This window comes from Rhodococcus sp. PSBB066 (assembly GCF_017068255.1).
In the GTDB taxonomy this organism is placed as follows: domain Bacteria; phylum Actinomycetota; class Actinomycetes; order Mycobacteriales; family Mycobacteriaceae; genus Rhodococcus; species Rhodococcus aetherivorans.
In genome coordinates this window covers 1,935,577-1,993,247 of record NZ_CP070859.1, presented here as the reverse complement: position 1 = coordinate 1,993,247, position 57,671 = coordinate 1,935,577, and the positions used below count along the sequence as shown (strand labels likewise).

Annotated in this window: 52 protein-coding genes and 4 pseudogenes (2 of these 56 only partly in view); 19 read left to right on the top strand and 37 right to left on the bottom strand. The window is 69.0% G+C overall.

All coding sequences use genetic code 11. The features are described from left to right. Positions 1–742, bottom strand: the 5' portion of a protein-coding gene (locus JYA75_RS09335; RefSeq protein WP_006935158.1) for an NADH:flavin oxidoreductase. Its footprint begins 452 nt before the window's first position; only the first 742 of its 1,194 coding nucleotides appear in the window; the start codon lies at positions 740–742; its stop codon lies off the left edge, out of view. A 217-nt stretch (positions 743–959) separates the two neighbouring features. On the opposite strand from JYA75_RS09335, the gene JYA75_RS09330 reads away from it, so the two are divergent. Then, on the top strand, positions 960–2,624 hold the full coding sequence (locus JYA75_RS09330; RefSeq protein WP_029545915.1) for a class I adenylate-forming enzyme family protein: 1,665 nt from the start codon (positions 960–962) through the stop codon (positions 2,622–2,624). 108 nt (positions 2,625–2,732) lie between these two features. Here the strand turns inward: JYA75_RS09330 and JYA75_RS09325 are convergent, their stop codons facing one another. The 9 genes from JYA75_RS09325 to hsaA all read right to left on the bottom strand — a co-directional run bounded on the left by JYA75_RS09325 (position 2,733) and on the right by hsaA (position 12,185). Beyond that, the gene (locus JYA75_RS09325) at positions 2,733–3,533 is read right to left on the bottom strand and encodes a biosynthetic peptidoglycan transglycosylase (RefSeq protein WP_239010553.1); all 801 of its coding nucleotides are present in this window, start codon (positions 3,531–3,533) and stop codon (positions 2,733–2,735) included. Between the two features lie 160 nt (positions 3,534–3,693). Next, a complete protein-coding gene (locus tag JYA75_RS29100; protein ID WP_255326706.1) occupies positions 3,694–3,822 on the bottom strand; it encodes a hypothetical protein in 129 nt (42 codons plus the stop codon). Between the two features lie 276 nt (positions 3,823–4,098). After that, entirely contained in the window at positions 4,099–4,887 is a 789-nt protein-coding gene (locus JYA75_RS09320; protein ID WP_029545917.1) for an SDR family oxidoreductase, read from the bottom strand. Positions 4,888–4,900: 13 nt separating this feature from the next. Then, positions 4,901–5,551 carry a PaaI family thioesterase gene (locus JYA75_RS09315; protein ID WP_006935148.1) on the bottom strand — a complete coding sequence of 217 codons (651 nt, stop codon included), beginning with the start codon at positions 5,549–5,551 and terminating at the stop codon, positions 4,901–4,903. After that, positions 5,548–6,420, bottom strand: coding sequence for a MaoC/PaaZ C-terminal domain-containing protein (locus JYA75_RS09310; RefSeq protein ID WP_050035870.1), 873 nt, complete (start codon positions 6,418–6,420; stop codon positions 5,548–5,550). Before JYA75_RS09310 ends, JYA75_RS09315 begins: the two co-directional genes overlap by 4 nt. 61 nt (positions 6,421–6,481) lie before the next feature. Further along, a complete protein-coding gene (locus JYA75_RS09305; protein WP_050035871.1) occupies positions 6,482–8,674 on the bottom strand; it encodes an acyl-CoA dehydrogenase in 2,193 nt (730 codons plus the stop codon). 27 nt (positions 8,675–8,701) lie between these two features. Next, complete coding sequence (locus tag JYA75_RS09300) at positions 8,702–9,862, bottom strand: steroid 3-ketoacyl-CoA thiolase (protein ID WP_029545923.1); 1,161 nt, start codon at positions 9,860–9,862, stop codon at positions 8,702–8,704. A 267-nt stretch (positions 9,863–10,129) separates the two neighbouring features. Next, a complete protein-coding gene (locus JYA75_RS09295) occupies positions 10,130–10,759 on the bottom strand; it encodes a TetR family transcriptional regulator (RefSeq protein WP_006935134.1) in 630 nt (209 codons plus the stop codon). Between the two features lie 259 nt (positions 10,760–11,018). Beyond that, positions 11,019–12,185 carry a 3-hydroxy-9,10-secoandrosta-1,3,5(10)-triene-9,17-dione monooxygenase oxygenase subunit gene (gene hsaA / locus JYA75_RS09290; RefSeq protein WP_203329913.1) on the bottom strand — a complete coding sequence of 389 codons (1,167 nt, stop codon included), beginning with the start codon at positions 12,183–12,185 and terminating at the stop codon, positions 11,019–11,021. A gap of 250 nt (positions 12,186–12,435) precedes the next feature. Here hsaA and JYA75_RS09285 point away from each other — a divergent pair, with 250 nt between their 5' ends. From JYA75_RS09285 to JYA75_RS09275, 3 genes are read left to right on the top strand one after another with little or no spacing between them, the layout of a single operon-like run. After that, positions 12,436–13,611 (top strand): Rieske 2Fe-2S domain-containing protein, encoded by a 1,176-nt coding sequence (locus JYA75_RS09285; RefSeq protein WP_203329912.1) that lies wholly within the window; start codon positions 12,436–12,438, stop codon positions 13,609–13,611. Then, entirely contained in the window at positions 13,589–13,846 is a 258-nt protein-coding gene (locus tag JYA75_RS09280) for a hypothetical protein (protein ID WP_203329911.1), read from the top strand. The genes JYA75_RS09285 and JYA75_RS09280 overlap by 23 nt, the downstream gene beginning before the upstream one ends. 21 nt (positions 13,847–13,867) lie before the next feature. Continuing rightward, entirely contained in the window at positions 13,868–14,659 is a 792-nt protein-coding gene (locus tag JYA75_RS09275) for an SDR family NAD(P)-dependent oxidoreductase (protein WP_168580090.1), read from the top strand. Positions 14,660–14,923: 264 nt separating this feature from the next. On the opposite strand, the gene JYA75_RS09270 is transcribed toward JYA75_RS09275, so the two are convergent. Then, on the bottom strand, positions 14,924–15,535 hold the full coding sequence (locus JYA75_RS09270; protein WP_203329910.1) for a hypothetical protein: 612 nt from the start codon (positions 15,533–15,535) through the stop codon (positions 14,924–14,926). 770 nt (positions 15,536–16,305) lie between these two features. On the opposite strand from JYA75_RS09270, the gene JYA75_RS09265 reads away from it, so the two are divergent. The 4 genes from JYA75_RS09265 (at position 16,306) to JYA75_RS09250 (ending at position 20,254) form a co-directional block, all read left to right on the top strand. Next, a complete protein-coding gene (locus tag JYA75_RS09265; RefSeq protein WP_050035875.1) occupies positions 16,306–16,497 on the top strand; it encodes a hypothetical protein in 192 nt (63 codons plus the stop codon). Positions 16,498–16,826: 329 nt separating this feature from the next. Then, the gene (locus JYA75_RS28760; RefSeq protein ID WP_235431099.1) at positions 16,827–17,129 is read left to right on the top strand and encodes a hypothetical protein; all 303 of its coding nucleotides are present in this window, start codon (positions 16,827–16,829) and stop codon (positions 17,127–17,129) included. Between the two features lie 999 nt (positions 17,130–18,128). Further along, on the top strand, positions 18,129–19,853 hold the full coding sequence (gene istA, locus JYA75_RS09255; protein WP_235431100.1) for an IS21 family transposase: 1,725 nt from the start codon (positions 18,129–18,131) through the stop codon (positions 19,851–19,853). Then, the gene (locus JYA75_RS09250) at positions 19,850–20,254 is read left to right on the top strand and encodes an ATP-binding protein (RefSeq protein WP_239010551.1); all 405 of its coding nucleotides are present in this window, start codon (positions 19,850–19,852) and stop codon (positions 20,252–20,254) included. The genes istA and JYA75_RS09250 overlap by 4 nt, the downstream gene beginning before the upstream one ends. Here the strand turns inward: JYA75_RS09250 and JYA75_RS29175 are convergent. Next, positions 20,179–21,311: pseudogene (locus tag JYA75_RS29175) on the bottom strand (IS630 family transposase). The gene JYA75_RS09250 and the pseudogene JYA75_RS29175 overlap by 76 nt on opposite strands. Positions 21,312–21,332: 21 nt before the next feature. Between JYA75_RS29175 and JYA75_RS09240 the strand changes: the two are divergent. From JYA75_RS09240 to JYA75_RS09230, 3 genes are all read left to right on the top strand, one after another. Continuing rightward, positions 21,333–21,839 carry an ATP-binding protein gene (locus tag JYA75_RS09240; protein ID WP_338109679.1) on the top strand — a complete coding sequence of 169 codons (507 nt, stop codon included), beginning with the start codon at positions 21,333–21,335 and terminating at the stop codon, positions 21,837–21,839. Positions 21,840–22,366: 527 nt separating this feature from the next. Continuing rightward, positions 22,367–23,809 (top strand): DUF1254 domain-containing protein, encoded by a 1,443-nt coding sequence (locus JYA75_RS09235; protein ID WP_203329909.1) that lies wholly within the window; start codon positions 22,367–22,369, stop codon positions 23,807–23,809. 161 nt (positions 23,810–23,970) lie between these two features. Beyond that, the gene (locus tag JYA75_RS09230; RefSeq protein WP_203329908.1) at positions 23,971–25,410 is read left to right on the top strand and encodes a DUF1254 domain-containing protein; all 1,440 of its coding nucleotides are present in this window, start codon (positions 23,971–23,973) and stop codon (positions 25,408–25,410) included. Positions 25,411–25,675: 265 nt separating this feature from the next. On the opposite strand, the pseudogene JYA75_RS09225 reads toward JYA75_RS09230, so the two are convergent. Further along, positions 25,676–26,691 (bottom strand): annotated as a pseudogene (locus JYA75_RS09225) (hypothetical protein). Between the two features lie 4 nt (positions 26,692–26,695). Continuing rightward, the gene (locus JYA75_RS09220) at positions 26,696–27,862 is read right to left on the bottom strand and encodes a site-specific integrase (RefSeq protein ID WP_203329907.1); all 1,167 of its coding nucleotides are present in this window, start codon (positions 27,860–27,862) and stop codon (positions 26,696–26,698) included. A gap of 331 nt (positions 27,863–28,193) precedes the next feature. Between JYA75_RS09220 and JYA75_RS28745 the strand changes: the two are divergent. Further along, a pseudogene (locus JYA75_RS28745) lies at positions 28,194–28,465 on the top strand (deaminase); the annotation flags it as partial. A gap of 487 nt (positions 28,466–28,952) precedes the next feature. Here JYA75_RS28745 and bphC read toward each other — a convergent pair. The 6 genes from bphC to JYA75_RS09185 all read right to left on the bottom strand — a co-directional run bounded on the left by bphC (position 28,953) and on the right by JYA75_RS09185 (position 34,860). Next, positions 28,953–29,864, bottom strand: coding sequence for a biphenyl-2,3-diol 1,2-dioxygenase (bphC, locus tag JYA75_RS09210; RefSeq protein WP_203329906.1), 912 nt, complete (start codon positions 29,862–29,864; stop codon positions 28,953–28,955). 34 nt (positions 29,865–29,898) lie between these two features. Next, positions 29,899–31,077: an acyl-CoA dehydrogenase family protein gene (locus JYA75_RS09205; RefSeq protein WP_006935114.1), complete on the bottom strand. Its 1,179-nt coding sequence runs from the start codon at positions 31,075–31,077 to the stop codon at positions 29,899–29,901. 31 nt (positions 31,078–31,108) lie between these two features. Further along, positions 31,109–32,131 (bottom strand): 4-hydroxy-2-oxovalerate aldolase, encoded by a 1,023-nt coding sequence (dmpG, locus tag JYA75_RS09200; RefSeq protein ID WP_006935112.1) that lies wholly within the window; start codon positions 32,129–32,131, stop codon positions 31,109–31,111. A gap of 39 nt (positions 32,132–32,170) precedes the next feature. Next, a complete protein-coding gene (locus JYA75_RS09195; RefSeq protein ID WP_006935110.1) occupies positions 32,171–33,073 on the bottom strand; it encodes an acetaldehyde dehydrogenase (acetylating) in 903 nt (300 codons plus the stop codon). A gap of 11 nt (positions 33,074–33,084) precedes the next feature. After that, positions 33,085–33,870 (bottom strand): 2-keto-4-pentenoate hydratase, encoded by a 786-nt coding sequence (locus JYA75_RS09190; protein ID WP_006935104.1) that lies wholly within the window; start codon positions 33,868–33,870, stop codon positions 33,085–33,087. A 120-nt stretch (positions 33,871–33,990) separates the two neighbouring features. After that, complete coding sequence (locus tag JYA75_RS09185) at positions 33,991–34,860, bottom strand: alpha/beta fold hydrolase (protein ID WP_029545938.1); 870 nt, start codon at positions 34,858–34,860, stop codon at positions 33,991–33,993. A 246-nt stretch (positions 34,861–35,106) separates the two neighbouring features. Between JYA75_RS09185 and JYA75_RS09180 the strand changes: the two genes are divergently transcribed. From JYA75_RS09180 to JYA75_RS09160, 5 genes are all read left to right on the top strand, one after another. After that, a complete protein-coding gene (locus tag JYA75_RS09180) occupies positions 35,107–35,634 on the top strand; it encodes a flavin reductase family protein (protein ID WP_029545940.1) in 528 nt (175 codons plus the stop codon). A gap of 81 nt (positions 35,635–35,715) precedes the next feature. Next, positions 35,716–36,225, top strand: a complete 510-nt coding sequence (locus JYA75_RS09175) for a ClbS/DfsB family four-helix bundle protein (RefSeq protein WP_029545942.1) — start codon at positions 35,716–35,718, stop codon at positions 36,223–36,225. Between the two features lie 273 nt (positions 36,226–36,498). Next, positions 36,499–36,939: a VOC family protein gene (locus JYA75_RS09170; protein WP_203329905.1), complete on the top strand. Its 441-nt coding sequence runs from the start codon at positions 36,499–36,501 to the stop codon at positions 36,937–36,939. A 238-nt stretch (positions 36,940–37,177) separates the two neighbouring features. After that, a complete protein-coding gene (locus JYA75_RS09165) occupies positions 37,178–38,326 on the top strand; it encodes a DUF6745 domain-containing protein (protein ID WP_203330167.1) in 1,149 nt (382 codons plus the stop codon). A gap of 19 nt (positions 38,327–38,345) precedes the next feature. Further along, positions 38,346–38,798, top strand: coding sequence for a hypothetical protein (locus JYA75_RS09160; RefSeq protein WP_050035883.1), 453 nt, complete (start codon positions 38,346–38,348; stop codon positions 38,796–38,798). A gap of 417 nt (positions 38,799–39,215) precedes the next feature. Here the strand turns inward: JYA75_RS09160 and JYA75_RS09155 are convergent, their stop codons facing one another. The 12 genes from JYA75_RS09155 to JYA75_RS09100 all read right to left on the bottom strand — a co-directional run bounded on the left by JYA75_RS09155 (position 39,216) and on the right by JYA75_RS09100 (position 52,600). Then, on the bottom strand, positions 39,216–40,421 hold the full coding sequence (locus tag JYA75_RS09155; RefSeq protein ID WP_006935090.1) for an enhanced intracellular survival protein Eis: 1,206 nt from the start codon (positions 40,419–40,421) through the stop codon (positions 39,216–39,218). Positions 40,422–40,529: 108 nt separating this feature from the next. Next, positions 40,530–41,969 carry an ATP-binding cassette domain-containing protein gene (locus tag JYA75_RS09150; protein ID WP_029545951.1) on the bottom strand — a complete coding sequence of 480 codons (1,440 nt, stop codon included), beginning with the start codon at positions 41,967–41,969 and terminating at the stop codon, positions 40,530–40,532. Beyond that, positions 41,966–42,802: an ABC transporter permease subunit gene (locus JYA75_RS09145; protein ID WP_203329904.1), complete on the bottom strand. Its 837-nt coding sequence runs from the start codon at positions 42,800–42,802 to the stop codon at positions 41,966–41,968. The genes JYA75_RS09150 and JYA75_RS09145 overlap by 4 nt, the downstream gene beginning before the upstream one ends. Continuing rightward, complete coding sequence (locus JYA75_RS09140) at positions 42,799–43,746, bottom strand: ABC transporter permease (protein ID WP_043798608.1); 948 nt, start codon at positions 43,744–43,746, stop codon at positions 42,799–42,801. Before JYA75_RS09140 ends, JYA75_RS09145 begins: the two co-directional genes overlap by 4 nt. Beyond that, on the bottom strand, positions 43,746–45,314 hold the full coding sequence (locus JYA75_RS09135) for an ABC transporter substrate-binding protein (RefSeq protein ID WP_006944259.1): 1,569 nt from the start codon (positions 45,312–45,314) through the stop codon (positions 43,746–43,748). The genes JYA75_RS09140 and JYA75_RS09135 overlap by 1 nt, the downstream gene beginning before the upstream one ends. A gap of 56 nt (positions 45,315–45,370) precedes the next feature. Next, complete coding sequence (locus JYA75_RS09130; RefSeq protein ID WP_006944257.1) at positions 45,371–46,195, bottom strand: class I SAM-dependent methyltransferase; 825 nt, start codon at positions 46,193–46,195, stop codon at positions 45,371–45,373. Then, positions 46,192–47,448: an MFS transporter gene (locus tag JYA75_RS09125; RefSeq protein WP_006944254.1), complete on the bottom strand. Its 1,257-nt coding sequence runs from the start codon at positions 47,446–47,448 to the stop codon at positions 46,192–46,194. Before JYA75_RS09125 ends, JYA75_RS09130 begins: the two co-directional genes overlap by 4 nt. Further along, positions 47,445–48,473 carry an enolase C-terminal domain-like protein gene (locus tag JYA75_RS09120; protein WP_065923388.1) on the bottom strand — a complete coding sequence of 343 codons (1,029 nt, stop codon included), beginning with the start codon at positions 48,471–48,473 and terminating at the stop codon, positions 47,445–47,447. The genes JYA75_RS09125 and JYA75_RS09120 overlap by 4 nt, the downstream gene beginning before the upstream one ends. Continuing rightward, complete coding sequence (locus tag JYA75_RS09115; protein ID WP_029545965.1) at positions 48,470–49,543, bottom strand: pyridoxal-phosphate dependent enzyme; 1,074 nt, start codon at positions 49,541–49,543, stop codon at positions 48,470–48,472. Before JYA75_RS09115 ends, JYA75_RS09120 begins: the two co-directional genes overlap by 4 nt. After that, entirely contained in the window at positions 49,540–50,388 is an 849-nt protein-coding gene (locus tag JYA75_RS09110) for a hypothetical protein (protein WP_203329903.1), read from the bottom strand. Before JYA75_RS09110 ends, JYA75_RS09115 begins: the two co-directional genes overlap by 4 nt. Continuing rightward, on the bottom strand, positions 50,385–51,674 hold the full coding sequence (locus JYA75_RS09105; protein WP_006944236.1) for an ATP-grasp domain-containing protein: 1,290 nt from the start codon (positions 51,672–51,674) through the stop codon (positions 50,385–50,387). Before JYA75_RS09105 ends, JYA75_RS09110 begins: the two co-directional genes overlap by 4 nt. 254 nt (positions 51,675–51,928) lie before the next feature. Beyond that, complete coding sequence (locus JYA75_RS09100; protein ID WP_152103879.1) at positions 51,929–52,600, bottom strand: TetR/AcrR family transcriptional regulator; 672 nt, start codon at positions 52,598–52,600, stop codon at positions 51,929–51,931. Between the two features lie 57 nt (positions 52,601–52,657). Here JYA75_RS09100 and JYA75_RS09095 point away from each other — a divergent pair, with 57 nt between their 5' ends. Beyond that, positions 52,658–53,161, top strand: a complete 504-nt coding sequence (locus tag JYA75_RS09095) for an FBP domain-containing protein (RefSeq protein ID WP_203329902.1) — start codon at positions 52,658–52,660, stop codon at positions 53,159–53,161. A gap of 42 nt (positions 53,162–53,203) precedes the next feature. Here the strand turns inward: JYA75_RS09095 and JYA75_RS09090 are convergent. Continuing rightward, positions 53,204–53,386 (bottom strand): annotated as a pseudogene (locus JYA75_RS09090) (LLM class flavin-dependent oxidoreductase); the annotation flags it as partial. Positions 53,387–53,557: 171 nt separating this feature from the next. Here JYA75_RS09090 and JYA75_RS09085 point away from each other — a divergent pair. Then, a complete protein-coding gene (locus JYA75_RS09085) occupies positions 53,558–54,685 on the top strand; it encodes a GAF domain-containing protein (RefSeq protein WP_203330165.1) in 1,128 nt (375 codons plus the stop codon). An 84-nt stretch (positions 54,686–54,769) separates the two neighbouring features. Here the strand turns inward: JYA75_RS09085 and JYA75_RS09080 are convergent, their stop codons facing one another. The 4 genes from JYA75_RS09080 to JYA75_RS09065 form a co-directional block, all read right to left on the bottom strand. Next, complete coding sequence (locus JYA75_RS09080; RefSeq protein WP_006944226.1) at positions 54,770–55,051, bottom strand: DUF3263 domain-containing protein; 282 nt, start codon at positions 55,049–55,051, stop codon at positions 54,770–54,772. A 4-nt stretch (positions 55,052–55,055) separates the two neighbouring features. Continuing rightward, entirely contained in the window at positions 55,056–56,060 is a 1,005-nt protein-coding gene (gene lipA / locus JYA75_RS09075; protein ID WP_044476367.1) for a lipoyl synthase, read from the bottom strand. A gap of 74 nt (positions 56,061–56,134) precedes the next feature. Next, positions 56,135–57,535, bottom strand: a complete 1,401-nt coding sequence (gene lpdA / locus JYA75_RS09070; protein ID WP_050035887.1) for a dihydrolipoyl dehydrogenase — start codon at positions 57,533–57,535, stop codon at positions 56,135–56,137. A 10-nt stretch (positions 57,536–57,545) separates the two neighbouring features. After that, a protein-coding gene (locus JYA75_RS09065) for a 2-oxo acid dehydrogenase subunit E2 (RefSeq protein WP_203329901.1) crosses the window boundary here: on the bottom strand, positions 57,546–57,671 show its 3' end. 1,425 nt of this gene lie beyond the right edge of the window; the window shows 126 of its 1,551 coding nt (coding positions 1,426–1,551); its start codon lies beyond the right edge, outside the window; its stop codon occupies positions 57,546–57,548.

Here is a 57,671-nt window from a genome sequence, read left to right as displayed (position 1 = left end):
ACTTGGCCACCTGGATCGACTCGTCGAGCCAGAAGCCGCCGGGCACACCGTCGTCCATGTTGAGCTTGGCGAGGATCGCGATCCTGTCTCCCACGGCGTCGCGGACGGCGCGGGCGGCTTCCCGCGCGAAGCGCGCGCGGTTCTCGAGCGAGCCGCCGTACTCGTCCTTCCGCTTGTTGATCTTCGGGCTCAGGAACGAGCTGATCAGGTAGTTGTGCCCGAAGTGGATCTCGACCGCGTCGAACCCGGCCTCGACGGCGCGGCGCGCGGCCTCGGCGTGGCCCTCGGTGATGCGGGCGATGTCCGCCTTGGTCGCGGGCTTGCTGAAGTTCTGGGTCGTCATGCGGAAGGCGCGGCTCGGACCGAGGGCGGGGGTGCCCAGGTACTTGGCGGCGGCGACCGGTCCGGCGTGCCCGATCTGCGCCGACACCGCGGCGCCCTCGGCGTGGATCGCGTCGGTGAGCCTGCGCATGCCGGGCCGGGTCTCGTCGGTCCACTGCAGCTGGCCGGGCGCGGTGCGGCCGTCCGGCGCGACGGCGCAGTACGCGACCGTCGTCATGCCGACGCCGCCGGCGGCGGGCCGGCGGTGGAACTCGATGAGCTCGTCGGTGACGAGCCCCTTCGGGGTGAGCCCCTCGAACGTGGCCGCCTTGATGACCCGGTTGCGCAGGGTCAGCGGACCGAGCTTCGCGGGGGCGAAGGGATCGATCCTCGTCGTCGGGTTGTCGAGAAATGTGGACATGCGGTTGCTCCTCCGGCAGCGATTCTGCGCCGAACGTAGCCCCGGCTGTCGGGTGGATCACGGGAAGTCCCGCTCAGTGGTAACCACTTCCGCGGCCGCGATCCGGCATGAGAAATTGCAGTGGCACGCCTCACACGCGGCCGCGGCCGGGGTGGGGTTCCAGGTCCATCGCAGCAGGTGACACGGTATTCACGTGACACGAAGGAAAGGTCCCCGCATGACTGCGTCCGCAGATCCCCGGCTGTACCTCGACGAGGTCGTCTCCCGCCTCACCGGCCCGGGTGGCCGGTTCGAGATCGTCGAGGAAGAGGTGCTCGGCGCCTCGATGCCGGTGATGAAGAACCGCGGCAAGGCCGTGGGCGACCTGCTCGCCGACTCCCTGCGCTGGGGCGACCGGGACTACCTCGTCACCGCCGACCGCCGGCTGTCGTTCACCGAGCACGCCGCCGCGGCGTACTCCCTCGCCCACGCGTTGCGCGAGCGGTACGGCGTGGAGAAGGGTGACCGGGTCGCGATACTGGGAGCGAACACCCCCGAATGGGTGATCGCGTTCTGGGCGAGCCAGGTGCTCGGCGCCATCACCGTCGGCCTCAACGGATGGTGGGTGCCGCGGGAGATCGAGTACGGCCTGAAGCACAGCCGGCCGAAGATCCTCGTCGTCGACGCCAAGCGCGCCGCGGCCCTGGCCGACGTCGACACCGGTGGGATCACGGTCCTGACGATGGAGGAGGACCTGCCCCGGCTGATCGCGCAGTTCCCCGACGCCGTGCCGCCGCGCGTCGACATCGACGAGGACGACCCGTCCGTCATCCTGTACACCAGCGGCACCAGCGGCCGGCCCAAAGGCGCGCTGCACTCGCACCGCAACCTGCTCGCCGTCGTGGACTACCACCGGTTCAGCGACGCCCTGCTCGCCGCGTTCACCGGGCGGACCGCCGGCGACGACGTCCCCAGCGACCTGCGCTACCTGCTCACCTCGCCGCTGTTCCACATCGCGAGCCTGCACAACCTGGTCGTCCCGCGCCTGGCGACGGGCAGCGCCGTGATCATGCACCAGGGCTCGTTCGACGTCGACAAGGTGCTCGGCCTCATCGAGCGCGAACGCGTCACCAACTGGGGTGCGGTCCCCACCATGGCGTCGCGGCTGCTCGAGCACGACGACCTCGGCAAGTACGACCTGTCGTCACTGACGGCGTTCGCGCTCGCGTCGGCGCCGTCGTCGATCGCGTTCAAGGACCGGCTGCGCGAGAAGGTGCCGTTCGCCCGCAACGCCCTCGTCGACAGCTACGGCCTCACCGAGTGCAGCACCGCCATCGCGGTGGCCAACTCCCAGGACCTCGAGGCGTTCCCCGGCACCCTGGGCCGGCCGATCATCACCGTGAGCCTCGAGATCCGCGACCCGTTCGGCGAATGGCTGCCGGACGGCGTGGAGGGCGAGGTGTGCGTGCGCAGCCCGTTCGTCATGCTCGGCTACTGGGAGGACGAGGAGGCCACGGCCGCGGCCATCACCCCGGACCGGTGGCTGCGCACCGGCGACTACGGCGTCATCGAGAACGGCCGGCTGCGACTGACGGGCCGTCGCTCCGACCTGATCCTGCGCGGCGGCGAGAACGTCTATCCCACCGAGATCGAGCAGACCCTCGACGAGCACCCGGCCGTGCGCGAGTGCGCCGTGATCGGCGTTCCGCACCCCGACCTCGGCCAGGAGGTCGCGGCCGTGGTCGTCGTCGCCGAGGGGGCTCACGTCACCGAGGAGGAACTGCGCGAGTTCGCGGCCGAGCGGCTGTCGTACTTCAAGGTGCCCACGCGCTGGCGGATCACTTCCGACCTGCTGCCCCGCAACGCGACGGGCAAGACGCTGCGCCGAGAGGTCGGCATCTAGCGGCCGTCGTCGAATGCTCCTGCGCGACAAGGTGTTTCTTGCGCGCGTCCGTACGTGCGCAAGAAACACCGCTGCGCGCAACCGCCAGGTCCGTCGCGGCGTGTCCGGCTACTGCGACCGGGACACGAACCCCGGATCCTCCACGGCCAGGCGCTGCCGCACCGGCTCGGGCATCGACGAGCACGAGTCGTCGCCCGGACGGTCGTCGGCGTGGTCGGCGGCCGAGTCGTCGATCCCGACCGACGCGACGAGGTTCTCCCAGCCGCCCCAGCCGGCGAACCGGGCGGGCAGGTCGACGTTCGCGGCGCCGTTGATGTGGAACGCCGCGCTCGGGTACTGCGCGTCGGCGGGAGTCGCGACACCGCCCCCGGGCAGGCGCACCACGTCCTCCGGGTTGGGCAGCATGCCGGCCAGCTGCATCGCGTGGTACTGGTACATCTCCCACGGCGGGGTGTCGAAGTAGTACCAGCTGGCCGCGCACACCCCGTACAGGTCCGGGCCGAACTGCGCGTAGTTCAGGTACAGCTCCATGATGCGGGCGTCCGGCAGGGTCGCACTCAGCAGCACCGAGGGCACCGTCTCGACGGCCTTGCGGACCGCGCTCTGGTCGGGGGTGAAGAACATGTTCTTCGCCAGCTGCTGCGGGATCGTCGAATACGTCTGTTGTTCCTCGCCCGTCAGATGGGCACGGGCGCGGTCGGCGAAGTCACCCCAGTGGAACGCCTGTGCCCGCAGGCCCATCTGGTCGTCCTCGTGCGCGATCACCGACGCGACGACGTACCGGCTGACATGGTCGAGCGAGACGTACTGGTAGGCGATCGGACCGTCGTCGATCCGCATGAACCGCGACGACGACGGCGTCCACACGCGCAGCGACGAGGCCGCGACGACGGTGACGAACGCGACCACCGTGAGCGCCGCGGCCGCGCGTTTCGCCCGGCGCAGCCAGGGATTCGGCGGCGGGACCGGGACGCGCGGCGGCGGTGCGGGGGCGGGACGACGCCAGTGCAGTCGGGAGCGCCGAAGCCTCCGCAGCAGGGACCCGGGGCCGGGCTCGGGGCGCGGCGGCTCACCGGACGGCGGCCAGGGCGTGGGTCCGGCGTCGCGCTGCGGTGCCGCCCAGCGCGGTGCCGACGAGCGCGGTGCCGCCCAGCGCGGTGCCGACGAGCGCGGTGCCGGGCCCGCGCACCGCGCGCACCGATCGTGGATCCGCTCCTCGAACGGGCCCATTACCCGGCCGCACCGCACGCACCTGCTCGGCCTCATCGCCGCCCACGCCTCCCGCCACTCACCGACTCGTGTCCGCTCCATCCTCGTCGGCGTCGGTCACGGTTCGGTCGCGGGGGGAGGTCGACGCTGTGGTCGCGCCCGGATTCGGGGCCCGCGTCCCGTCGAACAGGTGCGGTGGACGGAACCGGACACCGACACACGTCGCGACAGTTGTCGATGTCCGGGACCGTTGTCGGCGACGGGCTCAGTCCACCTGCGGCGCCCACTGGACACCGTTGATGTGGGCGCCGCCGTCGACGAACAGCGTGTTGCCCGTCACGTAGCGGGAGGCGTCGCCGGCGAGGAACACCGCGACGGGCCCGATGTCCTCGACCGGATCGCCGATCCGGCCCATCGGGTTGGCCGCCGCCGACGCGGCCGCCATCTGCGGGTTGGCCTCGGCCACCCGCCGGAACGCCTCGCTCTGCGCGCCCGGGCAGATCACGTTGCAGCAGATCTGCTTCGGCGCCCATTCCCGCGCGGCGGTGCGGGTGAGGGTGCGCAGCGCCTCCTTGGCGGCGTTGTACTGCACGGAGTACATGTGCGCGTTGACGCCGTTGAGGGAGCACAGGTTGATCACCCGGCCGGTGCCGCGACGCTCGAGTTCGGGCAGGGCGCGCCGCATCGCCCAGAACGCGGCCATCACCGCCATGTCGAAGCCGCCGCGCAGCTGCTCGTCGGTCATGTTCTCGAACCGGGCGTAACCGGAGCTGCGCCACGCGTTGTTGACGAGGATGTCGAGGCGGCCGAACCGCTCGACCGCGGCGTCGACCATCGCGTGGACCTGGCCCTTGTCGGTGATGTCGGTGCGCTGGAAGTGGGCGCGCACGCCCCACTCGTCCCGCAGCCACCGGGCCGTGCCGGCGCCGGCCGTCTCGTCGATCTCGGCGACGACGACGTCCGCGCCCTCCCGCGCGAACGCCGCGGCGATGCCCCGGCCGATGCCCATGCCGGCGCCGGTGACCAGCGCGACCCGGCCTTCGAGTGCTCCCATCGGTGTTCTCCTCCTAGCGGGGCCGCGGCACCGTCCTGTCGACGAACAGCCCCTCCACCGAGACACACAGCTGCCCGTCGGCCGTCGCGATGCTGCCGACGGTGCGGATCTTGCGGCCGTCGACGGAGACGAGCCGGCCGGTGACGACGAGCGGCTCGAACAGCGGCGTCGGCCGGTGGTAGTTCGTGACGAGGTTCGCCGTCATGCCGGACTTGCCGCCCCAGGCGTTGGCGACGCCGAGCACGTGGTCGAGGATCAGCGCGGACACGCCGCCGTGCACGCACCCGGGCGGGCCCTGGTACGGCAGCGTGAGCGTGACGGTGCCCTGTACCGAGCCGTCCTCGAGGCCCTCGAGGACCAGGGGCGGCGCGATCGCGTTCTCGGGGCCGGTGACCGGGTCGTGCCGGGTGACACCCTCGCCGTTCCACATGTCGATCAGCCGCTCGGCGACGGCGGGTGCGTGCTCCTCGAGGTGGTCGGCGATGCTGTCGAGTTCCTCGGCGACGCGGTCGAGGTTGGCGTTGCCCCGGTCGGTGCGCAGCATGGCGTCGACCACGCGCCGCGCGGCGGCGGTGGCCCGGTCGACGGGTGCGTCCTGCGGCGCCGACGTCAGCACCGTGCGGTGCGCGTGGGTGGCGGCGGTGGGATGGGTGCCGGTCTTCACGAGCGGACCTCCATCGTGGCGTGGGTGAGGACGGGGGCGCCGTCGCGCTCCGGGCAGGTGGCGAGCAGCGTCAGCCGGTCGCCGTCGCGCCAGACGGCGGTCTCGAGGGTCTCGCCCGGGAACAGGGAGCCGGCGAACCGCACCGAGAAGTCCCGCACCGGGGTGGGATCGCCGTCGAGGATGCCGTCGACGACGGCCTTGCACACGATGCCGTACGACGCGAGGCCGTGCAGGATCGGCCGGTCGAAGCCGGCGGCCCGCGCGAACGCCGGATCGGCGTGCAGCGGGTTCATGTCGCCGCTGAGCCGGTACAGCAGCGCCTGCCGCGGGCTCGTCGGGGAGACGAGGACCGCGTCCGCCTCCCGATCCGGAATCGACTGGGCCGCTTCCGGTCCGGGCTCACCGCCGAAGCCGCCCTCGCCCCGGGCCCAGATCTGCATGCCGGTGGTCCACAGCGGGGCGCCCTCGGGGGTGGCGGCGGACTGCTCCAGCACGATGACCGCGGCCTTGCCCTTGTCCCACACGTGCGCCACCCGCGACGAGATGTGCGCCGTGCCGGAGGTGGGGATCGGTGCGTGCACCTGCAGCGACTGCCCGCCGTGCAGGATCCGGCGCAGGTCGATGTCGATGCCGGGCAGGTTCATTCCGGCCGGCTTCAGCGCGCCGGCCGAGATCCCCTGACCGGCGACCATTGCGAACGTCGGGAGCACGCGCAGGTTCTTCTCGTACACCCAGCTCAGCTCGGCCGGGTCGAGTCCGTCGCCCCCGGCGCCGAGACCGAGGTGGTAGAGCATGACGTCGCGGTCGGTCCAGATCGCTTCGCGCACCGTCGGTTCGGCGGACAGGGCGACGTTCGGGTCGATGGGCACGGTCAGTTCTCCTCTTCGTCCGTGGAACCGGCGCCTCGTTGCGTCGATGTCATCGCCGTGCTCACTTTCCGGGTTCGGGGTCGCGGGGCAGGCCGAGCAGCCGCTCGCCGATGATGTTGAGCTGAACGTTGGTGGTGCCGCCGGCGATCGACATGCACTGCGAGTTGAGGAACATCTGCGTCGCCGACCGGCGGTGCTGCCCGCCGAGCAGGGCGCGCGGCCCGGCCCAGTCCATCGCGACCTCCCACACCTGCTGGATGTGCTCGACGCCGAGCAGCTTCGCGACCGAGGACTCGGCTCCCGGCTGGGCCCCGGCGAGGGACCGCAGCGTGGTGCGCAGGCCCATCAGACCGCCGGTCTGGGCGTCGCACAGCACCTTTCCGAGCGTGGTGGCCTGCTCGTCGTCGAGGCCGCCGGGCAGTCCGGCCGCCAGCTCGAGGAGGGCCTCACCCCCGGAGCCGAGGGACGAGTCGTGCGAGAGGGAGACGCGTTCGTTGGCGAGGGTGGTGCGGGCGAGCTTCCAGCCGTCGCCGGGCTCGCCGACGAGGCAGTCGTCGGGGACGAACACGTTGTCGATGAAGATCTCGTTGAACAGGGCCTCGCCGGTGATCTCGCGCAGCGGGCGGATGTCGAGCCCCTCGCTGCCGCGCATGTCGACGAGGAAGTACGACAGGCCCTTGTGCTTGGGCACCGAGGCGTCTGTGCGGGCGAGGCAGATGCCCCAGTGGGCATCGCGCGCCATCGAGGTCCACACCTTCTGGCCCTGCAGCACCCATCCGCCGTCGACCTTGGTGGCTTTGGTGGTAAGCGACGCGAGGTCGGAGCCGGCGCCGGGCTCGGAGAACAGCTGGCACCAGACGATCTCGCCCCGAAGGGACGGCGGCACGAACCGTCGCTGCTGCTCGGGGCTGCCGTGCGCGATGAGGGTCGGCACCACCCAGTTGCCGATGATCATGTCGTGCGGCGTCAGGTTCGCCGCGCGCAGCTCCTCGGCGATCACCAGCTGGGTGACGGCGTCGGCGCCCTTGCCCCAGGGTGCGGGCAGATGCGGTGCGGTGTATCCCTTCTCCGCGAGATACCGCGTGCGTTCGCCGCCGCCGAGGTCGACGGCCGGGGCGAGTTCGTCACGCACCCCGGTGCGGATCTGCTCCGCCTCCGGCGGCAGGTCGATGCCGAGGACGCGGCGGGCGCCGCGGCGGGTGAGATCGGTGACGCGCCGGCGCCAGGACGCGGTGGAGCCCAGCAGGATTCGCAGCGACTGTGCGCGACGCAGGTACAGGTGCGCGTCGTGCTCCCACGTGTAGCCGATGCCGCCGAGGATCTGGATGCAGTCCTTGGCCACGGCGAAGGCGGACTCGGGGGCGGTGGCGCCGGCGACGGCGGCCGCGAGGGACGCCTCGTCGGCGTCGGCAGCGCCGGGCGTCAGCGCGCGGGCGGCGTCCCACGCGCACACGCGGGCCTGCTCCGCGAGCGTGAGCATGCGCGCCGCCCGGTGCTTGACACCCTGGAACTGGCCGATCGGGCGGCCGAACTGGCGGCGCACGGCGGCGTAGTCGGCCGCGGTGCGCACGCACCAGTCCGCGATTCCGGACGCCTCGGCCGCGAACAGAGTGGCGGCGAGGTCGGTGACCCGCTGCGGCTCGATCCGCAGCACGTCCGCCGCGGCGAGCGCGAAACCGTCCACCACGATCTGCGAATTGCCGCGCACCACATCGTGGCTGGGCAGGTCCTCGAGCTCGAGTCCGTCCCGGCGCAGCAGCACCCAGGCCCGGTTGCCGGCGTCCTCGGCGGCGACGAGCAGCAGGTCGGCGGTGTGGCCGCCGAGCACGTACCCGGACCGGCCGGACAGCGTGGTGCCCGAGGCGCCGCGCTCCACCCGCAGCGTGCCCGGGTCGAGAGCGATGCCGGCGAGCGTGGATCCGTCCGCGAGGCCGGCGAGCTCGCCGGTCCGGCCGGCGTCGCGCAGCACGGCCGCGGTCAGCACGGTCGGCAGGAACGGGCCCGGCACCATCGACCGGCCGAGTTCCTCGGTGACGACGGCGAGTTCGACGAGGCCGCATCCGGCACCGCCGACCTCCTCGGGAAGGTGCAGGCCGAGCACCCCGAGCTCGGCGAGCGAGCCCCAGAACGCCGGGCGGGTGTCGGTCTTGGCCTCGACGGCCTCACGCAGCACCTCGGGGGTGACGTGCCGGGCGGCCCAGCTCCGCACCGAGTCGCGCAGGTCGCGATCCTCGTCTGTCAGTCCAATGGTCATGTCGGCCTCGTGGATTCGATGGTGTGGTCAGATGCGTTCGATGACGGTGGCGGTGGACAGTGCGCCGCCCGCGCACATGGTGACCAGTGCCGTGGACCGGTCGGATCGTTCGAGTTCGTGCAGTGCGGTGGTGAGGAGCCGGGCGCCGGTCGAGCCGACCGGGTGGCCGAGGGCGATGGCGCCGCCGTTGACGTTGACCTTGGACAGGTCGGCGCCGAGCACCTGCGCCCACGACAGCACGACCGACGCGAACGCCTCGTTGATCTCGACGAGATCGATGTCGCCCAGCGTCATGCCGGCCTTGTCCAGGACGTTCCGCGTGGCGTCGATCGGGCCGTCGAGGTGGTAGTAGGGGTCCGACCCGACCATTCCCGAGGCGACGATGCGTGCGCGGGGCCGCAGGCCCAGTTCCTGTGCGCGCTGCGCGCTGGTCAGCAGGACGGCGGCGGCGCCGTCGCTGATCTGCGATGCCGACCCGGCCGTATGGATGCCGCCCTCCACGACGGGCTTCAGGGCGGCCAGCCCCTCGGCGGTGGTCTCGCGCAGGCCGCCGTCGCGGGTGACGACGGTGGTCTCCCCGGTGGGCACGCCGTCGGCGAGGACGGGCGCCTCGGTGGGCACGATCTCGCGGTCGAACCGGCCCTCGGCCCAGGCCCGGGCGGCGCGGCGCTGCGACTCGAGGCCGAAGGCGTCGGTGTCACCCCGCTTGATGCCGCGATGGGTGGCGATGCGCTCGGCCGACGTGAACTGGTCGCCCATGTCGATGGTCCAGTCGTCCGGATACGGGTTGCCGGTCTCCGGGGTGAGTGCCTGGCCGAGGAAGACACGGCTCATGGACTCGACACCGCAGCCGATGCCCGCGGAGATCTGCCCGGAGGCGATGAGGCCGGCGACGATGTGGACGGCCTGCTGGGAGGAGCCGCACGCGCAGTCGATCGATGTGGCGGCCGTGCCGTAGGGCAGGCCGGCGTGCAGCCACGCCTGCCGGGTGATGTTGTTGGACTGTTCCCCGGCCTGGGTGACACAGCCGCCGACGATCTGACCCACCTGGTCGGGGGCGAGGCCGGCGCGGTCGAGCACGGCGCGCTGTGCGGTGCCGAGCAGGGTGGCCGGGTGCAGACCGGCCAGGGCGCCCCGGCGGCGGCCGATGGGGGTGCGCGCCGCCTCGACGATGACTACCTCGGTCATGAACAAGCTCCTCGGACGTGAGTGCTGGGCTGGAAGGCAATCGGACGCGCCGACGGACGAACCGGGAACGCGTTCATTTTTGTAATGTATTCTATTCACTACGCCGAGACAATGGCCTGTCGGCGGCGAGGCTGCTCTCGCAATGAACTACCAGTATGCATGCGCACGTCGCGCAGCCGACCGGCCCGCGCGACCGTCGCCGATAGAAGAATTCATTTCAGTACTGTGCGGGCACGGCGCCCCGGCGGGGACCGGCGCGGCCCGGCGTCAGGCGGACGGAGCGGGCCGCGCGTTCGACAGGCCCGCGAGCAGCAGCTCGCAGGCCACGCGCAGGTCCGACTCCGCATCCGGCACCGAGATCCGGCCGTTGAGACTCGACTGGATGATCCCGAACCACGCCTGCTCGAGCACCCGCACGAGCGTCGCATCCCGCTCGGTGACGTACTCGAGCCCGGCCGCGCGGTAGAGGACCTCCCGGAACCGGCGGTCGATCTTGGCGACGTCGGGGATGGCCGTGGCCTTGGCGGTGCTCGTGGACTGGATCATCGCCGCCGCCAGCAACGGCCGTCGCCGCAGCGCCCGGGTGGCCCGGACGAGAGCCTCGTAGATGGCCTCCTGCGGAGTCGAATCCGGGTTCGGGCGCTGGGTCATCCGATCGCTCATCTGCTCGATCTGGTCGACCATCACCGCCACGAACAGGTGCGTCTTGGACGGGAAGTAGCGGTACAGGGTGCCGATGGCCACGCCGGCCATCTTCGCGACCTCATGCATCTGCACCCGCTCGAGTTCCTTCTCGGTTGCCAGGCGCGCCGCCGCGTCGAGGATGCGGCCGAACCGTGCGCGCTGCTCGGCGGACGTCGGCTCCGCGGCGTCCCGCGCTTCGGCAACTCTCGGCACCGTGGTTCCTCCGTCGTCTCGTACCTGCGGCTACGCCGTGCCGCCCAGCGTCCCTCATCCTGCGTCGCGCCGGCAGAAATCTTCCGCTCAGTGGGACCTGCCCTGGACTGTGCCGCACCCCTGCGTCCGGGTTCGACGTCCACGCCCAGGCCAGATGGAGAATACCGAACCGGGCGATCCCATGTGGTTGCGCGGCACGGTGCTTACTTGCGTGTTCCGAGGCGCGCAGGAAGCATCGACGCGCGCGGGAAGGACCGGCTCAGACGAGGTTGTCCTCCACCGGCAGCCCGAACACGCCCCGGCCGTACAGGGCGAGGGCACGTTCGGGATCGTTGGCGACGTGCACGCTGCCGGCATGCGCGTCGCGCCACGCCCGCTCGACGGGGTTGCCGCGGCCGAGCGAGTTGCCGCCCGCGGTCTTGAACAGCAGATCGATCGCCTCGACGGCGCGCTCGGTGCCGCGCACCTGATCGCGGCGCACCCGCAGCCGCATGCTCGTCGGCAGCGGCTCCCCGGCCACGGCCAGCTCGTACAACTCGCGGATGTTGCGGTCCGTCTGCAGGATCGCCGCGTCGATCTCGGACGCGGCGCGGGCGACGGCGACCTGCGCGAACTGGTCCTCGGCGAACCGGCCTCCACCCAGGCTCAGGCGCACCCGGTCGCGCATCGCGCTCAGGTACTGCTCGTAGCATCCGGCGACCGTTCCGATGACCGGCGCGGCAACGGCGGTGGTGAAGATCGCCGCGAACGGCAGCCTGAACAGCGGCCCCGGGTTGACCTTGTGCCCGGGGGCCCGCAGCTGCGCGAGCTCGTAGTTGCGCACCGTCCGGTGGTGCGGGACGAACGCCTTCTCCACGGTGATCTCGTTGCTCGCGGTGCCGCGCATGCCGACGACGTCCCACACGTCCTGGATCCGGTAGTCGGTGCGCGGCACGAGCACCGTCATGAAGTCCACCGGCCGGCCCTCGGCCCCGACGACGAGCGCCCCGAGCAGCGCCCAGGACGCGTGTTCGCAGCCGGAGGAGAACCGCCAGCTGCCCGACAGCTCGAAGCCGCCCTCGACCGGGACGAGCTCGCCGACCGGCGCGTACGACGACGACAGGAGCGTCGACTCGTCCTGTCCCCACACGTCGTCCTGTGCCCGCGCATCGAACAACGCCAGATGCCACGAGTGGACGCCGAGGATCGAGGCCACCCAGCCCGTCGAGCCGCAGGCACCCGAGATCGCCCGCACCACCTCGTAGAAGCGCACAGGGTTGCTCTCCAGACCACCGTGCCGGGCGGGCTGCAGCATCCGGAACACTCCCGCGGCGGCCAGGTCCTGGACGGTCTGGTCGGGCACCCGGCGCGTTTCGTCGACGCTGCGGGCGCGCTCCGCGATGGACGGCAGCAGCTCGCGGACCTTCGTCAGCACGTCGTCGGACATCGGTGTGTCTCCTTCGCGACCCGGATGGGTCACCGTGGCAGGAACAGGCACCCCATCCTGCGGTGCCGTCCGGATACACCGCCGCAGACGGTCCCGGACAGTGGGATGCGCTCCATCCCCGGTGAGCGGGCTCACCTAGCGTCGAGCACACGGTCGCAGGCGGCCACCGTCCCCCGGCCCACCCGCGCACAGCACCGGTGCCCGAGGTGCTCCATCCGATACGACATTCCATTCGAAAGGACGGACGACAGTGAGCTCCAGCAAGTCCGACGACGTCGAAGTTCGCGAGATCGAGGCCGGTTCCGCGCCCACCCGGTTCGCCCGCGGCTGGCACTGCCTCGGCCTGTCCGAGTCCTTCAAGGACGGCAAGCCGCACTCGGTCCATGCCTTCGGCACCAAGCTCGTCGTGTTCGCCGACAGCCACGGCGACCTGAAGATCCTCGACGCGTACTGCCGGCACATGGGCGGCGACCTCAGCCAGGGCACGATCAAGGGCGACTCGGTCGCCTGCCCGTTCCACGACTGGCGCTGGGGCGGCAACGGACGTTGCACCGCAATCCCCTACGCCCGCCGCGTTCCGCCGATCGCGAAGACCCGCGCCTGGCACACGCTCGATCAGGACGGGATGCTGTTCGTCTGGAACGACCCCGAGGGCAACCCGCCGCCGGCCGACGTGACCATTCCCCGCATCGCCGGCGCGACGAGCGACGAGTGGACCGACTGGGTCTGGTACACCACCGAGGTCGACACCAACTGCCGCGAGATCATCGACAACATCGTCGACATGGCGCACTTCTTCTACGTGCACTACTCGTTCCCCACGTATTTCAAGAACATCTTCGAGGGGCACGTCGCGACGCAGATCATGCACGGTCAGGCGCGGGAGGACATGCGGCCGCACGCCGACGGCCAGCCGAAGCTCGTCGGCAGCCGCTCCGAGGCGGCGTACTTCGGACCGTCGTTCATGATCGACGACCTGCAGTACAAGTACGAGGGCTACGATATCGACTCGGTGCTGCTCAACTGCCACTACCCCGTCACCGAGAACAAGTTCGTCCTGATGTACGGGATCATCGTGAAGAAGTCGGACGCCCTCGGCGACTCGGCCGACGAGACGGCCCGCAAGTTCGGTGACTTCATCGCCCGAGGCTTCGAGCAGGACGTCGAGATCTGGAAGAACAAGACGCGCATCGAGAATCCGCTGCTGTGCGACGAGGACGGCCCGGTCTACCAGCTGCGCCGCTGGTACGAGCAGTTCTACGTGGACGCGGCCGACGTCAAGCCGGAGATGACCGAGCGGTTCGAGTTCGAGATGGACACCACCCGCCCGGTGGCGGCGTGGATGAAGGAGGTCGAGGAGAACCTCGCCCGCACGAAGGACGCCGAGGAGGCGGCGACCACCGATGCAACCCCTGCAGTGCACTGAGTGCGGCGCCCGGGTTCTCGTCGCCAAGAACAGCTGGGAGCACACCTCCGTCCAATGGAACGAACAGGCCCGCGCGCGGTGCCCCGAGATGCGGGAACGGGGCGGCCGGGACGACCGCCCCGGGGCTCCGCGCCGCGGCTGCGCCCGGCTCGCCGAGACGATCACGCGGGCCGCGACCGAGGGCCGCATCACCGTCCTCGACGACACCCCGGTGCCGGGGCCGATCGTCCAGTAAATCAGCTGGAAAGGAACTTTCGTGATCAACGTCCAGCAGTACGGCCCGTGGGCCGTCATCGCCGGTGGCTCCGAGGGCGTCGGCTCCGCCTTCGCCGACGAGCTGAGCAAGGCGGGGCTGAATCTGGTGCTCATCGCCCGCAAGCCCGGCCCGCTCGAGGAGACCGCGGAGAAGGTGCGCAGCAACGGCGTCCAGGTCCGCACCCTGGCACTCGACCTGCTCTCTGCCGACGCCGTCGAGCAGATCCGGCAGGCGACCGACGACGTCGAGGTGGGCCTGCTCATCTTCAACGCCGGCGCCAACAGCTACGGCAACGAGTTCGTCACCGGCGACCTCGACGGCTTCCGTGGCGTCATCGACCTCAACATCCATCGGCAGCTCGAACTCTCGCACCTGTTCGGCGCGAAGATGAAGGAACGCGGCCGGGGCGGCATCATGCTGCTCGGTTCGCTCGCCGGCTACATGGGGGCGGAACACCAGAGCATCTACGCGGCGTCCAAGGCGTTCAGTCGCGTGTTCGCCGAAAGCCTGTGGCTCGAGCTCGCCCCGCACGGGGTACACGTCGTCGAACTCGTCCTCGGCGTGACCCGCACCCCGGCGATGATCCGCGCCGGGCTGAACTTCGACATCCCCGGCATGCTCGTCGCCGAGCCGGAGGATGTGGCCCGCGAGGGGCTCGAACACCTCACCGACGGGCCGGTGTGGGTGGCCGGCGGCAACTACGACGCGGCGGTCAAGCGCAGCGGCTTCCCGCGCGACACGCTCGTCAAGGGCGCGGCCGACGCCATGCGCAAGCTGCTCAACCGCGGCTGACTCGCTCGCATCGCAGGGCCGGCATCCGGAATCGGATGCCGGCCCTGCGACGTCCGTTCCGAGCGCGAGAAACCTCACACCGGTTCCCCGGGCTCCGTTGGTGTGAAAGTGTCGACGGGCGGGTACCTTACCCGGGATCGGGTCGGCCGGGCGGCGCACATTCCATGACAGTCGGTCCACCGTCGACTTGCTGCGCCGGCAGGCCGGCCCGATCCACCGGAGCCGACGGCCGATGCCGTTCGGACACGGCTCAACCGCGGCGGATCAGGCCGTCGGCCGGGGGAACGGACGCACCGGCGGGGTGGGCGGGACCTGGGAGCTCGGCGCCTCGTCGGTGGGCGCGGAACGCCACTGCGCACCGAGCAGGGCCCCGATGATCTTGTCCTGCACGAGGACGAGGATCAGGGTCATGACGCAGCCGTAACCGAAGATCACGACGAGCCACGGCAGGTTCGGCACGGGCGCACCGTCGGGCAGCAGAACCGACAGGTTCGTCACGAGCTGCGTCTCCACGACGCCGAGCAGCACGGCGGGGACCATGCCGGGCGGGTGCGGCCCCCCTATGCGAGTGGGTGCATTGCGAGGACGAGGAAGACCACACGCCACTCCGATACCCATCACGAGTCCGAGCGGTACGCCGGGCAGAGCGTTCTTCACGACGAGGAACGCTTCGCCCCCGGCAACGCCGCACGTGAAGCCGAGGAACATCCCCAACAGGGCGTGCGGTGGAGCCTGCAATGCGAAGTACAGCAGGACTGGCAAAATGACCATCGGACGGTAGAGCGCGAACGGTGTCGAGGCCTGGAACGGAATCATAAAGACGGTGATCAGCACCGCGCCGAGTACAGCCTGGACCAGAATTACATTGGTCTGCACCGACATTCGATTGATTCCTTGCAAGTGATGGTTGGGCTGGGCCCGCTCGCCGCCGACATGCCGAAGTCACTTCGAGGGGCGCCCTCGAGTGGGAAGTACGGCGAACCCGAGCCGGCACTGTCGGGCGGCACGGCCGAACCGCTACAGGTCGGACCGGGAGAGTTTCAAGATCTATCTTCCCCGGTCGGTGCGCAGCAAAATGCCATCTGAACTGTACTTATACGCCCATTCGCGACCCCGTTTCGCTGCCGGGTACTCGAGGGTCGGGGGGTGGCCGCAGCGACCGCCGAAACCACGATCAATAGAAGAACCAGAAGCCCCTCCGACACCGGCTGTCACCACCCGAACCGGGCGGCCGCAACGGCGAAACGACCTGTGCGCACAGAAGAGCGCGGCCAGGATCCCCAGCGCATTGAAGGTGAGAAGCACACCATTCGATCTCCCTGTCTCGGTGGGCGCGTCAGGCACATCCGCCGTCTCGTCGTCCAGCTGTGCCTACACCAGGGGGCAGGCAGCGCCGCGGTGCGCACACGTCGTAGGCCAGCAAAGCCCGGGGCGATGTGGGGGCAACTTCATCGGCGCGCCGCCCGTACCGGGTTCCACGGGTACGGTCGCCAGCGGCACGGCGACGCCTGGACACTGCGTGTTCGGCTGTCCGCCCTGTGCAGGGAGGGGCTCGTCGAGTACTCGGTGTCGTCTCGATTGCTCGCTGTCGTCGCCGGCTGCCAGGAGGTACAAACGGACCGGATCGAGACGGAAGGGAACGCGCCGTGACCACGCACGACGTTCGGGCACTGGTCGCCCGGTGGCGTGCTCTACCGGAGAACGAAAAGGTCTATCGGCGGCGCGCCGCCGTGGTCGATCACGTGATCCACAGCATGGCGATGGAAGGTGAGCCGGTCTCCGACCGGTGGATCGAGCAGGCACGGCAGCGCCAGCGGGTAGTGCTGGGCTCGCACTGATCGTGCACGCACGGATCCGCGCAGCAGCGGCGACCGGCGGGTGAGCCGGCGGAGCCGGTCGATACCGGCAACCCCCGCCAGTTCGAGACGGTTTTCGGGACCAAAACCCACCACCAGGTCGCCGATCTGATCGCCGAGCCGCTACGCTTGCTGCTCGACGAGCTGGCCTCCGGTCACGTCACCGACGAGGCAATGGACGTGGACCTGCTCCGCGAGTTCCATCGCCGGATCCTGATCGACGTGACGCCCGACATCGCCGACAGGTGGAGCAGGAAGCCGGTCCGGGTGGGAGACCACTATCGCCGGAACACATTCATATGGACCGGGAGATGCGGGAGATGTTCCACAGCTTCACCGGCCGGCTCGACTACTGCGCCGGCGACGTCGAGCGTCAACTCGAGGCCCTCGCCTACCTGGAAGCTCAGGCGCTGCCCGCGCATCCGTTCGAGGACTTCAACGGCCGAGCGGTCCGGGTGATGGTCGCCGAAGCGATGCGGCGTCTGGACTTTCCGGTCTCGAGCTCAGCGTCGAACGGGACACCGCCGAGCATGCCCGGAAGCCCTCACCCGATTCCCACCACCCCCTGGGACTTACCCCAGGGTACCGCCCGTGAGCACGGTCGAACATGCTGAACAAGCACGCCCAGCAGGGTTCCGAGCGAGTACGAACGCGGCTGTGCTGCGGACTGGGCCGAATACCTCGACCAAGCGGAGAAAGCGCGTACCGAGTGCGCAGACCCGCGGCGGCGGTGCCGAACCGAAGGCCCGGCCCGCCGCGACGCAAGGCTGCATGCGTGGCGTGCATGCAGTGCATGCACCTCTCCGCCAGCCCGTTCGATTCATCCCGTCGGGACACCGCCACCCTCCCTGGTACGTGGATGATGCAGTTCCGTCACCGGATGCACCGACTGGAGGCCGGGCGCGGAAGACGAGAAGGGCCGGCTCGTACTGTGCAACCCCTGCAAGGCGCAGTCCGAACTGGCCGCCCTGCAGTGTCGCACGCTCGGTCGAGAGCGGCCCGAAATCGAACCGAGAAACCCCGCCGGAGAGAGTTTGGGGGGCAACTCCGGCGGGGCCTCGTGTCACCGTGCAGGGGGATGACGGTGACGTCCCAAACCCTACCGAACAGACACCGGCGCTGCGAGGTTCCCTGCCCGCCCCTGTCCGCTACCGGTGACCCCGGGAGTCGAACCATCACGCCCGCGCGACGCTGCCGCTCGTTCTGTCAGGCCCCGAGTTCGTGTTCGCGGTCGCGACCAGAAGGACCGTTGATGTTCGATACCGCAGATGCGGCGCCCGCGGCCTGGTTCGTGAAGCAGCATCGATCAGGACCCGAGGGGAGAGGTGTCGCCGGTGCACTCATGATTGTCCATGATTGATAATTCCGGTTATCCATCAATCACGCTGGGAAGCAATGCGTTCCGGTCGGCAGCCGGCGTGTGATTCACCGCCCAACCGCGCGGTTCCTGCCGGAAACATCCTACGAACGCGAGCTGCTCCTATGCCTGTCGACAGACATCGCGACGGACCTTGGGCCCGGCAGAACCGCGTCAGGGCCGTCGGTGTTAGGGACGTGCTTCGGATAGCAGGGTTCTGCCGATCGGATAGCGCGAGTATGAGCTTCGGGTAGCGGTGCCGGTGCCTGTGTGTTCGTTTCGGTTTTGCGCGTGGCAATCGGCTGCGCGTAAAACCGAACAGGAGGCACGGGTGACTGATTACCGAGTGGTGATGTCGCTACTGCTGCAGGACAGGTCCTACCGGGACATCGAGGCGATCGCGGGGTGCTCTCACCGCACGATCGCCAAAGCGAAGAAGGTCTGCCACGACCAGGGGTTGACCGCCACGAGCCAGGTCGAGGCCCTGAGCACCGAGGAGATCGACGGATTGTTCGCCGATGGACGAAAGACGCCCTCGGGCGAGTTCGTCGCCTTCGATGTCGCCGCGATGGTCAAGAAGCGCTCGGGTAAGAAGAAACTGCCGCTGCGAGTGTTGTGGGCGAACTACCTCGATACCGACGGCGCGCCGGGCCAACGGCACTACAGCTACCAGCGGTTCTGCCAGATCATCGGCGAGTACGTCGAGGTCAACGAGCTCACGATGCGGATCGCCCACGTGCCCGGGCACACGATGCAGGTCGACTGGGCAGGCACAGCGATGGCGATCTTCGACCCCGTCACCGGCAGCCGAACCCGGGTGTCGGTATTCGTGGCGTCCCTGCCGTACTCGGGGATGGTCTTCGCCTGCGGATGCCTGGACGAAAAGATGCCGAACTGGCTCGATGCCCACCTTCAGGCCTTCGAGTACTTCGGCGGCGTGACCCAGGTGGTCATCCCGGACAACGCCTCCACGGCGTCGAACCAGATCGCCCGTGGCGACCGGGCCCGCGAGGTCAACCGCGAGTACCGGGATTTCCTCGAGTACCACCGCACTGCCGCGGTGCCGACCAGGCCGGTGCGCCCGACGGACAAGGGTCATGTCGAATCCGGGGTGAAGGTCGTGACGAACTGGGTAATCGGCCGACTCGCCGACCGTCGCTTCGCCAGCCTCGACGACCTGAGCGAGGCGATCGCCCTCGAGGTCGATGCGATCAACGACCGGATCCCGTTCCGCGGCCGGAGGGCCAGCCGCCGGGAGTTGTTCGCCGAGCACGAGAAATCAGAACTGATCGCCCTGCCCCACATGCGGTGGCAGCCGGTGACGTGGAAGAAGTCCAAAGTCAATCGCGACTATCACGTGGAGATCGCCACGGTGAAGTACTCGGTGCCCCACACCTTCGTCGGCCAGCACGTCGATGTGAAGATCACCGGCCAGACCCTGACGATCATGTGCGGCGGCGAGGTCATCGCCTGCCACACAGTCTCCGGGCGGCGGCACTCATTCGTGACTGATCCGGACCATGTGCCCGCCCAGCACCTGCAGTCCGCGGACCTGTGGTCGCGGGCCTACTTCGTGCGCCAGGCCCATAAGGTCCCGAACACCGTCGCCGCGATCGGTGAGGTGCTCGATCGCCAGCGCATCGAAGCTCAAGGCTACCGGTCGTGCCAGAACATCCTCGCCCTGGCACGGGGCGAGAACAAGCAGTTGCTCGAACGCGCCTGCGGGCAGCTGATCTCCGAGACCTCACGCCGGGCGATCAGCTACACCGCGGTCAAACGGTACCTCGCGGTTCTGCGGGCCCAAGCCGCCGCCCGGCCCACCACCACGACCGCGGCGCCGGCGACCACGATACCGCTGGAGCCGCCGCCAGGGCGGCGAGACACAACCGGGGCGCATCTGGCCGGGCCCGAGCAGTTCAGCCTCGCCGCCCTGACCGGGCGCCCGAGCATCGGCACCTCGAGCCGGGAGGAGCTGCAGTGATCGATCGCCACCTCACCGACGCCGACATGCCGCTGTTCACCCAGCTGCGGATGACCGCGTTCGGACAGACCGTCATCGACCTTGCCAACGACCCCGCCTGCGACGAGTGGACCTTCTCCCAGAAAATATTCCACGCCCTGGACAAAGAGATCACGGCCAGGCAGGAACGCCGGACCCAGAAACTACTCAAGGCCTCCAGATCGCCAAACCCCGATGCCTGCGTAGAAGAGATCCGCTACCTGCCTGACCGCAACATCAACCGCGAGCTGATCGCACGACTTTCCAGCTGTCAATGGATCGACTCGACCCGCAATCTAGTGCTGCATCACGCAACGTTTGCCCTGTCTACGATGTGGCGTAGCTGCCGATCCTCGGCGTGCTTGTTGCGCCAGATGATGTAGCGGCGAATCATCGACGCCTGCTCGCGGTGACTGCCGTGGTCGGTGCCGTCGAGCGCGAAGTACCGCAACGCGGTGAACTGCGCCTCGATCCGGTTGAGCCACGAACTGTTCGTCGGCGTGTATACGATCTCGACGTTGTTCGCCTCAGCCCACTCGGCGACCCGCCGACACTTCTTCGTCGTCAGATGCGGGGAGAAGTTGTCACACACGATCGCAACACGGACATCGGCTGGATACAAGCTGCGCAGGTACCGGCAGAACTCGAGGAACTTCGTGCGGTTCTTCGTCGTCTTGACGTGCCCGTAGAGCCGATCGCGGCCCAGGTCGTAGGCGGCGAACAGATGCCGCACCCCGTGCGGGCGGGTATAGGTCGCCCGCCGGCGACGTCGCGGCTCCCGGTCCGGATCCTTGTGCTTGCCGCCACGCTCGGCCCACTGCCGACCTGGATGCGGCTGCAAGTTCAAGGGCCCGAACTCGTCGAGACAGAAAATCACTTGCGGCTCATCAGGATCGGGCACAACCTCACCGTCGGCGATCGCGTACAGAAGCTCGACGCGGGCCTTCTTGACGGCGTAGTCCGGGTCCTTGGACCGTTTGAAGGTTTTCACTTTTGAAAGGAGACACCCTCCTCGCGGAGCAGCACGCGCAGAGTTTCGTGGCTGATGTCGTCGACCACCCCCTCGGCGACCAGGAACTCGGCGAGTTTGGTCAGGCTCCAGGTCGAGAACGGCAGATCGTGCTCGACGGGGGTGGACTTGGCGATCTTCTTGATCTCCCGGCGTTCGGGGAGGGTGAATTTCTTCGGCCGGCCGCCGGCGTATTTCGGATACAGCGAGTCGAACCCGTCGGTGTTGAAGTTGTGGATCACGTCGCGCACGCGATCGGCGCTGGTGAAGCTCACCTCGGCGATCTTCGGCACCGGCATGCCTTGGGCGGAGAGCAGGATCATCTGGGCGCGGCGCCAGGTCACCACCGACCCGCTGCCGCGCCGGATGATCCGCACCAGCCTCTTGCCTTCGTCGTCGTCGAGTTCTCGCACTCGTACTCGTTCTGCCACCTCTCCAGGCTGACCGATGCCGTGGCCGACGCACCGCAACCGGTCGGCGTGTCGACCGCAACGGGGCAAAGGTTCACGGGTGCGGCACTAGTCGTCCTCGGCCAGTCCAGCGTGGGCAAGACCTACCTCGCCCAGGCGCTGCTCAACGCTGCGTGCCGAAAGTACTACACCGCGAGATTCTTCCGACTCGACGACCTGGCCAACCGCCTCGCCGTGCTGGAACCGACCTCGCAGCGACGGCTGGACTTCCTCACCGACCTGCACAACTGCGACCTGCTGGTCCTCGACGACTTCCTGACCACCCCGGTGGCCCCGCACACCGCGGCCGAACTGCTCAACATCCTGGCCGCCCGCGAAGGCCGCGGCTCCACTCTGGTGACCTCCCAGTTCGATCCGCCTGACTGGTACAAGTCACTCCAGGACGCGGTCATTGCCGAATCGATCCTCAACCGGATCGTCGCCGGTGCCGAGATCGTCGCCCTCGACGGACCCAATACGAGACGACACCTCGCCACGGCGACACCGTAGCGACCCAGCGGTCGGACGGGCAGGCACCGCTATCCGGTACCCGTCCGACCGCTACCCGATCACCAGAACCGCGCTACTCAAACACGTCCCAAACAGACCCGTTCGGCGAACTCGGACTGCAGAACCCGTGGTCGCGGTGTCGAACCACATTTGCGCATCCATGGCACAAGTCAACACGTCGGCTTCCTCGGTGGGAAGTAGGGCGATCACCTCTCCCGTGATCCCGAGACCGTGTCGAGCGGCGCCATCGCGCTTGACGAAGATGCGCCCCGCGCCAGTTCGTCAACAAAGCGCCCGCCCCGAACACGATCGACGTCTAGAATTCAATAAGGCAATCTCCTCGTCATAGACGACCAGCTGGTCTTCTACACAGCACGAGAAGCCAACCGACCCGGTCAGCTCTGCAACCGGACGCGCCCCCAGATTCGACATGCTCGACGGTACCTACGACATGCCGGGCGGCGGGCGCACGGGACGAGCCATCGAGGAGCCGCCGGCCACGACACGGATACCAGAGGAGGATCCCGATGTCAGTGCACGCCCGGCCGAAGATGGCCACTGAAATCCCGGCATCCATCACGACCCCCGACACGGTGGAAACGCGTCTGGGAACGCTGCGCTTCTTCGACGGCCTGCCCGACGAGGCGACCGTGCAGACGGTCTACGACAACCTTGACTTCCAGCGCGCCGTGCAAGCGTTCCTCCTGGCCATGCCGTGCGCGCCACACCACGCGTTGCGCGCGGGCTTCCGGACGTTCGGCCCCGACAACCGAACGGTACTCATCGCCGAGACGCTGCTGGATTCCCGCACATTGCTGCATGGGGCGAACACGGAGACGATCTACAACTTAGGCTGGCTCGACACGCACGGAGGCCCGCTGGTGATCGAGGTGCCGCCGCGCGTACTCGGCTTTGTCAACGACTTCTGGGGCCGCTTCGTCGTCGATATCGGCAACGCCGGTCCCGACAAGGGCCAAGGCGGGAATTACCTGCTGCTGCCCCCGGACTACACCGGCGACATTCCCGAGGGCTACTTCGTCCTGCACTCTCGCACCTACGGCAATCTGCTGACCTTTCGCGGCTTCATCGTCGACGGTGACCTGCGGCCCGCAGTCGAGAACACGAAACGACACTACCGCGCCTACCCGCTGGCCGAAGCGGCAGAACCGCCCGCAACGACCTTCGTCAATATCTCCGGTGAGGCATTCACCGTCATCCACCCCACCGACGCATCCTTCTACGAGGCGCTCGCTGAGGTTGTTCACGAAGAGCCGTTGGACGCGATCGACCCCGAGACGCGTGGGCTGCTCGCGGCCATCGGCATCCGCAAGGATCAGCCATTCGCGCCCGACCCGCGCATGCGGCGGATCCTGACCGAGGCCGCGTCCGTCGGCAACGCCACCGCCCGCACGCTGGCTTTCAGCACGCGGAATGAGGAGGGCTACTACTATCCGAACAGCGCTTGGCAGATCGGCTGGATCGGCGACTACGAGTTCTCGCCGGGTGGCGTGCTGGATATCGACGCGCGGACGTATCTCTTCTACCTCGGCTGGGGGATCAGTCCCTCGATGACGATCAAGATGGTCGGCATCGGCTCCCAGTACGCATGGAGCTGTCGCGACGGTGCTGGCCACTACCTTGACGGCGGTAAAGTCTACCGTCTTCACCTGCCGCCGGACGTCCCGGCCAAGGACTTCTGGTCGGCGATCGTCTATGACCCGCAGACGCGCTCGCTGTTGCAGACCGACCAGCAGTTCCCCAGTCTGAGCAGCCAGAAGCCAGACATCGCCGTCAATCCCGACGGCTCGGTCGACATCTCCTTCGGCCCCGAGCCACCGGCCGGCGGCAAGGAGCCGAACTGGATCCAGACCATCCCAGGCAAGGGCTGGTGGATCATCCTGCGGATCTACGGCCCGCTCGAACCGTGGTTCGACCAGACCTGGCGACCGGGCGAGATCGAGATGATGTAGTAAGACAGAGCGCAAAGAAATCTGACGCGAGCTGCCCGGAACAGCTCGAATATTCGGCTTGGGACCGAACGCGGGGGCAAGAAAGTTGCAGCTCACCAAAGAAACCGATGGCGACCAAAACACCGGCAAGCTGAAGCGAAGATCTCAATCGGAGGCACCTGATGAGCACATACAAAATGGTCACCGACATCCCCCCGTCCATCACCACACCGAACAGTGTCGAGACCCGACTAGGTACGTTGCGGTTCTTCGACGGCCTGCCCGACGAGGCGACCGTGCAGACGGTCTACGACAACCTTGACTTCCAACGCGCCGTGCAGGCGTTCCTCACGGCCCTTCCGGCGGCGTCACTCTCCGCGACGCGCGCGGGCATCCGCACCTTCGGCCCCGACAACCAGACGATGCTGATCACCGAGTCGCTGATGGACTCGCACACGCTGCTCCTCACCGCCAACACGGAAACCATCTACACCATCGGCTGGCTCGACACGAAGGCAGGCCCGCTGGTGATCGAGGTGCCGCCGCGGGCGCTCGGCATGATCGACGACTTCTGGCAGCGCTACGTCGGTGATGTGGGCAACGCCGGTCCGGACCGAGGCCAGGGCGGCAAGTACCTGCTCCTCCCCCCGGACTACTCCGGCGACGTGCCGGCGGGCTACTTCGTCCTGCGTTCCCGTACCTACGGCAACCTGCTCGGTGTCCGCGCGTTCATTGTCGGCGGCGGCGACGTGCGAGCGGCGGCGGACAGCGTCAAGAGTCAACTCCGCATCTATCCGCTGGCCGAGGCGGCGGATCCGCCCGCAACGAGCTTCGTCAACATCTCCGGGGCCTTGTTCAACACCATCCACGCCAACGACGTGACGTTCTTCGACGAGGTCGTGCCAGTCGTTCAGGAGGAGCCCCTCGAAGCCACCGACCCGGAGGTTCGCGGGCTGCTCGCCGCGATCGGTATCCGGAAGGGCACACCCTTCGCGCCGGACGACCGGATGAGGAGCATCCTGGCCGAGGGCGCTGCCGTCGGCAACGCGACCGCCCGGGCTCTCGTCTTCAGCGCGCGGAACCAGGACGCCTACCACTACCCGGACAGCGCCTGGCAGCTTGTCTGGATCGGCAACGACTACCAGTTCTCGCCGGGCGGTGTCCTCGACCTCGACGCGCGAGCGCTGTTCTACTACATGGGGCTCGGCATCAGCCCGGCGATGGCGGTGAAGATGGTCGGCATCGGCTCGCAGTACGGCATGGCCTATCACGATGGGGCCGGGCAATACCTCAACGGCGGGAAGAATTACCGGCTTCGCCTGCCGGGACCGATCCCGGCCAAGGACTTCTGGTCGATCGTCGTCTACGACCCACAGACCCGAACAATGTTGCAGACCGACCAGCAGTTCCCCAGCCTGAGCAGCCAGAAGCCCGACATCGCGGTCAACCCCGACGCGGCGGTGGACATCTACTTCGGCCCCGAGGCCCCGGCCGGCCAGGAGGCGAACTGGATCCAGACCATCCCCGGCAAGGGCTGGTTCGTCGCCCTGCGCCTCTACGGCCCGCTCGAGCCGTGGTTCGACAAGGCCTGGCGGCCCGGAGAGATCGAGCTGGTGTCGTAACCGCGCGCCAAGGGCGGCGGGGCCGACGGTCACTTCCTCGGGCTTCGCCGGGCGCGAGCGCATGCCGTCCCTTTCACCGAATCAACTGGGTCAGTGCCACACGGCACCATCTGGGAGAATGTAGGCGTGCACGAAGGGAAACTCGACCGGTTCGACCGCGAACCAAGGTTGCTCGCGGATGTGCGACGACGACTGCGTCGGTCCCTCGGACCGGATGTCCGGTTGCCGACCACCGGGGCGGGAGTCGGCAGAGACGAGCGGACGATCACAACCCATCGAGCACGGTGAGCAGTTCCTTGAGCAGCGCATCGGCGCGGGCTTCGATCTCGTCGAAGACATCGGTGAGACCGTCCAGGCTGTCGCGGGCCTGGCGGCGGGCGGCAACACCCCGTTCGTAGTAGTGCGGATCAAGATTGACCTCGGTGTCAAGCCGGACGTGCGGGTCATCGTCCCGGTCCCCCGGCTTGCGTAGGGGTAGTGGGGTGCCGGGGCCCGGCCGGCCAGGTGGTCGCGGACCAGCGCGGCGATGGACTGCGCGGTCATCGGTTGCGGCATCAGTGGCAGATGGCCCCAGCGGTCGATCGTGGACAGCAGGGGTTGCCGGGCCTGCCGGTCGGTGAGCCCGCCGTGCTCGACCTCGATCGGTTCGGTCAGGTGCTGGGCGAGAAGGTCGGTGTTCGGGTACCGATCGAGGAACGCCAGGATCTCCGCCCACCTGCGATACACCGCCATCGCCGGACTCTCACCGGTGCCGGACTCCGGGGGCAGACAGAATCGTTCCCCGCCGTCGGTGGTGGCGACGAGGACACCGGCGTCGACGGTGATGTCGCCACGGCGCAGTCGGGCCAGCTGCGCGAACGGCATCCCGGTTGCCGCGAGTGTCAACAGGAGGGCGTCGCGGCGGCCGAACAGCCCGCCGGGCCAGCCAATGACCGGCAGCTCGGCGGCTTTGTGCAGTAGAAGCGGGGCGAGCCGGTCGAGCCGGATGGCGCGGGCGGTGTCGAGGCGGCGGCGGACGGTCTCGCTGCGGCCGGGCGGCGGGTGGCCGTGGCGGGTGTGGACGGTGTTGATCGCCGACACCCGGCGACGCTGGGTGGTGGGCGCGGCCGGGTGCTCGTGGAGGAACAGCGCGAGCGCCTCCGGACTGGCGGGGATGGGGTGCTGGTCGGTGGCGGTGCACCAGTCGGCGAACAGCGCCCAGTCGTGCCGGTACCGAGCGGGTATTGCCGGCTCGGACAGGGACTCCTGACGAGTGTCGTTGTACTCCCTCGCGGTGCTCATCGCGCTACAAGCCCAAGTCGATGACAGCGTTGCCCAAGAGGGGGGCGTGTTCGCGGGCGTAGACCTCGAGCATGGCGGGGGTGGTGTGCCCGGTCTGGCGCATGATCGCGTGTGCGGAGGCGCCGTTGCGGAAGGCCTGGGTGACGAACCCGGCGCGCAGCGAGTGCCCACCGAGCTGGGCAACGATCTCGGGGTCGTAGCCCGCCTGTTCGGCGCGGCGGCGGATGGCCTGGTGCACCGCCGCCCCCGACAACGCGGTGGTGGAGAGGTGGCCGTTGCGGCGGATCGCGCGCAGCAACGGCGCACCCGAGGTGGCGCGGGGGCGGGTGCCGCGGCACACGTGCGCCGCGAACGGCTCCGGGTTGCGGAGCAGCCGGATCACGGCGGGCCGGCCGCCGGTGTCGTACGCGGCGACGACCTGCGCCCACCGCATCCACGCGCACGGCGGGCAACTGGTGTGGCTGTGGGTGAACGGCAGGGCCCGGACGACGCCGCGGCCCTCCTGATCGGTCTTGGACTTCCGCAGCCGGATGTGCAGGCCGTCGAGCCGGTGCAGGGCGACGTCGCTGCACGTGAGGGCGACGAGTTCGCTGCGGCGGAACGCCCCGGCGAATCCGAGCAGCAGGATCGCGGTGTCGCGGCGTTCGACCACCTCGTCCGCCCAGCCCTGGCAGTTCGCCCGGGCCTTGTCGACGATCGCCACGATGTCGGCGGTGAGCAGCGGCGCCCGCGGAGCACGGGGCCGGTCCCCGGCGGTGGCGTAGCCGCGGCGGATCCCGGACATCGTCGCTTTCACCAGGTCGTCGACGGTGGGGCTGGGGTGTCCGGTCTGGCGGTGGTGGTGGGCGATCGCGGCGAGGCGGTGCGCCAGGGTGGCCGGGGTGTAGGCCCGCTCCCCCGCCTCGGTGACGGTGTCGGCGCACGCCACGAGGTAGGCGGCGACGGTCACCGGATGCGCCGGCACCGCGGTGTGTCCCTCCGCGGCGCACCAGGTGGTGAAGGCCCGCCACGCGGAGGCGTAGGTGCGGCGGGTGCCGGCGGCCCGCGCCGACGCCACCGACTCCGCGATCCGCGCCGCCGTATCGGGCGCGAGGTCCGGCAGTGCGGGCCCCGGCGGGGTCCCAGGCAGCGCGAGCGGCGCGTCGTCGGCCGGTTTCGTCTCCGTGTCCACGGTCGGGCACGGTACCGGGCGGCGCCGACACCGTCCCGGCGACCGAAAACGTGCTCACCTCGGGGTTCTGGAAGATAGCTGCGTAAATGGGAATTTTCATGCCCCACAATATTCAGCGGTCGAAGCGTCGGACGAGGGCCGCCATCCTCTTCTGCCCCGACAGGATTCCAACACGTTCGGGTGACGGACGGTTCCGTACGAGCGAGTCGCTGTCGTGAGACCGGTCGACACCCACGAAACTCGATGTCGTGGCAGCGGTGAGTCTACCGACGCCAGCAGGTCTACCCCTACGACCGCGACACACCACTCGACCGGGAGCTACGGCATGTGACTGATCCATATTGAACTGTTCGCCACCCTCGACCTCGTTGGACAGGCACCCGCGGCCCCGACGAAGACCCGGAAGGATTCGACTTCGGCGGATGGCAGGCATTCCTTCTCGACGAGGTCACCGGCGAGCAGATCGGGGCCGCCTACGAAGGCACCGACGCCCTGTTGCTCAGCCGCTGGACCTACGACATCTTCGCCGCCTACTGGCCGCACCAGGGCGGCGGCGTGGACAACGCGATCGCCACCCTCTTCAACCGCGCCCCCACGTACGTGCGCACCAGCTCGTCGGGCGCCTGGGCGGCGGTGGCGGACAACACCCGGACAGGTTGCGCCGCAACTGAACCGGCCCACAACCGCGGGCCGCGCCGTCGGCGGCGACCTCGAACATGCGCATCGCCCACCGCTGCGGCAATGCGCGCACCACCCGCCACCCCGCCGCGTAACCGAGATCGACTGCTCGGACCGTCGGATTCATCGCCCACCTCCGGCCGCCGCCGAATCTCGCACGCTGTCCCGCACAGATCCCCACGTGAGTAGACAACACGCTCCTCGACGTGTCCGACCTGCGAGACGCAGAGCCCAGCCTTCGATCCACCCCCTTCAGTGTGCGCTCCGGGGTTCTCTCCTCCACCGGCCATGACCGCCCGCGCCCCGCCTGATCCACGTGCCGGCGGACCACGGAGCACGACTCCCGGGGCGAGAAGCACGTAAGCTGGGCCGGTGATCCCCGGCCGGGCCTTCGTCGTGTTCCCTCTGCGAGCTAGGACTTCGGGCTGAACGCCGCCAACGGCTCGGACTCGGACCAGTCGTGGCCCCAGTAGCTGTCGGCGGTGATCTCCTCGGCCGTGTAATAGGTTTCGTCGACGAGCATCCCCTCGGTGCCGAACTCGAGGTCCCACCCGCCCGGCGCGCGAACGTAGAACGACACCATCTTGTCGTTCGTGTGCCGGCCCAGCGTCGAGGAGATGGAGAAGCCGAGCTTGCGCACACGGTCGAGCGCCTGCCCGACGGCGTCGAGGGTGTCGACCTCCGTCATCAGGTGCACGAGGCCGGGCTCCTCGGTCGGCGGCGCCGGGCACAGGGCCAGGCTGTGGTGGCGCTGGTTCACTCCGAGGAAGCGCACGCGCCGCGCCGGTCCGGGTGCCTGGAGGCGGATCGCGCCACGCGGCAGGAAACCGAGCACCTCGGTGTAGAACGCGTACGCCGCATCGAAATCGGTGGCGGGCAACACGACATGGCCGAGCCCCTGTTCGCCGGTGACCCACCGGCCACCGTGCGGAGTCACCACCGGGCTGTGATCGAGCACCGGACCGAAGAACACCTCGACGCGGGTGCCGATCGGGTCGTCGAACGCGATGACCTGCTCGGCATCGCGGTAGTCGCACTCCTCCTGCGAGAGGACCTCGACGGTGATACCCGCCTTCTCCACGGTCTCCCGGACACGCTGGAGTGCGAACTGATCCCGCACCTCCCAGCCGACCGCGAGCGCCCTGTCCGATTCGCCGGGCAGGACGATCAGGCGTGCGCGCCGCTCGTCCACCCGCAGGTAGAGGCCGTCCGGCTCCGGGCCGGAGCCCACGGCCATGCCGAGTCCGTCGACGACGAGTTCGCGCCAGCGCGCGACGTCGGTGGTCTGGATCCGGAGGTATCCGAGTGCTCGAATGTCCGTCATTTGTCTTCCATCCTGAAAAGGTCGGCGGGGCAGGCTAGATCATCGAGCGGTGGACGCCCTGCGGCTCGCCGCCGAGCTGGGTCAGCGAAGACGCGTGGAAGATCGAGCCGGGGACGTGGATCGCGTGCGACAGGCCGACGTGCGCGTCGCGCCAGAAGCGCTGCATCGGGAACTTCAGGTGCATCGCGCCGCCGCCGGAGCGGGCGAAGATCTCGTCGACGGCGCGCACGGCCCGCCACGCGGCGGCGGTCTGGGTGCGGCGGCCGATCGCGCGCTCCTCGAACGTGACCTCCTGGCCCTTGTCCGTCTTGTCCCAGAAACGGTCGACGGTCTCGAGGATCGCGGCGCGCGACGCGGCGATCTCGGCGGCCGCCTCACCGAGGGCGTAGAGGACGTACGGGTCCTCCTTGATCGGGATGCCGGTGACCGCGACGCGCTCCTTCTGGGCCGCGATGTAGCACGCGAGCGCGCCCTCGGCCATGCCGATGAGCGACGAGGTGATGCCCAGCGGGAAGATGCACGAGAACGGGAACTTGTAGAGGGTTTCGTCCCGGCCCGCGTGACGCCACCCGTTGCCGCCGAGGACGATGTCGGCGTCGAGGGTGCGGTAGGCAGGGATGAAGGCGTCCTCGACGATCAGGTCCTTCGAGCCGGTGCCGCGCAGGCCCACGACGTTCCAGCTGTCCTGGTCGATGTCGTAGTCCGAGCGCGGCAGCAGCACGTGCAGGACCTGCGGCGGGTTCAGCCGGTTGCCGTCCTTGTCGCCCACCGCGGCGCCGATCATGATCCAGCCGCAGTGGTCGGTGCCGGAGGAGAACGACCAGCGGCCGTTGAGGACGTAGCCGCCGTCGACCGGAACCGCGACGCCCATCGGGGCGTACGGGGAGGCCATCCACATGTCGGGATCCTCGCCCCAGATCTCGTCCTGTGCCTTGGGATCGAAGAACGTGAGCTCCCACGGATGCACGCCGACGATGCCGGCGACCCATCCGGTGGCGCCGTCCATCGCGCCGATCGCCATCGCGGTCTCGGCGAACTCCCGCGGGTGGACCTCGAGGCCGCCGTGCTCCTTCGGCTGCAGCATGCGGATGACACCGGCGTCGCGCAGCCGCTTGGCGTTGTTGTCCGTCAGGCGCATGAGCTTGTCGCCCTCGGCGCCCTCGGCGCGGATCTCGTCCGCGTACTGGATGATGTTGTCCAAAACCTGGCCCATGACTGTCAGCTCTCTCTCAAGACCCGGGGGTCTACTTCTGGGCGGCGAGACCGACGGCGATCTCGATCAGCTGGTCTTCCTGGCCACCGACGAGGTTGCGCCGGCCGGCCTCGATGAGGATCTCCGCACCGGAGACCCCGTACCGCTCGGCGTGGGCGGCGGCGTGCTTGAGGAAGCTCGAGTACACACCGGCGTAGCCCATCGTCAGCGACAGCCGGTCGAGGAGGCACTCGCCGTCCATGACCGGCCGGACGACGTCCTCGGCGGCGTCGATGATCTTCAGGGTGTCGATACCCGTTCGGATACCGAGCTTTTCGGCCACGGCGACGAACGCCTCGACCGGGGTGTTGCCCGCACCGGCGCCGAACCGGCGGGTGGACCCGTCGATCTGCAGGGCCCCGGCCCGCACGGCGAGCACCGAATTGGCCACGCCGAGGCCCATGTTCTCGTGGCCGTGGAATCCGACCTGGGCGTCGTCGCCCAGCTCGGCGACCAGAGCCGCGACCCGGTCCGAGACCCCCTCGAGGACGAGGGCGCCGGCCGAGTCGACGACGTACACGCACTGGCAGCCGGCGTCGGCCATGATGCGGGCCTGCTTCGCGAGCACCTCGGGCGGCTGACTGTGCGACATCATCAGGAATCCGACGGTCTCGAGGCCGAGTTCCCGGGCGAGACCGAAGTGCTGGGCGGAGATGTCGGCCTCGGTGCAGTGCGTGGCGATCCGGCAGATCGCGGCACCGTTGTCGGCGGCCTCCCGGATGTCCGAGCGCACCCCGAGCCCCGGGAGCATCAGGAACGCGATCTTCGCCTGCCTCGCCGTCTCGACGGCGGCCTTGATGAGCTCCTGCTCCGGGGTGCGGCTGAAGCCGTAGTTGAACGACGAGCCGCCGAGGCCGTCGCCGTGGGTGACCTCGATGACGGGCACGCCGGCATCGTCGAGCGCACCGACGATGGAGCGCACGTCCTCGACGGTGAACTGGTGACGCTTGGCGTGGGAGCCGTCACGCAACGAGGAGTCCGTGATCCGGATGTCGAGATCTGCGCTGTAGGGCATCGACTGTGTTCCTTCGAAAGTACGGTCTGCGGTGGGGGTCTACACGCGGGCGGCGAGCAGCTTGGCCGCGAAGCTCTCGCCCACCTTGGTGGCGGCCGCGGTCATGATGTCGAGATTGCCCGAGTACGGCGGCAGGAAGTCGCCGGCGCCCTCGACCTCGAGGAAGATCGCGACCCGGGCGCGCCCGCCGCTCATCGGGGTGGGATCGTCGAACTGCGGCTCGGCACGCAGCCGGTAACCGGGAACGTAGCCCTGCACGGTCGCGGCCACGTCGTGGATCGACGCGGCGATCGCGTCCCGGTCGGCATCCTCGGGGATCGAGCAGAACACGGTGTCGCGCATGAGCATCGGCGGTTCGGCGGGGTTGAGAACGATGATGGCCTTGCCCGTTCGGGCACCGCCGATCGTCTCGATGCCGCGGCTGGTGGTGATGGTGAACTCGTCGATGTTGGCGCGGGTTCCGGGACCGGCCGACGGCGAAGCGACGCTCGCGACGATCTCGGCGTACTCCACCTCGGTGACGCGGGAGACGGCGTGCACCATCGGGATCGTGGCCTGGCCGCCGCAGGTGATGAGGTTAACGTTCGGTGCGTCCTCGTGCTCCCCCATGTTCACGGCGGGCACGACGGCGGGTCCGAGGGCGGCCGGGGTGAGGTCGACGACCTGGATGCCGAGCTCGGCGTAGCGGGGCGCATTCACCCGGTGCACGTAGGCCGAGGTGGCCTCGAAGATCACGTCGGGGCGCTCGTCCTGGGCGAGCAGCCAGTCCACGCCCTCGTGGCTCGCGACCAGACCCTCGGCGGCCGCCCGGGTGAGCCCCTCGCTGGCGGGGTCGACGCCGATCATCCAGCGCGGCTCGATGACGTCCGAGCGCAGCAGTTTGTACATCAGGTCGGTGCCGATGTTGCCGGGCCCGACGATCGCGGCGGTAGCCTTGGTCACTGGTCTGTTCCTCACTTGAATTCGACTGAGACAGAGCCGATATCACTGAACTCGGCCCGGAAGGTGTCGCCCGGCCGGGCGTCGATCGCGCGGGTGCACGAGCCGGGCAGGATCACGTGCCCGGCCTCGAGCCGCACCCCGAAGCCGGCAACCTTGCGGGCCAGCCACGCCACGGCACGGGTCGGGTCGCCGAGCACGGCGGCCGCCGCACCGCGCGCGATCTCCTCGTCGCCCTGGTACAGCACCGCGGCGATACCGCCGATGTCGACCCGGTCCGGCGCGATGCGGCCGGCACCGAGGATCACGCCCGCCGAGGAGGCGTTGTCGGCGATCGTGTCGGCGAGGCCGATGCGCCAGTCCTCGATCCGGGAGTCGATGAGTTCGATGCTGGGAACGATGTATTCGGTGGCCCGGAGCACGTCCTCCTCGGTGCAGTCCGCGCCGGGCAGCGTCTCGCCGAGGACGTAGCCGATCTCGACCTCGATGCGCGGGTAGCAGAACTGCGCGGTGTCGATCGGCTCGTCCTCGGAGTACACCATGGTCGAGAGCAGGTGCCCGTAGTCGGGTTCGTCGACGCCCATCATCTTCTGCATGACCTCGGACGAGAGCCCGACCTTGTGGCCGTACACCGTGGCGCCGGCCTCGAGCCGCCGGCGGATGTTGATCAGCTGGATCTCGTACGAGTCCACCACGTCGATCTCGGGGAACGTCTCCGTCAGCGGACCGATCGGGGCGCGGTCACGCTCGGCGGCCCACAAGAGATCGGCGGCGGCGATTCGCTGCGAACCGTCGAGCATCGTGCACTCCTGGAACTGGTGAAGGATCCGCGCTTCTTCTCCGCGCCGATCGACTGACTCGAAAGGTGACATATGCGCAGGTGGGAGGGCAAAAGCTCTCCCGCTCAGCGGGACCGTGGGCTAGGTCCGCCGCTCGTCGCGCAGCAGGAAGGCGAGGACGGCCGAGAGCCACGCGTCGCGGGCCTCGATCATCGTCCAGTGCCCGCACTTCGGGAAGGTGTGCAGCTCGCTGTTCGGGATGTCGCGCATGGGCAGCATCGCCATGTCGACGGGGCTGACCCGGTCGTCGCGGCCCCACGTCAGCAGGGTGGGGGCCTTGATCTTGTGCAGCTGCGCCCAGTACGGGGTCGCGTTCGACGCCGCGGCGGCCGCGGCGCCGGCCGCGAACGCCTGCGAGCTGTACATCCGGCGGGCGATCTCGAGCGTCTTCGGCTCGGTCGCCAGCGCCCAGCGCTCCTCGATCAGCTGTTCGGTGACGACGGCCGGGTCGTAGACCATGGAGTGGAGCCAGCGGACGAGCCCCTCGCGCGTGGGATTGTCGGTGAATTCCATCAGCAGCTTGATGCCCTCGCCCGGCCCCGGCGCGAAGACGTTCTTTCCCATGCCGCCGATGGTGACGAGTCTGCGCACCCGGTGCGGCTCGTCGATGGCGACCTTGGTGGCGACGATCCCGCCCATGGAGTTGCCGATCATGTCCACGGCCCCGAGGCCGAGGCCGTCGAGGAAGGTGCCGACGGCGCCCTGGGCCATCACCATGGGGTGGCCGTCGCCGGGATCGCTCACGCCGAAGCCGGGGAACTCGAGCACCAGGCAGCGGAAGTGCCGCGCGAAGTCGGCGAGGACGCCGCGGTAGTTGCGCCAACCGGTCACCCCCGGGCCGGAGCCGTGCAGCAGGAGCAGCGGCGGGCCGTCGCCGGCCTCGTGGTAGCGCAGCACACCCTGGTCGGTGGAGAGTTCCTTCAAGGTCCCCTCGTAGCTCACATCCGTCATCGTCGTCCCTGTTCGTCGCCGTGGTGCCGGGCGCACCGCCCATACGAACCGCAGGCTGCCAGCCGTGGCCCGCAGCGGCCATACACCATCCCGTTCAGCGAGATCGCCCGGCCCGCCGAGGCGGCGCGCGCGGCCGCTTCCGCTCAGCGGGACCCCGATGGGGGGCACGCCGGGCCTGCCCTAGCGTCGGTCGCATCGACCACGGCGTATGCACGCCGATCCGTCCCCACAACCGGAGGTGGACTCATGCCCCTCGAGACGACGACACTCGCACGATCGACCGTCGCTGCGCCCGATCCGGAGGAGATGCGCCGGGTGATGGGACAGTTCGCCACCGGGGTCACCGTGGTGACGGGACTGGACGACGCGGGCCCGGTGGGGTTCGCGTGCCAGTCGTTCGCCTCGGTGTCCCTGGAGCCGCCGCTGATCCTCATCTGCGCCGATCACCGGGGCCGCGCGTGGCCGCGCATCCGGGCCGCGGGGCGCTTCTGCGTCAACGTGCTCCGCGAGGACCAGTCCGACCTGTGCGCGCGGTTCGGCTCGAGCCGGGGCCGCAGGTACGAGGAACTCGACTGGGAGGTCTCCCGGTGGGGGACGCCGACACTGCCGGACGTGCTGATGCGCGTGCACGCCGAGGTGCACGAGGTGCACGTCGCCGGCGATCACGACGTGATCATCGGCCGGGTGCTCGAGCTGGACACCGTGTGCGAGGAGCGGCCGATGCTGTTCTTCCGGGGCCGGTTCGGGATCGACCACCCGGCGCCGGTGGTCTGACCGGGGCCGTCGCCAGGCACAGGAACCACCGTCGCCGATACCGTGCATGCCGACACCACCGCCCGCCACACGGAGACACGCATGCCGGTACCGCACACCGAGGACGAGTTGCTGCGCGCCCTCACCGAGACGTACGGCGCGCTCACGCGCGCGCTGCAACGTGTGCCAGTCGAACGGGCCCGGGAGGCGTCGCTGCCCGGGCACCGCACCGGAACCCGGATGAGCCCGGCCGATCTGGTGGCGTACCTGATCGGATGGAACGAACTGGTCGTTTCGTGGCACGACGACCGCGCTCGCGGCATCGAACCGCAACTCCCGGCACCGGGATTCACCTGGAACCAACTCGGCTCGCCGGCGCAGAAGTTCTACCGCGATCATGCCGACGTACCGTGGCCGCAGCTGCTGCAGCGGCTCGATGCCGCCCACGACCGCATCGTTGCCCTGGTGCGTGGGCTCGACAACGGCGAACTCTACGGCGCGCCCTGGTATCGCACGTACACCGCGGGACGGATGATCCAGCTCAACACCTCCTCCCCGTACACCAACGCCCGACGCCGCCTCCGCACCTGGCTACGCGCCGACGGCCTGTGAGCCGCCCGCCGTCGACGGCCGGGTGATCCACTCCTCGCCAATCTCCTCGGTGACGTCGCGGACGGCCCGGTCGCTCGCGTGTCACTTCTCAGGTTTCGTAGCACCCGGGACAACACTGGATGCGTGCCCATGACCAGCGAGGTCCGGTACGTGCAGGACGGCAGCGACCTTCGACACCACGGGTCGCCCGCAGCTCTGCGGCAAGAACATGTCGAGATCCCAGACCCGCCTCCGTCCCAGCATCGGCACAACGACAATCGGAGGATCGATCCCATGGCGCACGTGAAACGTTTCGACCACATCGGCATCACCGTCGCGGACCTCGACTCGGTGACAGCGTTCTTCGTCGGACTGGGTCTCGAAGTGGAGGGCACCGGATCCGTGGAGGGCGAGTTTGTGGAGACCGTCTGCGGCATCCCCGGAGCGCACTGTGAGATCGCCATGCTGCGGCCGCCCGACGGAGGGACCCGACTCGAGCTCGCAACCTTCGTCAAGCCCGACCACGTGCCCGGATCACCCTTGGCGATGGCCAACGAGCTCGGGCTGCGCAACGTGTCCTTCGAGGTCGGCGACCTCCAAGCGGCCGTCGATGCGGTGGCTGCGGACGGATACGGGCTCATCGGCGGCATCGGCGAGTACGAGAACAGCGTGCGGATGGCCTACGTGCGTGGACCCGAAGGCATCATCGTGTCCCTCTTCGAGCAGATCGGCTGACGCGCGCGCCGTTGCCCATGTGTCGATCCGTTGCCCTGGACGCGGCGGTAGCTCCGAGAATGCCCTTCTGCAGCAGTCCCGTACGACGATCGATGACGGTCACGATCGGCCGATGAAGTAGGCGCCGTTCTTCGTCCACGTCCGAATGCCTGGGCGGGACAATTGCTTGCGCCCAGAGCCTTCCCGTGCCATCCTCGATAACCATGACTACAGGAAAGGCGGCCACCGCCACCATCCGGTGAGCGCCGTGCCGATCTCATCAGCGGTTCCACACCGCACCCTGTCCACCAGAATCACCGATCCTCACGCGATTGCCGCCGCGGTGTCCGTCCGGCGCGACCATTGGCTCGCGCAAGGACTGTGTACGAGACCTTCCGACCGGCCCTCCGCGGAATCCGCCGTCGCAGGACTCTACCGACGAGCGGGGTTGGAGGAACCGGAGTTCGTCTGGGTACCCTCTCCCCCAGCGGCACTGCAGTTGATTGCCGACGAAGGCTTATCGGTCCCCCCGCTGCGCTTCGGAAAGCCTGCACACCCTTCGGCAGGGATCGCCGCACTCTGGTCCGCGTCCCGTGACCGGATGGACGCGCGCATACTTCGGCGGCACCGGCCGGACCCGCTCGTTCGTGCGGCCGTGTGGGATTCGTTGCGGACCTCTCTGTACGTCGGTGTCGCGACGGCGATACGCACACTGTGGCCGCGCCCGACTCCCGGCGTCACCTGGTACGGGCAACAGGAGGCACATAGGGTCGCGTACTACGACACGGTCCGACGCTTCGGCCTCGCGAGCTTCGAGTCGCGCAACGACGACCTTCTCGATCTTCAGGCCGCACTGGTCCGCGCCACCGGGTGGTGGTGGGCGTTCGACGGAGTCTGCGTCATGGCCGAACGGCCCACCGCCGTGCACACCGAACCCACACCCGAGGGCGTCCACAACGAACGCCGCTTACACCACCCCGATCGTCCGGCGCTCGAATTCTCGGACGGCAGCCATGTTTTCGTGCAACATGGCACCGTCGTTCCCGATTGGGTCGTCCTCGATCCCACCGTCGAGCGGATCAACGACGAGCGCAATGTCGAGGTCCGCCGATGCGCTGTCGAGCGAATCGGCTGGGACAGGTACATCGACATGGCTGCGCTCGCACTCGTGGACCATGCAGACGATCCGGGAAACCCGGGATGCACGCTCGGACTGTATGCATCACCGACCGGTTGGGGTCGCCCCGGCCGGATCCTGCTCGTCGTCAACGGTTCCGTCGAACGCGACGGGCAACGGCGCCGGTACGGCCTTCACGTCCCCGAATGGGTTCCGTCCGCTCTGGACGCCGCGGGCTGGACCTATGGCATCAGCGGTACCGACTATGCACAACTCGTTCGCCGAACCTGAACCCCACCAAGGTGATCCCATGCATTCCGAACTCACACTGTCCGACCTCACGGCCCTCAGCGGGCTGGACGTCCTCGACCACCTGGACCGGGAGGTCACCGTCCCGGTGACCGGTGGTCTCCAGGCCCAAGGTGATCTGATCGTCATCCCCTACCCGGTGGTCGGTGCCGCCGTCGAACGCACACCGTGGGCGCGCTCCATCCGGGTGCCACGGTCGGGAGTGGAGTTGCTGCGGAGCGCCGCCGGCGGCAACCCGCATTCCCTCGTCGCCGACGAGGGCACCTGCACGTGGACGACGCCCGTCCGGGACACCATGGGTCTCGCTCTGGGCATCGTCGAGACCACCGGGACGGCGTATCTTCTTCACCCCGAGCACGGGGCGACGGGTATCGCTCCGGGCTGCTACGTGATCCGTCGACAACGAGAGCACGGCGCAGGACGCTACGGGTCGGCGCGACTGGTCGCCGATTGACCTGAACACGTCGTCGAATCGACGTCGCCGAGCTGACGCGTCGCCGGTCCGCGCAGTCCGGAGGTGTGGCGGGCTCGCGGCGGTAACCTCGGTGATCGTGCTGGTGTGGCTGACCATGGCATCGACAGCCACCGTCGACGTCATCGGCTCCAGGCTCGGCACGCCCCGGGCGGCACTGTGGGTGCTGGTGGTGTGGACGGTGCGCTGCCGCCGGCACCGACCGGCGGCGGGATCGAGCTGCAGGCACGCCTACACCCGGGTCAGCAGGTCGTGCCCCCGGCCGAGCCCTGACCCCTAACTCGGGTGTCTGAGCGGCGCCCTCCCGGCCCGCCGACTGCTGAAGGTCACAACTCGAGAAATCCGACCAGATCACGAGAGCCCCGCACTGTGCCGATAAGACACAGGTCAGCGCTCGATTCAGAAGTGCCAGCCCAACATTGCGGGGCGGGCGACGTCGAATGCGCGGTCCAGGTCGTCGATGTCACCGGCGCTGCGCGCCTCCACCCGGCCGGCGGCAGCAAATGTGCGGGCCCTGTGCGCGCCGAGATACAACGCGGATAGCGCGTCCAGATCCAGCGTGATCACCGGCGCCGAGTCGGTGCGGACACACCGGGCCCGGCCGTTGCGTACCGTCAACGCGAAAGTGCCCCCGGCGCTGCGGAACGGATCTCGGACCGTCAGCACGGTGTCCAGATCGGCGGCATAGTCGCGGGCGGTCAACGCGGCCGGCACGTCCATGATCCGCAGCCACAACTCGTCCACCCGGGAGGTGGTGCGCGGCAGGCGGTAGTCGGTCAGCAGCAGGCGCAGCGGATCGTCGGGATGCTGGACGGTTTCGATGCGGTGGGTCAGGTCCAGTCCGCACAGGGTGCGCCACAGCGCGGCGTGAGCGTCGTCGGTGATCGCGACCAACTCCTCGACCACCGCGACCGGCTCGGCGTCGGATCCCTTGCGGCGGAAGGTCGCGTACCCGTCGGGATGAACCAGGAAGAACAGCGCCGAGGCGCCGTCGCGGCGCTCTTCGGGATCGGCAAAGGTGTAGTCCCACTCGGCTTTCGGACGTGCCTGCGCTCCCGGCGTGCGCAACCGCCACCGGTCGTAGAGTTCCGGCAACTGGTTGGCCGCCGTCACAGCGTCGGCAAGGACCACCCCGCCGGGATCGGGGGCGTCCTCGCGGAATCGAGCGAAGCGCCGATCGACGGTGACCTCGGTGGCGACGGTGGCCGGACCGTATCCGAAGCGCCCGTAGATGCCGGCGTCGCTGGCGGTCAAGGCGGCCAGCGGTGCCCCGGTCGCCTCCATCCGGCGGTGCAGTTCGGTGAACATCGACCGCAGCACGCCGCGGCGACGGTGCGTGGGAGCGACCGAAACCCAGCTGACACCACATGCCGGGACCTGGTGCCCGCCGGGCACGGTGAGCTCCATGTCCAGATACAGCGCCTGACCGATCGGCGCCCCCCGCTCGGTCGCCACCACGATGTTCTCCGTGCGGAACATCGGACGAAGCAGCGTCCGATCGGCATCGATGGGGTGATACCCGAACGCCACCGAGTCGAGCAGCTCCAGGGCCGGCCAGTCGTCGTCGGTGGCGGTACGGATGGTGAGGGCGTCGTGCACGGTCATGTCCGAGAGACTGACACAACCGGCTCCCCGAACGCGAGTGATTTGTCCGGTTCGGGCTCGGTGCGGATACAATCGGGTTTCCTCGGCGACGGACGCGGCGATGCGCGCTCACGGCGGTTCCCCGTTCGTGGCCGGGAGCGTCATGTCGACGATCCGGTCGGCGACCGCGTCCACCACGGCGCCGTCGTGGCTGATCATCAGCAGGGATATGCGTTGTGTTCGTACGAGATCGGACAAGATGTCGAGCACCCGCTGTCGGGATGCGGGGTCGAGTCCCGTGGTGACTTCGTCGCAGATGAGCAGCGACGGCTCGACCGCCAGGACACGGGCGAGGGCGGCGCGCTGGGCCTCGCCGCCGGAAAGTGCGGAGGGATGCTGTCGGGTGATCCGTTCGGCCAGACCCACTTGGTCGAGCGCGCGGCGGGCCGCCGCGGCCGCTTCCGGGCCGGTGGCACCGCGCAGGCGTGTCGGACCGCGCAGGATCTGATCCCACACGCTGCGGTATGGGTCGAAGGCCGCCTTGGCGTCCTGGAAGACGTACCCGATCGCCGCCGCTTGGTGCCGGGTCCGTCGCCGTACCGATGCGGCCAACGGGTGGCCGTCGAGAAGAACCCGCCCGGCCGTGGGTGGGTGCAAGCCCGCGACGACCCGAGCCGCGGTGGTCTTACCGCAACCCGAGGGGCCGTGAAGTGCCAGACATTCGCCCGGCTGCAACGAGAGCGAGTAACGCTGCAGAACTTCGGTGTTGCGGTACCCCGCCGAGACGGCGTCCAGGATCAACCGGGCGTCGGCCCGGGTCGGGCGGCAATCAGCGCTGTCGGCGCGTGTCTGCGGGATCCGCGGGGCGGCGACCGGCAGGATCGCGGCGTCACCGGTCTCGAGCACCCGGCCGCCGCCCATGACGATCACACGCTGGGCGACCGCGCGGACCGCGTCCAGGTCGTGGGTGACGAGCACGATCGTCAGGCCCTGCCGGGCAAGTCGGGTGATCTCGTCGAGGACCGCCGTGCGACGAGCCGGGTCCTGCCCGGTAGTGGGTTCGTCGAGGATCAGGCATGTCGGGTCGGTCAGCAGAGCCTGGGCGATGACCAGTCGTTGTTGCTGTCCGCCCGACAGTTGATGCGGGTAACGGCGCAGCATGCCCGGATCATCGGCGAATCCTGCACGTTCGAGTGCGTCGGCCACGGTCACCGGATGCCCGTGCCGTCGGCCGGCACGAGCGATGTCGTCGAGCACGGTACCGATCCGCAGGGCCGGGTTCAGCGCCGAGGAGGGGTGCTGGGGCACATACCCGAACCGTGCCCCGCCCGTGTCCAGGGCGGTCGTGGTCACTTCGACCCCCGGGCGGCGCTCGCCCATCAAGGCCAGCGCGGTAGTGGTCTTGCCGCTCCCGGAGGCCCCGACGAGCGCGGTGACCACCCCGGCGGGAATGTCCAGGTCGACGCCTTCGACCAGGAGCCGATCCCGTGTCCGTGCGGTCAGACCGCGCACTCGGATGGTGCCGCTGGGCACAGCGGCGGCCGGGGCCGCCGGGATTACCTCGGTCATCGCCACTTCCTCGTCGACACCTCGCGTGTTACCGCGCGAGCGCCGGAGTCGAACAGCAGATTCACACCCATCGCCAAGGCGATGATCAGGGCCGCGGGCAGGACGACACCCCACGGGACCAGGGCGAGGCCCGCGCGGTTGCGGTCGATCATCACGGCCCAGTCGGTGCCGGCGGAGTCCGCGCTCACCCCCAGGAAGCTGGCCGAGGCAACCAGGTAGATCGCCCCGACGAACCGCAGTCCTGCGTCTGCCGCGAGGACCGGGAGCAGCGATCGTCCCAGATAGCCGAGGTGCCGGCGCCACCAGGTTTCGTGTTGCAGCAGCAGCGCCTCCATGGCCGGGGTGTGCGCGGCGTGCAGCGCCGATGCCCGCACCAGACGCGCCGCATCCGGGAACAGCAGCACCGCCACGGTGACTGTCAGAACGACCAGGTCGGCGTCGGTGAGCGCAACGGCCAGCAGCAGCACCATGATCGACGGCAGCGACAGCAGCAGGTCCAGGGGGCGCATCAGCATCTCGTCGACGATCCGTACCCGAGCGGTCGCGGCAGCTGCCCCCCACGGCACGGCGAGCAGGTAGGTCAGGGCCACGGATGCCGCGGCCACCAGCACCAGCGAGCGCCCCCCGAGCAGGACCTGCGTGAGCAGGTCGCGCCCCTCGGAGTCGGTTCCCACGAGCCACTGGTCCCCGTAGGTGAACGCCGGGCCACGGGCACCGGGTTCGGTGAACAGGGGCCCCAGCAGCGCGACCGCGAGCGGGACCGCGGTCAGGGCAGCCCCGACGCGCACCCGGGACCGCCCACCCGCACGCTCGAGAAGCGTGGAGCCGGTCACGATGCCAGTCCGGCCGTGGGGTTGAGCTGGAACGCCGCGATGTCCGCGACCGTGTTCACCGCCACCGTGATCACCGCGAACACCGTCACCAATCCCATCAACAGCGGAATGTCGCGGCTGCTGACCGCGCTGACCAGCAACTGCCCGAGACCGCCGAGCGCGAACACCGCCTCGACGACCACGACCCCGCCGAGCAGCCAATCGGCGACCCGCGCGAGATGCTGTGCCGCCGGGGTGAGCGAGCCCGGCAGGGCATGCCGCCAGATCACCCGGCGCACGGGCACACCGAGGCGACGGGTGTGCCGGATGTATTCGGTGTCGAGGGTGGTAATCAGCGACGAGCGCACCAACCGCGACAGCGAGCACACCGGGCGGATCACCAGCACCAGTACGGGCAGCACCCACAGCTCCGGTTGCATCAGCAACGGACCGCCGGCGCCGACCGCGGTGGGCGCGAACCATCCCAGCCCGACCGCGAACACTGCCACCAGCACGATCGCCAACGCGAATTCCGGTGCCGCGTAGAACGCTACGGTCAGGGCGGTGACGGCCCGGTCGATCCGGTGGCCGCGGCGCACCGCGGCGACCACTCCGAGGAGCAGTGCCAGCGGGACGAGCACCACGAACGCCAGAGCGGCGAGGGTCAGCGTCGGCGCCAGCGCCGAGCCCAGCATCGCGGTGACCGGGCGACCGGATACCACGGAGGTGCCCAGGTCGCCGCCGAGCAGACCGGTCAGCCAGTCCCCGAACTGCACGGACAGCGGCCGGTCCAGCCCGAGGAGCTCGCGTAGCTGCGCAATCCGCCTCGGATCTGCGTCATCGCCCGCGATCACCACCGCAGCGTCCCCCGGCAGCGCGGAGGCGATCGAGAAGACGACGACGAGTACGCCCAGCACCTGGGCCAGTCCCACCGTGAGGCGGGTACCGGCGTAGCGGGCGAGCATCACGAAAGCCAGGCCCTGTCGAAGCGGGCGTACCCGAGGGTGTTGCTGGGCGCGTTCTCGGCCATCCCCGCCAGGTGCGGCGCCATCCCGTGCAGGCCGTCGGAGAAGCCCCACACCAGCAGACCTCCCTCGCTGTGGAGCTGCGACTGCATCTGCTGATATGCGCGGGCCCGGATGTTCTCGTCGGTGGTTTCGCTGGCGGTGGCGAACAATGCGTCGAACTCGGGGCGGCGCCACTGGGTGTAGTTCTTCGCCGAGGTCGACAGCATCCGCTGCGCGAAGTGGGTTTCGATGGGCATGGCCCCGGAACGGAAACTCGACAACACACCCTCGTCGAGGGTGTGTGTCCAATAGGTCGATCCCTCCGTCACCTTGACGTCGATGCGCAGTCCGGCGCGACCGGCCTGTTCGGCGAGGATGTTCGCGGCCTCGACGAATCCATTGGTGGCGCCGGTGGTCTGCAGTTCGATGGTGGTGTTCCGGGCGCCGGCCTTGCGGATCAGGGCCTCGGCCTCGTCCAGGTCCATGGTGCGCTGCGGCAGGTCGGCGGCGTAGTACTTGAAGTCCTTGCCGAACAGGTCGTTGCCGACCACACCGGTGCTCCCCAGCACGGTGGTGACCAGCTCGTCGCGATCGACGAGGGCGAACATCGCCCGCCGCAGATCCACGTTGTCGAAGGGTGGCCGGTCCACCTTCATCGCGAACGCCGACATCGCGCTGCGCGGGGACCGCAGGATCTGCATCCGGGCATCGGTTTCGTAGGTGCGCGCCGAGGTGACACCGAGGTCGTCGGCGTAGTCGACCTGCCCCCCGAGCAGGGCGTTGATCCGTGCGGTCTCGTCCGGAGCGGTGAGGATCTCGAGTTCGTCCACGTGAGGGGCGCCGTCCCAGTAGTCGGGGAATCGCGCGGTGACGAGCGAGCGACCCGGTTCGAACGAGACGAACGTGAACGGCCCGGAGCCGATCGGACGGCTGAAGTCGGTGGTGCCCTCCGGGATGATGTAGGCGCCGAACGCGGCCAGCACGTTCGCCAGTTCCCCGCACGGGCGGGCGCAGACGAATTCGATCATGTGGTCGTCGAGAGCTCGGGAGCGCGCGATGTCGATCACCTCGAGAGAGGCCCGCGGGCGCAGTGCGTTCGTCGGGTCCAGGATCCGCTGGTAGGAGTACAGCACGTCGGCGGCGCGCACCGGCCGGCCGTCGTGGAAGACCGCCGGGCGCAGCTCCACCGTCCAGGTGGTCGCGTCGGCGTTCGGATGCCAGGCGGTGGCGAGCCGCGGTACCGGACCGAGGTCGTCGCCGTATTCGACGAGCTTGTCGTAGAGCGCGTTCGCGCGGGCGACGTCGGCGTACAGGTTGGTCTTGTGCGGGTCCAACACCTCCTGTGCGCCGCCGCCGGCGAACACCGCTCGCAGTCGGCCGCCGTCCCGGGGCGCGGCGGTGGCCGCGGGGGCGGTCTCGCCGCTCGTGCTGCATGCGCCGAGCAGTACGGCGCCGGCGGCGGCGCCGAGTCCGAGGAACGAGCGCCGGCTCAGGTGCGGAAGCGGTGGCAGGGGAATCGGATTCATCGGGGTATCTCCTCGGGCAGTGGATCGAGCGGGTCGGGGTGGAGCGTGGGGGTGAATCAGACGGCCTCGGCGATCACGTGCAGCCGGTCGCCGCAGAGAGCAGTGCCGCCGAGATCGGTTCCTCGTCCCGGCCAGCCGGTCTCGGTGCGGGGTCCGGGCGTGTCGAACAGTGCCCGAACCACGAATCCGGCGCGCTGCAGGTGGCCGGTCAGCTCCAGCGGAAACAGCAGCCGCCACGCCGAGGTTTGGACGAGGGGCTCGGTGCACTCGGGGATCTGCCACTGCCGGCGGCGGCGTAGCAGCTGTGCGGCGTGGTCGATCCACAGGGTGGTCTCCGCCCGCCAGGTGTGACCGTGCCAGGAGAAGGCCGAGTGGGTGGGGCCGTCGAGGAGTTCGGGGTTGCCGAGGAAGAAGGCGCCGTTGCGCATTTCGGCGATCAGCAACCCACCGGGACGTAGGTGCCTGCGGCAGCAGCGCAGGCACGATTCCAGCTCGGCGTCGGTGTGGCAGTACAGCAGGGCACTGTCGAGGCAGACGATGGCGTCGACGCTCGCGTCGACCTCGAAGGTGCGCAGGTCGCCGACCGCGGCTCTCACGCCGGGATACTGTTGTTGCGCGTATCGCACCATCGCCGGGGATTGGTCGATGCCCAGGCAACGGTATCCCCGCCGGGCCAGGTATCCCAGGTCGCGGCCGGTGCCGCAGCCCAGGTCCAGCACCGTCGCCGGGTGTGTCCGCGGCGCCGCGTCGTCGGAGGTCAGGTAGGTCGCGAGAATGTCGTCGACGAACCGGGCGGCACTGTGGTCGGGGTCGGGGAATCGTGCCTCGTACAGAGCGGGGTTGTCCGTCAACAGGTTCCGAGCCCCTGCAGCCGTGGTCATGTCCGCGCTCCGGCCTGGTCGGCGAGCAGGCCGCGGCGGTGCAACAGCCAGATCCCGGTGGCCGAACCCCACGCAAGGGCGACGCACACCAGCGCACCGGGCCACCCGTTGCCCAGGTCGAGGCCGTACCCGATCAACGCATTGCCGCCGGCGGCGGCCACCCCGGAGACCAGGTAGAACATCCCGAACAGAGTTCCGGAGATGTTCGACGCCCCGTATGCCGGGATCAGTTCCATCACGAACGGCTGCGCGATCAGGATGCCCGCTTCGAGGATCAGGGCGGAAAGCAACAACGGCGCCAGCGTCAGCCCGATCCGTCCCGCGCCGTGGGAGGGTTCGCCCCACAGGACCGGCAGTGCCACCACGAACGCGGCGCCCATCAACATCAGCCCCGCCGTGATGGCCGTGCCCCGGCTGGTGTGGCGATCGAACCATCGGGTCAGCCGCACCTGGGCGAGCAGACCGAAGACGGTGGTGGACAGGAACAGCACCGCCACTGCCCCACTCCAGTCGGTGATCCGCCCGGCCAGCACCGGATACACCAGGTACATCTGCGTCTGCAGGGCGAACATCCCGAGCATGGTCACGGTGAACAGCACGAACCGGCGGTCGGCCAGCACCGCACCCCAGCCGCGGAGCACCGTCGTCTCGGCGCGGTCCACCGGGTGGGAGGGCAGAAACCGCAACTGCGCCAGGGTGAGGGCGGCGAAGACGGCCGCCGCGGCGACGGCGACGGTACGGAAGTCCACCGTCAGCAGCGCGCTGCCGATCAGCGGTCCGGACAGTGCCCCCGCCTGTGCGAAGACGTTGAAGACCGCGAACGCCTCCGCCCGGCGCCGGGGTTCGGCGACCGCGATGTAGGAGCGCACGGCCGGATTGAACAGAGCCCCAGCCAATCCCGACAGAACTGAGGCGAGAAGCAGCAGCGGCACGCTGGTGCCCACAGCGAACACTGCGAAGCCCACCGACCGCAGGGCACAGCCGGCGATGATGACCCGATGGGGTCCGAGCCGGTCGGCAGCGGTCCCCCCAATCAGGAACAAGCCCTGCTGGCTGAGGGTACGCACCCCGAGGACCAGGCCGGTGATCGTCAGGGACAGACCCAGGTTCCCGGTCAGATGCATGGACAGGTACGGCACCAGCATGTAGAAGCCGGTGTTGACGCCGTACTGGTTGAGCACCAGCAGTTGTACCGAGCGGGGGAAGCTGCGCAGCAGAGCGAATGTCCCTGCCGGGGAGTCGGTGCCGGTCATCGCGTTTCCTCGTTGTCGGGTCGGTACACGCCGAGTCCGGGCAGGCCGCTCGGGCGCAGCTTTCCGTCTTCACCCCCGAGGCCGGCCCACGGGTCTCGGGCGAGCAGCAGGTGCCCGTCCAGGTCGCACCATCGGGCCAGGGACGCCAGCTGCGCCGCGGGGGCGATACCCAGCGAGCTGCACACCAGGCAGCCGAGCATCACCTCCATTCCGCGCGCGCCGGCCGCCGCGGCCAGTGCGTGGGCGCGGTAGATGCCGCCGCACTTGGCGAGTTTGATGTTCACCACGTCCGCGAGGCCGGTCAGCTCGTCCAGGTCCGCCAGGCCGTGGACGGCCTCGTCCGCGACGAGCGGAAGATCGGTGCGGCTGCGCAGCTCCCGCATTCCGTCGCGGTCGTGCACCGGCAGCGGTTGTTCGAGCGCGACGATCGGCAGACCACCGCTGTCGGCGAGCACCGACAGGGCGGTGGCCGCGGTCCACGCTTCGTTCGGGTCGACGATCAGATCCACGCCTGGAGCGGCAGCGGCGATGGCGGCCAGCCGCCGTACCGATTCGGTCGGGTCGGCGTCGGTCTTGACCTTCAGCAGAGCGAACCCACGCCCGGACAACTCGGCGGCCTCGGCGGCCATGTCCTGGGGCGCACCGATTCCGAGGGTGCGGGAGATCGGGATCTCGGCGGGCAGCGGCAACCCGAGGTGCGCAGCGACCGTCTGCCTGTTCACACGTGCCCGGTAGTCGGCGACGGCGGACCACACGGCGCCGGCAACCGCCGGGTGCACCTGTGCCGGAATCGTTTCGGGGATCCCTCGGGCACCGCAGTACGCCGCGACTGCCCGCAGCTGGGTCTCGATGTGGTGCACGTCCAGGCCCGCGAACACGGAGGTGACGACCTCGCCGCGGCCGCACGATCCCGTTTCGGGATCGGTCACGGTGACCGTGACCGCCTGGCGGGACGACATCACCGCCCGGCTGATCCGGAACGGCCGGGCCAGGGCGAGGGTGCTCACCGACCAGGTCAGGCTCATCGCGCCGTCTCCATCCGGTCCCTCGCCGACGGGTGCGGGGCCCGCACGGATTCGCACCGCGTCCAGCACTCCGCCGGGTCACCGCACTCGGCGATCTCGTGCGGATGTGTTCGCGGCGGAGCGAGCAGGCCGTGCCGAGCGCACCAGTCGTCGTCGAAGATGGTGCGCAGGTAGCGGTCGGGGCCGTCCGGAAAGACGGTGACCACCGGGCCCGGCCAGCGGGTGGCCGCCCACCCGGCCACCGTGGCCACCGCACCCGTCGACCAGCCGCCGGTGTGGAACCCGTCCCGCGCCAGGCTGCGGCAGGCGTGCACGGCCTCGCGCGGGCCGACCCAGTGCACCTCGTCGAACATCTCGTATCGCACATTGCCCGGATGCACGCTGCTGCCCAGTCCCCTCATGACCCGGCAGGCGGCAGGCTGTCCGAAGATCGTCGACCCCACCGCATCGACCCCGATGATCCGCAGGTCCGGCCACACCTGCCGCAACCGCAGACCCACTCCGCTGCTGTGGCCGCCGGTGCCCACACTGCACACAAGCACCTCGGCCCGCTCGATACCCTGTGCGGCCAGGCCCGCGACGATCTCGTCGGCGAGCCCGTGGTAGCCCACGGCGTTGTCGGGATTGTCGTACTGGTTGGGCCAGTACGCATCCGGGTCGGCGGCAAGAATTTGGTGCAGGACGTCGAGCCTGGCCTGCTGCCACCCGCCCTCCGGGTGCGGACGGCCCACGATCTCCAAGGTGGCACCCAGCGCGCACAGCAGATTGCGCATGGCGGGTTCGAGCTCGCAGTCCACCACCAGGGTGACGGGGTGGCCGAGTGGCTGTGCCACGTATGCCAGCCCGACCCCCAAAGTGCCGCTGGTGGATTCGACGATCCGCGCGCCGTCACGCAGTTCCCCGCGTCGCCGGGCACCGGCCAGCATCGACAGGGCCGACCGCGCCTTGAGCCCACCGAAGCCGAGCGACTCGATCTTCGCGAAGTAGCCCGGATGCGGGTTCGGCACCGGGGTGAGGATGCGCACGAGTGGGCTGTTCCCCACCCGCGCCGGCGAATCGATCACGGTCATCGTGCACGCGACCCGTGGTACAGGTAGATCGGGCCGGCGTCCCCGGTCAGCCAGAAGAACGGGTACGGCTCGGCGGAGAGTGCGTCGATGCCGCGTCCGAGCAACTCCCGGGCGACCGCGGCGCCACTCTGGGCGAACATCGTGACCGGAAGCCGCCGGCCGGACCCTGCCACCCGCGCGAACAAGGTGTCGACGGTGCCGTTGCCCAGCATCATTCCGCTGGCCAGCACCGCATCACACTCGTCGAGATGCTCGGCGAAGTCGGTAACGATCGGCTCACCCCACTCGGTGGTGCCGCCCTTCAGATCACACGGCACGTACCGCAGCCCGCGCTCGCGCAAGCTGACGAGCAGCGAGTTGACCACTCCGATCACCAGCACCCGCCCGTCGGGTGGTGCGTCGACCAGCCCGGTCACGTGATGCGCCCGGGCCAGCGAGCGCTGCAGCGAATCCCCGGAATCCAGCTGCACCGTCACTGCGCGGGGCTCACCCGAGTGCGGGCGCTGGTGCGTCAGGTAAGCGTCGAGTGCGGCGATCTGCACGGCGATCTCGGCATGGTGCAGCAGATCGGCCACCGCCACCCCTGCGCACGCGTGCACGATCTCCGGATCCACCGAGCCCGGCTCGACCGCGCACGAGCCCGTCGCAGCCCCCACCCGCAGCGAGATCACCTGGTTGCGGTAGCCGCCACTGCGCCCGCCGTGCTGTACTCCCTGTGACGTGGTGAACGCAACCGACACCACCACGTCGCGCGCGGGACGCCGGGCAGGGTCGGTGCGGTAGCGCTCGAGAAGCGCAGCCAGGCGACCGTTCGTCACGGTACCGATCGCTGAGGTGGCGGTCATGACGCCGGCTCCTCGCCGTATGTGGCGGAGATCGACGACAACAGGCGCTCCGCCAGCGGGCGGGCCCCGGACCGCTCCGGCGAGATGACGACGACGCTGCCCAGGTAGCTGTTGTTGTCCATTCCCGGCGTGGTTCGGTGACCGGGCCCCTTGAACGCCGCCGAGACCACCGACGGATCGGCTGCGACGGTGTCCACTCCCTCGATTCCGGTGACAACACCCGCCCTCGTCGGCACCAGCATGCTCACGGCTGCGCTCGAGGGCCGTCCGCCGTCACGGTCCTCGTCCGGGACCGTCGGGACGATCGGCTCGCGTCCCAGTGCGAGCTCGACCGCCACCCGCGGCAGGTCGACTCCGCTCACATGCCGGATCAGCTCGGTGATCTGATTGCCGGCCGGCCGTGGATTGATCTCGATGATCCGCGGCCCGGCGGCGGTCAGGCGTAGTTCGGTGTGCACCACACCGTGATCGAGACCCACCGCATCGATCGCCTCCTCCGCGGCGGCCACCACTCTCGCGCGGTCCCCCTCAGCCAGGTCGGCCGGGAACATGTGCCCGGTCTCCACGAAACCCGACGCCCCACCCAAGCTCTTGTCGGTCACGCCGACCGTGTGGACCTTGCCGCGCGAAATCCAGCTCTCCACACTGAATTCCGGGCCGGTGAGGAACTCCTCGAGCAACACCGTCGAGTTCCGCCGCTGCCCGCGCGCATTGATCTCGAACCCCCGCAGCGCGTGCACCGCCGACTCGACATCCAGCCAACTGTCCGCGCGTCGCACGAACATTCCCGCACACAGATCGGTGGGTTTGACCACCAAGGGGAATCCCACCGACTCGGCCGCGGTACGGAGCCGGATCGTGTCGTCGACCGACGCGGTGGTGTGCCGCGGCCCCGGGACACCGACGCAATCCAACACCGCCCGGGTGCGCGCCTTGTCGCAGGCGGTCTCGATCGCCTCGGGTGTCGGACCGGGAAGTCCGAGTGCGGAGGCAATTCGCGCGGCGGTCGGCAGGTAGTAGTCGCAGCTGGTGAGGACGCCGTCGATCCTTGCCTCGGCATCGATCCGCCGCGCCGCCTCGAGTGCGGCAGCCGGATCGTTGGTCTCGGCAGTCGCTACCGCGCGACCGAGACGCAGCGGATGCGGGGAACCGTCCGGCAGGGTGTCCGGGTAGTGCTCCGGCCGTCGGGTCAGGAACGTGAACTCGACTCCCAGGTCGGCAATCGCTCTCGGCAGCAACGTTCCCATTGCGCCGACCCAGCTCTCCACCAGCAGTAGGTGTGCCACACGTGGCCTTCCGCTCGCATCTCCCGCAATACCCAGCGCCACAGAAGCTACTGATAATCGTTATCGTTAGCAAGACCGGTGTGTCGAAGATTGCAAGCCTGGTGAGAACAGTTGCCCAGGAAAGGTCCGGCAGCTCGTGCCGGTCAGCCGATCGAGCCGGGGCTCGATACCAGGCCGGCCGGCGACCCCGGCGACGCCGGGAAAGCCCGGAACAGCGGTGCGAACGAGATCGTGACGAACGACTGGCGGGCTGCTCACTCCGCCGGGTCATGGACCCCTTCCCCGCCCGAGGAAGTCGCACGGGAGATCTCGGTACGGACCGCCAGGACGGCGTCCCGATGCGCGGCATCGGTGGCGACGTTGCAGCCGAGCGCGAGATCCTCGAGGAGAAGACCTCGATGGGCCGCGAGGATGCGCGAGGCGACGGACCGGGCCGCGCCCGGTGACGCGCCCGCGGCCTCGATCGCCGCGGCCATGGGGTCGACCCATTCCGTCACCACCGGGACGAGGAATGTCTGCTGCAGCTCGGGATCCCGCGTCGCCGCGGCATAGATCTCGAAGAACATGGCGGTTCGCCGGCGCCCATCCGGCGTGTGCGCTTCCGCCCACGCCATCTCGAGCCCCTGCGAGATCACGGCGGTCACGTGGGCGGCGGTCGCCGACGGCGACGACTCGTCGGCCGAGAGATCGCGGATCCGCAGGAGCAGATCCCGCGACGCGGTCAGATGGGTCACCAGGGTGCGGTCGACGATCTCGACGATCAGGTTCTCACGACTGCCGAAGTGGTGGAGGAGATTTCGGGTCGACGTTTCGAGCCGATCGGCCAGCGGGCGGAGGGTGAGACCGAACAGCCCCTGCTCCTCGGCGTAGGCGCAGCAGCCCTCGAGGAGTGCGCGCCGACGCTCGACATCCTTGTGGCGACCCATGCCCGCGAGTTTATACTCCACTTGTTTCATGAATCAAACGTGGAAGGAATAGTGGTGATGCAGGCACCGTCCCGCGACGACGTCCTCGGATCGTTCGTCAACAGCTCGCGCAGCAAGATCAGGACGGTGACGTTCCCGCCCGACTTCGACACCGTGCGCTGGGCGGAACTCGACTTCTTCGGCTGGACGGACCCCCGAGCCCCGCTTCGCGCGTATCTGATTGCCCAGCACGCCGGGCAGGTGGTCGGAATCGAGTTGCGACAGGCCGAGACCGACAGCTCCCGGCCGCGCAGCACGATGTGCACCATCTGCCACGCCGTTCACCGCATCGGCGGAACGGCGCTGTTCACGGCACGCAAGGCCGGCGCCGGCGGCAAGGCCGGAAACAGCATCGGAACCTACATGTGCAGCAACTTCGCGTGCTCACTGTATGTGCGAGAGCTGCTGCCACTGCCCGGCAATCAGCCCGATCGAGCACTGCCCACCGAGACTCGGATCCGCCACCTCGAGACTCGACTCGGTGGCTTCATCGGGCGGGTGCTCGACGAGCAGGACCCATAACCCGCTGTCCACTACCCGAGCGGCGCCATCACCCGAGCGCCTTTACGCGAAGGACCACAGTCCCAGACTGTCGCGCAACGTGGTGCCCGGGTACGTGGCGCGAAACAGGCCGCGGCGCTGCAGTTCCGGGACGACGAGGTCGACGAAGTCGTCCAGCGAATCCGGATACGCCGGACACATCAGGTTGAATCCGTCGCAGGCGCCGGCAACGAACCACTCCTCGACGAGTGTGTGAGATCGTCGACGACTTCCGCGTTCGTGATGGCCGCAGACGGCAGGGGCCATGGTGCGGCTCACACTCCTGACGGTAGGCTGAACGGTGTGAGTAGGGCCAGTTCGGCGCGCCAACGGTTGCTCGCTTTCGGTTCCGGTGAAGACTTGTCGCGACGCGCCCGATTGTTGAGCGACGTCCACGACGCGGTGATGTCCGGTCGGACGCCGCCGGTGCCTCCGCGTGACGTTGTCGCCCGGTCGTGGTCGCGTCTTCGGGCAGACGGTGTCAGTCCCGCCCGGTGTGAGGACGTCGTACTCGCGGACGTCTCCGAACTCGAAGCTCGCCGTGCACGAAGTGCCCTGAGGTCGGTTCTGCCCGAGCTACGCGGCGCCTTGACCGAGGTGGCGAGCGACGCGAACTTCATCGTGGTCGTCGCCGACTCGGACGGGGTGGTGCTGTGGCGAGAGGGTGCACGCGACGTGCAGAGGGAAGCTGACGTCCTCGGATTCGTGGAAGGCGCCCGCTGGTCGGAGAAGTCGGTAGGCACCAATTCTGTCGGCACGTCGCTGGTCGAGGACGCTCCGGTACAGCTCTTCTCGGCCGAACACTATGCGCGGTCCCACTACGGCTGGTCGTGTACGGGGTCACCGGTCCACGATCCACGCTCCGGCGAGGTACTCGGCGTACTGGATCTCAGCGGGTCGGCGATGTCGGTGCATCCGGCCACCGTGGCCCTCGTGCAGACGGCTGTGCGGTTGGCTGAGTCGATGCTCTGGCGCGAGCATGCCGCCCACCTCGAAAGGCTCCGTACTGACGCGGCGCCGGTTCTCGCAAGGACGTGCGGGCCTGCTGTCGTCGTGGACGGTCACGGCTGGGTCGTGGCAGCCAGCGGCATCGGCGTTCCCGAACGACTGGCATCACCGGAGGCCGACCGACCGCTGCTCGTGCCCGGTCTCGGACTTTGCGTACCCGAACCGCTCGGTGACGCATGGTTGGTGCGCCGCCGCACGGAACGGACGGCCATCGAACTCGAACTCGACCTGGGGGCGGCCCCTCGGGCGACGGTGCGGGGGGAGATGGAACGGACGCGTGCCCTGTCACCGCGGCACGCGCAGATTCTGAGGGTATTGGCACGTACCCGATCGGCCGGTATCGATGCCGCGTCGTTGAGCGAGGCCCTGTTCGGCGACCGGGACCACATCGTTGCCGTCCGCGCCGAGGTCTCCCGGCTGCGCAAGAGCCTCGGCCCAGTGCTGACGCCCCAGCCGTACCGGTTCGCGGACGGTGTCGAAGTCCGTGTGATCAGGTGACATTCCGCCTGCGAACATCTCGCTCCGAACCCCGCCGCCTCCGTGTCGACGAATCCGGGGGCACGCGTGCCCTGCTCCCGGGGCTCACACCGCGGCGGACCGGGATCCTCTCCGAACCTGGTCGCTCCGATTCGGCGCGGCGCGCGGCGCAGGGGTGCGCGCAGCGACGAAGTTGCGCAGGTCCGCACGTAGCCGGGGGTGCAGTCGTAAGGCGACAGGGCTGTCGAGGATCTCACCCAACCGGATCAGATAATCGGCTGGGGTCATACCGAATTCGACCAGAAGGTCGCCGGGACTTCCGCCCCCGTACGGCAGCCCGCGACGGGCGAATTCGATGATGCGGTTGTCTTCGATAGCGGAACTCATGTGGTCAATCTCCTGACGGGTGCGCTTCGGCGAGATGGCTGAGGGGAGCCGCGAGTTCACGGCGGTGGTGAGCCATGGCGTCGGCGTAGAGGCGGCCGGCGCGGTACGAGGAACGCACGAGCGGCCCCGCCAGGACGCCGGCGAAACCGACCTCCTCGGCGGCCTTCGAGTACTCGACGAATTCTTCCGGCTCGACCCACCGCTCTACCGGGTGGTGCCGCGGCGAGGGACGCAGATACTGGGTGATGGTGAGGATGTCGCAGCCGGCATCGTGCAGGTCGATCATCGCCTGCTGCACTTCCTGTGGGGTCTCCCCCATACCGAGGATCAGGTTCGACTTGGTGATCAGGCCGAAGTCGCGGGCCGCGGCGAGCACACCGAGCGAGCGTTCGTAGCGAAACGCGGGGCGGATCTGCTTGAAGATCCGCGGCACGGTCTCGAGGTTGTGGGCGAGCACCTCGGGCCGGGAGTCGAACACCTCGGCCAGCAGGTCGGGCCTTCCGCTGAAGTCGGGGACGAGATTCTCGACGCCGGTCCCGGGGTTGAGGGCGTGGATCTGTCGGACGGTTTCGGCGTAGAGCCAGGCGCCGCCGTCGGGCAGGTCGTCGCGGGCAACCCCGGTGATGGTGGAGTACCGAAGTCCCATCGCGTGCACGGACTCGGCGACGCGGCGGGGCTCGTCCCGGTCGAGGTCGGTGGGTTTGCCGGTGTCGATCTGGCAGAAGTCGCAGCGGCGCGTGCACTGCCGACCGCCGATCAGGAACGTGGCTTCGCGGTCTTCCCAGCATTCGAAGATGTTGGGGCAGCCGGCTTCCGCACACACCGTGTGCAGTCCTTCGCGTTCGACCAGGCTCTCGAGTTCGGCGTACGCAGGACTCGTCTTGACGCGGGTCTTGATCCAGTTCGGCTTGCGTTCGATGGGGGTTTGCGCATTGCGGACCTCCAGTCGAAGCAATCTGCGGCCCGACGGAACCGGCCCCTCGGGTGATGTTCCAGGTATGGGATTCACGTTTTGTTCGATTCCTGGGCGTGAGTTCCCGCCGAACCACGGTCCCACCCGGGTCCGCGGTTCGGCGGGACTTGCTACATGTTGATCGGACGGCCCAGTGCGGCCAGAACCGATTCGTGCATCGCCTCCGATAGTGTCGGGTGCGCGAAGACGACCTCGGCGAGATCGTCGGCGGTCGCCTCCAGGGATCGAGCGATGCCGAATCCCTGAATCTGCTCGGTGACATCCGGGCCGACCATGTGGGCACCGAGGAGTTCGCCGCTGTCGGCGTCGAAGATCGTCTTCACGAAGCCGTCGGCTTCGCCGATCGCGCGCGCCTTTCCGGACGCCTGCAGATCGAACTGCCCGATCTGCAGGCGACGGCCGGTCGCACGCGCTCGTTCTTCGGTGAGACCGAGGCTGGCGACCTGCGGCCTCGCGTAGGTACAGCCCGGAACGTAGTCGCGGTCCAACGGCCGGACGTGATCCGCACCGGCGAGCTTGTCCACACACAGCACGGCTTCGTGGCTGGCCTTGTGGGCGAGGCAGGGTGCGCCCGCCACGTCACCGATCGCGTACACGCCGAATGCGGTAGTGCGACACCACTGGTCGGTGGTGACGAATCCGCGATCGACTTCGACACCGAGTTCCTCGAGGCCGAGACTCTCGACGTTGCCCTGGATTCCGGCCGCAACGAGAACTCTGTCCACGGTCGCTTCATCGATCGTTCCGTCGGCCGACCGGACGGCCACGGTGACGGCATCCGTGCCGACCGTCAGTTCGGACACCGAGGCGCCGGTGTGAATCCCGATGCCTCGCTTCTCGAACTGCCGCCGTACATGGCCTGCGACGGCAGCATCCTCGACCGGCATGATCTGCGGGGCCAATTCGACGAGGGTGACGTCAGTCCCGAGATCGTTGTACAGACTCGCGAATTCGACGCCGATGGCACCGGATCCGATGACCAGCAATGACTTCGGCAGCTCCGACGGGACCAAAGCATCGAAGTATGTCCAGACCCGGTCGCCGTCAGGCACGACACCGGGAACCGAACGCGGCCGGGCTCCGGTGGCCAGGATGACGTGGTCGGCCCGATACTCGGACACCGACTCGTCCGCGGCCGTCACTGCGACGACTCCCTTGTCGAGCAGCCGCGCCGACCCCCGGACGACGTCGATGCCGTTCTTCTTCATCAGGTAGCCGATGCCGTCGGACAGTCGCCCCGACACCGACCGGCTGAACTCGACGAGGCGTGCCATGTCGAATTCCACACCACTCGCACTGAACCCGAGCGGCCGAAGGTTCGCCAGCGTGTGGGCGACATCGGCACCGTGCAGCAACGCTTTGGTAGGGATGCACCCCCAGTTCAGGCAGATCCCGCCGAGCCGGTCCCGCTCGACGACGGCGGTGCGCAGACCGTGCTGCGCGGCACGGATTGCGGCGACATAGCCACCCGGCCCGCTGCCGACGACGAGGACGTCGTATTTCTCTGTCATGGTGTACCTCTCAGACCAGCATCAGCGCGGGTGACTCGACGAAACGCCGGAGTTCTCGCAGGAAGGTCGCGCCGAGCGCGCCGTCGATCACCCGGTGGTCGCACGAGAGCGTGACGGTGAGCATCGTGCGCGCAAC

Excerpts from the sequence above, each read along its gene's own strand:
- JYA75_RS09330 (WP_029545915.1), top strand. The coding sequence starts at position 960 with ATGACTGCGTCCGCAGATCCCCGGCTGTACCTCGACGAGGTCGTCTCC.
- JYA75_RS09320 (WP_029545917.1), bottom strand. The coding sequence starts at position 4,887 with ATGGGAGCACTCGAAGGCCGGGTCGCGCTGGTCACCGGCGCCGGCATG.
- JYA75_RS09305 (WP_050035871.1), bottom strand. The coding sequence starts at position 8,674 with ATGACCATTGGACTGACAGACGAGGATCGCGACCTGCGCGACTCGGTG.
- JYA75_RS09300 (WP_029545923.1), bottom strand. The coding sequence starts at position 9,862 with ATGACCGAGGTAGTCATCGTCGAGGCGGCGCGCACCCCCATCGGCCGC.
- hsaA (WP_203329913.1), bottom strand. The coding sequence starts at position 12,185 with ATGTCCGACGACGTGCTGACGAAGGTCCGCGAGCTGCTGCCGTCCATC.
- JYA75_RS09280 (WP_203329911.1), top strand. The coding sequence starts at position 13,589 with ATGCAACCCCTGCAGTGCACTGAGTGCGGCGCCCGGGTTCTCGTCGCC.
- JYA75_RS28760 (WP_235431099.1), top strand. The coding sequence starts at position 16,827 with ATGCGGGAGATGTTCCACAGCTTCACCGGCCGGCTCGACTACTGCGCC.
- JYA75_RS09235 (WP_203329909.1), top strand. The coding sequence starts at position 22,367 with ATGTCAGTGCACGCCCGGCCGAAGATGGCCACTGAAATCCCGGCATCC.
- JYA75_RS09230 (WP_203329908.1), top strand. The coding sequence starts at position 23,971 with ATGAGCACATACAAAATGGTCACCGACATCCCCCCGTCCATCACCACA.
- bphC (WP_203329906.1), bottom strand. The coding sequence starts at position 29,864 with ATGACGGACATTCGAGCACTCGGATACCTCCGGATCCAGACCACCGAC.
- JYA75_RS09205 (WP_006935114.1), bottom strand. The coding sequence starts at position 31,077 with ATGGGCCAGGTTTTGGACAACATCATCCAGTACGCGGACGAGATCCGC.
- dmpG (WP_006935112.1), bottom strand. The coding sequence starts at position 32,131 with ATGCCCTACAGCGCAGATCTCGACATCCGGATCACGGACTCCTCGTTG.
- JYA75_RS09190 (WP_006935104.1), bottom strand. The coding sequence starts at position 33,870 with ATGCTCGACGGTTCGCAGCGAATCGCCGCCGCCGATCTCTTGTGGGCC.
- JYA75_RS09185 (WP_029545938.1), bottom strand. The coding sequence starts at position 34,860 with ATGACGGATGTGAGCTACGAGGGGACCTTGAAGGAACTCTCCACCGAC.
- JYA75_RS09180 (WP_029545940.1), top strand. The coding sequence starts at position 35,107 with ATGCCCCTCGAGACGACGACACTCGCACGATCGACCGTCGCTGCGCCC.
- JYA75_RS09175 (WP_029545942.1), top strand. The coding sequence starts at position 35,716 with ATGCCGGTACCGCACACCGAGGACGAGTTGCTGCGCGCCCTCACCGAG.
- JYA75_RS09170 (WP_203329905.1), top strand. The coding sequence starts at position 36,499 with ATGGCGCACGTGAAACGTTTCGACCACATCGGCATCACCGTCGCGGAC.
- JYA75_RS09160 (WP_050035883.1), top strand. The coding sequence starts at position 38,346 with ATGCATTCCGAACTCACACTGTCCGACCTCACGGCCCTCAGCGGGCTG.
- JYA75_RS09155 (WP_006935090.1), bottom strand. The coding sequence starts at position 40,421 with ATGACCGTGCACGACGCCCTCACCATCCGTACCGCCACCGACGACGAC.
- JYA75_RS09150 (WP_029545951.1), bottom strand. The coding sequence starts at position 41,969 with ATGACCGAGGTAATCCCGGCGGCCCCGGCCGCCGCTGTGCCCAGCGGC.
- JYA75_RS09140 (WP_043798608.1), bottom strand. The coding sequence starts at position 43,746 with ATGCTCGCCCGCTACGCCGGTACCCGCCTCACGGTGGGACTGGCCCAG.
- JYA75_RS09135 (WP_006944259.1), bottom strand. The coding sequence starts at position 45,314 with ATGAATCCGATTCCCCTGCCACCGCTTCCGCACCTGAGCCGGCGCTCG.
- JYA75_RS09130 (WP_006944257.1), bottom strand. The coding sequence starts at position 46,195 with ATGACCACGGCTGCAGGGGCTCGGAACCTGTTGACGGACAACCCCGCT.
- JYA75_RS09125 (WP_006944254.1), bottom strand. The coding sequence starts at position 47,448 with ATGACCGGCACCGACTCCCCGGCAGGGACATTCGCTCTGCTGCGCAGC.
- JYA75_RS09120 (WP_065923388.1), bottom strand. The coding sequence starts at position 48,473 with ATGAGCCTGACCTGGTCGGTGAGCACCCTCGCCCTGGCCCGGCCGTTC.
- JYA75_RS09115 (WP_029545965.1), bottom strand. The coding sequence starts at position 49,543 with ATGACCGTGATCGATTCGCCGGCGCGGGTGGGGAACAGCCCACTCGTG.
- JYA75_RS09110 (WP_203329903.1), bottom strand. The coding sequence starts at position 50,388 with ATGACCGCCACCTCAGCGATCGGTACCGTGACGAACGGTCGCCTGGCT.
- JYA75_RS09100 (WP_152103879.1), bottom strand. The coding sequence starts at position 52,600 with ATGGGTCGCCACAAGGATGTCGAGCGTCGGCGCGCACTCCTCGAGGGC.
- JYA75_RS09095 (WP_203329902.1), top strand. The coding sequence starts at position 52,658 with ATGCAGGCACCGTCCCGCGACGACGTCCTCGGATCGTTCGTCAACAGC.
- JYA75_RS09080 (WP_006944226.1), bottom strand. The coding sequence starts at position 55,051 with ATGAGTTCCGCTATCGAAGACAACCGCATCATCGAATTCGCCCGTCGC.
- lpdA (WP_050035887.1), bottom strand. The coding sequence starts at position 57,535 with ATGACAGAGAAATACGACGTCCTCGTCGTCGGCAGCGGGCCGGGTGGC.